At 72.5% G+C, this 54,103-nt stretch carries 59 protein-coding genes (2 of these 59 only partly in view); 31 read left to right on the top strand and 28 right to left on the bottom strand.

Annotated features, from left to right (window positions below; all coding sequences use genetic code 11):
* On the top strand, positions 1–290 hold the 3' end of the coding sequence (locus tag RNC47_RS01685) for an AraC family transcriptional regulator (protein WP_311594770.1). Its footprint begins 547 nt before the window's first position; only the last 290 of its 837 coding nucleotides appear in the window; the start codon falls outside the window, past its left edge; its stop codon occupies positions 288–290.
* Positions 291–294: 4 nt separating this feature from the next.
* Positions 295–1,233 (top strand): DMT family transporter, encoded by a 939-nt coding sequence (locus RNC47_RS01690; protein ID WP_311594771.1) that lies wholly within the window; start codon positions 295–297, stop codon positions 1,231–1,233.
* On the opposite strand, the gene RNC47_RS01695 is transcribed toward RNC47_RS01690, so the two are convergent.
* Together RNC47_RS01695 and RNC47_RS01700 are read right to left on the bottom strand one after the other, a co-directional pair.
* Positions 1,223–2,707: an FAD-binding protein gene (locus RNC47_RS01695; protein ID WP_311594772.1), complete on the bottom strand. Its 1,485-nt coding sequence runs from the start codon at positions 2,705–2,707 to the stop codon at positions 1,223–1,225. The two genes, RNC47_RS01690 and RNC47_RS01695, sit on opposite strands and share 11 nt — an antisense overlap.
* Positions 2,708–2,838: 131 nt before the next feature.
* On the bottom strand, positions 2,839–3,792 hold the full coding sequence (locus tag RNC47_RS01700; RefSeq protein WP_311594773.1) for a helix-turn-helix domain-containing protein: 954 nt from the start codon (positions 3,790–3,792) through the stop codon (positions 2,839–2,841).
* A 101-nt stretch (positions 3,793–3,893) separates the two neighbouring features.
* Between RNC47_RS01700 and RNC47_RS01705 the strand changes: the two genes are divergently transcribed.
* The 8 genes from RNC47_RS01705 to RNC47_RS01740 all read left to right on the top strand — a co-directional run bounded on the left by RNC47_RS01705 (position 3,894) and on the right by RNC47_RS01740 (position 11,113).
* Positions 3,894–4,925 carry a saccharopine dehydrogenase family protein gene (locus RNC47_RS01705; protein ID WP_311594774.1) on the top strand — a complete coding sequence of 344 codons (1,032 nt, stop codon included), beginning with the start codon at positions 3,894–3,896 and terminating at the stop codon, positions 4,923–4,925.
* Between the two features lie 295 nt (positions 4,926–5,220).
* Positions 5,221–5,739, top strand: a complete 519-nt coding sequence (locus RNC47_RS01710; RefSeq protein ID WP_311594775.1) for a toxin-antitoxin system HicB family antitoxin — start codon at positions 5,221–5,223, stop codon at positions 5,737–5,739.
* Positions 5,740–5,819: 80 nt separating this feature from the next.
* Positions 5,820–6,665, top strand: coding sequence for a DUF4097 family beta strand repeat-containing protein (locus RNC47_RS01715; RefSeq protein WP_311594776.1), 846 nt, complete (start codon positions 5,820–5,822; stop codon positions 6,663–6,665).
* Positions 6,666–6,742: 77 nt separating this feature from the next.
* Entirely contained in the window at positions 6,743–7,741 is a 999-nt protein-coding gene (locus tag RNC47_RS01720) for an ATP-binding cassette domain-containing protein (RefSeq protein ID WP_394814684.1), read from the top strand.
* Positions 7,738–8,523 carry an ABC transporter permease gene (locus RNC47_RS01725; RefSeq protein WP_311594777.1) on the top strand — a complete coding sequence of 262 codons (786 nt, stop codon included), beginning with the start codon at positions 7,738–7,740 and terminating at the stop codon, positions 8,521–8,523. Before RNC47_RS01720 ends, RNC47_RS01725 begins: the two co-directional genes overlap by 4 nt.
* 99 nt (positions 8,524–8,622) lie before the next feature.
* Entirely contained in the window at positions 8,623–9,231 is a 609-nt protein-coding gene (locus RNC47_RS01730) for a hypothetical protein (RefSeq protein ID WP_311594778.1), read from the top strand.
* Positions 9,232–9,260: 29 nt separating this feature from the next.
* A complete protein-coding gene (locus RNC47_RS01735; protein ID WP_311594779.1) occupies positions 9,261–10,433 on the top strand; it encodes a sensor histidine kinase in 1,173 nt (390 codons plus the stop codon).
* Positions 10,430–11,113 (top strand): response regulator transcription factor, encoded by a 684-nt coding sequence (locus tag RNC47_RS01740; protein ID WP_311594780.1) that lies wholly within the window; start codon positions 10,430–10,432, stop codon positions 11,111–11,113. The genes RNC47_RS01735 and RNC47_RS01740 overlap by 4 nt, the downstream gene beginning before the upstream one ends.
* A gap of 187 nt (positions 11,114–11,300) precedes the next feature.
* On the opposite strand, the gene RNC47_RS01745 is transcribed toward RNC47_RS01740, so the two are convergent.
* A complete protein-coding gene (locus RNC47_RS01745; RefSeq protein ID WP_311594781.1) occupies positions 11,301–14,258 on the bottom strand; it encodes a tetratricopeptide repeat protein in 2,958 nt (985 codons plus the stop codon).
* A gap of 44 nt (positions 14,259–14,302) precedes the next feature.
* The gene (locus tag RNC47_RS01750) at positions 14,303–14,770 is read right to left on the bottom strand and encodes a hypothetical protein (protein WP_311594782.1); all 468 of its coding nucleotides are present in this window, start codon (positions 14,768–14,770) and stop codon (positions 14,303–14,305) included.
* A 114-nt stretch (positions 14,771–14,884) separates the two neighbouring features.
* On the opposite strand from RNC47_RS01750, the gene RNC47_RS01755 reads away from it, so the two are divergent.
* Positions 14,885–16,201: a hypothetical protein gene (locus RNC47_RS01755; RefSeq protein WP_311594783.1), complete on the top strand. Its 1,317-nt coding sequence runs from the start codon at positions 14,885–14,887 to the stop codon at positions 16,199–16,201.
* Between the two features lie 40 nt (positions 16,202–16,241).
* Here the strand turns inward: RNC47_RS01755 and RNC47_RS01760 are convergent, their stop codons facing one another.
* Positions 16,242–16,892 (bottom strand): TetR/AcrR family transcriptional regulator, encoded by a 651-nt coding sequence (locus tag RNC47_RS01760; protein ID WP_311594784.1) that lies wholly within the window; start codon positions 16,890–16,892, stop codon positions 16,242–16,244.
* 63 nt (positions 16,893–16,955) lie between these two features.
* Here RNC47_RS01760 and RNC47_RS01765 point away from each other — a divergent pair, with 63 nt between their 5' ends.
* Positions 16,956–17,618: a CatB-related O-acetyltransferase gene (locus RNC47_RS01765; RefSeq protein ID WP_311594785.1), complete on the top strand. Its 663-nt coding sequence runs from the start codon at positions 16,956–16,958 to the stop codon at positions 17,616–17,618.
* A gap of 367 nt (positions 17,619–17,985) precedes the next feature.
* Entirely contained in the window at positions 17,986–18,474 is a 489-nt protein-coding gene (locus tag RNC47_RS01770) for a VOC family protein (protein ID WP_311594786.1), read from the top strand.
* An 84-nt stretch (positions 18,475–18,558) separates the two neighbouring features.
* On the opposite strand, the gene RNC47_RS01775 is transcribed toward RNC47_RS01770, so the two are convergent.
* Positions 18,559–19,164 (bottom strand): hypothetical protein, encoded by a 606-nt coding sequence (locus RNC47_RS01775; protein ID WP_311594787.1) that lies wholly within the window; start codon positions 19,162–19,164, stop codon positions 18,559–18,561.
* Positions 19,165–19,528: 364 nt separating this feature from the next.
* Here RNC47_RS01775 and RNC47_RS01780 point away from each other — a divergent pair, with 364 nt between their 5' ends.
* Positions 19,529–20,923, top strand: coding sequence for an EF-hand domain-containing protein (locus RNC47_RS01780; RefSeq protein ID WP_311594789.1), 1,395 nt, complete (start codon positions 19,529–19,531; stop codon positions 20,921–20,923).
* Positions 20,924–20,966: 43 nt separating this feature from the next.
* Here the strand turns inward: RNC47_RS01780 and RNC47_RS01785 are convergent, their stop codons facing one another.
* Together RNC47_RS01785 and RNC47_RS01790 are read right to left on the bottom strand one after the other, a co-directional pair.
* Positions 20,967–22,559, bottom strand: a complete 1,593-nt coding sequence (locus tag RNC47_RS01785) for a serine/threonine-protein kinase (protein WP_311594791.1) — start codon at positions 22,557–22,559, stop codon at positions 20,967–20,969.
* A 232-nt stretch (positions 22,560–22,791) separates the two neighbouring features.
* The gene (locus RNC47_RS01790; RefSeq protein WP_311594793.1) at positions 22,792–23,706 is read right to left on the bottom strand and encodes a LysR family transcriptional regulator; all 915 of its coding nucleotides are present in this window, start codon (positions 23,704–23,706) and stop codon (positions 22,792–22,794) included.
* Between the two features lie 187 nt (positions 23,707–23,893).
* On the opposite strand from RNC47_RS01790, the gene RNC47_RS01795 reads away from it, so the two are divergent.
* Positions 23,894–25,069, top strand: coding sequence for an MFS transporter (locus RNC47_RS01795; protein ID WP_311594795.1), 1,176 nt, complete (start codon positions 23,894–23,896; stop codon positions 25,067–25,069).
* A 126-nt stretch (positions 25,070–25,195) separates the two neighbouring features.
* Here the strand turns inward: RNC47_RS01795 and RNC47_RS01800 are convergent, their stop codons facing one another.
* The 4 genes from RNC47_RS01800 to RNC47_RS01815 all read right to left on the bottom strand — a co-directional run bounded on the left by RNC47_RS01800 (position 25,196) and on the right by RNC47_RS01815 (position 28,116).
* Positions 25,196–25,567, bottom strand: a complete 372-nt coding sequence (locus RNC47_RS01800) for a fic family toxin-antitoxin system, toxin component (protein ID WP_311594797.1) — start codon at positions 25,565–25,567, stop codon at positions 25,196–25,198.
* Positions 25,564–25,776, bottom strand: coding sequence for a hypothetical protein (locus RNC47_RS01805; RefSeq protein WP_311594799.1), 213 nt, complete (start codon positions 25,774–25,776; stop codon positions 25,564–25,566). Before RNC47_RS01805 ends, RNC47_RS01800 begins: the two co-directional genes overlap by 4 nt.
* 164 nt (positions 25,777–25,940) lie before the next feature.
* The gene (locus RNC47_RS01810) at positions 25,941–26,981 is read right to left on the bottom strand and encodes an LLM class flavin-dependent oxidoreductase (protein WP_311594800.1); all 1,041 of its coding nucleotides are present in this window, start codon (positions 26,979–26,981) and stop codon (positions 25,941–25,943) included.
* An 88-nt stretch (positions 26,982–27,069) separates the two neighbouring features.
* Complete coding sequence (locus tag RNC47_RS01815) at positions 27,070–28,116, bottom strand: protein kinase family protein (RefSeq protein ID WP_311594802.1); 1,047 nt, start codon at positions 28,114–28,116, stop codon at positions 27,070–27,072.
* A 179-nt stretch (positions 28,117–28,295) separates the two neighbouring features.
* Here RNC47_RS01815 and RNC47_RS01820 point away from each other — a divergent pair, with 179 nt between their 5' ends.
* Positions 28,296–28,820: a hypothetical protein gene (locus tag RNC47_RS01820; protein WP_311594804.1), complete on the top strand. Its 525-nt coding sequence runs from the start codon at positions 28,296–28,298 to the stop codon at positions 28,818–28,820.
* 8 nt (positions 28,821–28,828) lie between these two features.
* Here the strand turns inward: RNC47_RS01820 and RNC47_RS01825 are convergent, their stop codons facing one another.
* Entirely contained in the window at positions 28,829–29,218 is a 390-nt protein-coding gene (locus RNC47_RS01825) for a MerR family transcriptional regulator (RefSeq protein WP_311594806.1), read from the bottom strand.
* A gap of 67 nt (positions 29,219–29,285) precedes the next feature.
* Here RNC47_RS01825 and RNC47_RS01830 point away from each other — a divergent pair, with 67 nt between their 5' ends.
* Positions 29,286–30,479 (top strand): MFS transporter, encoded by a 1,194-nt coding sequence (locus RNC47_RS01830; protein ID WP_311594808.1) that lies wholly within the window; start codon positions 29,286–29,288, stop codon positions 30,477–30,479.
* A gap of 37 nt (positions 30,480–30,516) precedes the next feature.
* Here the strand turns inward: RNC47_RS01830 and RNC47_RS01835 are convergent, their stop codons facing one another.
* The 3 genes from RNC47_RS01835 to RNC47_RS01845 form a co-directional block, all read right to left on the bottom strand.
* Entirely contained in the window at positions 30,517–31,770 is a 1,254-nt protein-coding gene (locus RNC47_RS01835; RefSeq protein WP_311594811.1) for an MFS transporter, read from the bottom strand.
* 69 nt (positions 31,771–31,839) lie between these two features.
* Complete coding sequence (locus tag RNC47_RS01840) at positions 31,840–32,319, bottom strand: RrF2 family transcriptional regulator (RefSeq protein ID WP_311594813.1); 480 nt, start codon at positions 32,317–32,319, stop codon at positions 31,840–31,842.
* A gap of 40 nt (positions 32,320–32,359) precedes the next feature.
* Positions 32,360–32,647 (bottom strand): AfsR/SARP family transcriptional regulator, encoded by a 288-nt coding sequence (locus RNC47_RS01845; RefSeq protein ID WP_311594814.1) that lies wholly within the window; start codon positions 32,645–32,647, stop codon positions 32,360–32,362.
* Positions 32,648–32,786: 139 nt separating this feature from the next.
* On the opposite strand from RNC47_RS01845, the gene RNC47_RS01850 reads away from it, so the two are divergent.
* The gene (locus tag RNC47_RS01850; RefSeq protein ID WP_311594816.1) at positions 32,787–33,812 is read left to right on the top strand and encodes an NADP-dependent oxidoreductase; all 1,026 of its coding nucleotides are present in this window, start codon (positions 32,787–32,789) and stop codon (positions 33,810–33,812) included.
* A gap of 104 nt (positions 33,813–33,916) precedes the next feature.
* On the opposite strand, the gene RNC47_RS01855 is transcribed toward RNC47_RS01850, so the two are convergent.
* Entirely contained in the window at positions 33,917–35,686 is a 1,770-nt protein-coding gene (locus RNC47_RS01855) for an ABC transporter ATP-binding protein (RefSeq protein WP_311594817.1), read from the bottom strand.
* A gap of 509 nt (positions 35,687–36,195) precedes the next feature.
* On the opposite strand from RNC47_RS01855, the gene RNC47_RS01860 reads away from it, so the two are divergent.
* Positions 36,196–36,759: a DinB family protein gene (locus tag RNC47_RS01860; protein ID WP_311594819.1), complete on the top strand. Its 564-nt coding sequence runs from the start codon at positions 36,196–36,198 to the stop codon at positions 36,757–36,759.
* A gap of 202 nt (positions 36,760–36,961) precedes the next feature.
* On the opposite strand, the gene RNC47_RS01865 is transcribed toward RNC47_RS01860, so the two are convergent.
* The 3 genes from RNC47_RS01865 to RNC47_RS01875 form a co-directional block, all read right to left on the bottom strand.
* The gene (locus RNC47_RS01865) at positions 36,962–37,342 is read right to left on the bottom strand and encodes a DUF2255 family protein (protein ID WP_311594821.1); all 381 of its coding nucleotides are present in this window, start codon (positions 37,340–37,342) and stop codon (positions 36,962–36,964) included.
* Positions 37,343–37,375: 33 nt separating this feature from the next.
* Positions 37,376–37,534, bottom strand: coding sequence for a hypothetical protein (locus RNC47_RS01870; RefSeq protein ID WP_311594823.1), 159 nt, complete (start codon positions 37,532–37,534; stop codon positions 37,376–37,378).
* 121 nt (positions 37,535–37,655) lie between these two features.
* A complete protein-coding gene (locus tag RNC47_RS01875; RefSeq protein ID WP_311594825.1) occupies positions 37,656–38,678 on the bottom strand; it encodes a zinc-dependent alcohol dehydrogenase family protein in 1,023 nt (340 codons plus the stop codon).
* 166 nt (positions 38,679–38,844) lie between these two features.
* Between RNC47_RS01875 and RNC47_RS01880 the strand changes: the two genes are divergently transcribed.
* The 3 genes from RNC47_RS01880 to RNC47_RS01890 all read left to right on the top strand — a co-directional run bounded on the left by RNC47_RS01880 (position 38,845) and on the right by RNC47_RS01890 (position 41,852).
* Positions 38,845–39,723, top strand: coding sequence for a helix-turn-helix domain-containing protein (locus tag RNC47_RS01880; protein ID WP_311594827.1), 879 nt, complete (start codon positions 38,845–38,847; stop codon positions 39,721–39,723).
* Positions 39,724–39,812: 89 nt separating this feature from the next.
* Entirely contained in the window at positions 39,813–40,511 is a 699-nt protein-coding gene (locus RNC47_RS01885; protein ID WP_311594829.1) for an aldo/keto reductase, read from the top strand.
* A 36-nt stretch (positions 40,512–40,547) separates the two neighbouring features.
* Positions 40,548–41,852, top strand: coding sequence for an MFS transporter (locus tag RNC47_RS01890; protein ID WP_311594831.1), 1,305 nt, complete (start codon positions 40,548–40,550; stop codon positions 41,850–41,852).
* Here RNC47_RS01890 and RNC47_RS01895 read toward each other — a convergent pair.
* Entirely contained in the window at positions 41,833–42,033 is a 201-nt protein-coding gene (locus RNC47_RS01895; RefSeq protein WP_311594834.1) for an alpha/beta hydrolase family protein, read from the bottom strand. The genes RNC47_RS01890 and RNC47_RS01895 overlap by 20 nt on opposite strands.
* A 277-nt stretch (positions 42,034–42,310) precedes the next feature.
* Here RNC47_RS01895 and RNC47_RS01900 point away from each other — a divergent pair, with 277 nt between their 5' ends.
* The 3 genes from RNC47_RS01900 to RNC47_RS01910 are packed head-to-tail and all read left to right on the top strand — an operon-like array spanning position 42,311 to position 44,775.
* The gene (locus RNC47_RS01900) at positions 42,311–42,580 is read left to right on the top strand and encodes an acyl carrier protein (RefSeq protein ID WP_311594836.1); all 270 of its coding nucleotides are present in this window, start codon (positions 42,311–42,313) and stop codon (positions 42,578–42,580) included.
* A gap of 18 nt (positions 42,581–42,598) precedes the next feature.
* On the top strand, positions 42,599–43,549 hold the full coding sequence (locus tag RNC47_RS01905; RefSeq protein WP_311594838.1) for an acyl-ACP desaturase: 951 nt from the start codon (positions 42,599–42,601) through the stop codon (positions 43,547–43,549).
* 35 nt (positions 43,550–43,584) lie between these two features.
* Positions 43,585–44,775, top strand: a complete 1,191-nt coding sequence (locus tag RNC47_RS01910) for a beta-ketoacyl-[acyl-carrier-protein] synthase family protein (RefSeq protein ID WP_311594947.1) — start codon at positions 43,585–43,587, stop codon at positions 44,773–44,775.
* Positions 44,776–44,797: 22 nt separating this feature from the next.
* Here RNC47_RS01910 and RNC47_RS01915 read toward each other — a convergent pair whose 3' ends face one another.
* The 3 genes from RNC47_RS01915 to RNC47_RS01925 form a co-directional block, all read right to left on the bottom strand.
* The gene (locus RNC47_RS01915; RefSeq protein ID WP_394814685.1) at positions 44,798–46,639 is read right to left on the bottom strand and encodes an acyl-CoA dehydrogenase family protein; all 1,842 of its coding nucleotides are present in this window, start codon (positions 46,637–46,639) and stop codon (positions 44,798–44,800) included.
* Positions 46,636–47,634 (bottom strand): UbiA family prenyltransferase, encoded by a 999-nt coding sequence (locus RNC47_RS01920; protein ID WP_311594842.1) that lies wholly within the window; start codon positions 47,632–47,634, stop codon positions 46,636–46,638. Before RNC47_RS01920 ends, RNC47_RS01915 begins: the two co-directional genes overlap by 4 nt.
* Positions 47,635–47,710: 76 nt before the next feature.
* Positions 47,711–48,301 carry a polyprenyl synthetase family protein gene (locus RNC47_RS01925; RefSeq protein WP_311594844.1) on the bottom strand — a complete coding sequence of 197 codons (591 nt, stop codon included), beginning with the start codon at positions 48,299–48,301 and terminating at the stop codon, positions 47,711–47,713.
* Positions 48,302–48,655: 354 nt separating this feature from the next.
* Between RNC47_RS01925 and RNC47_RS01930 the strand changes: the two genes are divergently transcribed.
* Complete coding sequence (locus RNC47_RS01930; protein ID WP_311594846.1) at positions 48,656–48,829, top strand: hypothetical protein; 174 nt, start codon at positions 48,656–48,658, stop codon at positions 48,827–48,829.
* On the top strand, positions 48,826–48,954 hold the full coding sequence (locus tag RNC47_RS01935) for a hypothetical protein (protein ID WP_311594848.1): 129 nt from the start codon (positions 48,826–48,828) through the stop codon (positions 48,952–48,954). The genes RNC47_RS01930 and RNC47_RS01935 overlap by 4 nt, the downstream gene beginning before the upstream one ends.
* A 125-nt stretch (positions 48,955–49,079) precedes the next feature.
* Here RNC47_RS01935 and RNC47_RS01940 read toward each other — a convergent pair whose 3' ends face one another.
* Entirely contained in the window at positions 49,080–49,772 is a 693-nt protein-coding gene (locus RNC47_RS01940) for an SDR family oxidoreductase (RefSeq protein ID WP_311594850.1), read from the bottom strand.
* Between the two features lie 176 nt (positions 49,773–49,948).
* Between RNC47_RS01940 and RNC47_RS01945 the strand changes: the two genes are divergently transcribed.
* Positions 49,949–50,917, top strand: a complete 969-nt coding sequence (locus tag RNC47_RS01945) for a helix-turn-helix transcriptional regulator (protein ID WP_311594852.1) — start codon at positions 49,949–49,951, stop codon at positions 50,915–50,917.
* Positions 50,918–51,114: 197 nt separating this feature from the next.
* Here RNC47_RS01945 and RNC47_RS01950 read toward each other — a convergent pair whose 3' ends face one another.
* Both RNC47_RS01950 and sigJ read right to left on the bottom strand, forming a co-directional pair.
* A complete protein-coding gene (locus RNC47_RS01950) occupies positions 51,115–51,321 on the bottom strand; it encodes a hypothetical protein (RefSeq protein WP_311594854.1) in 207 nt (68 codons plus the stop codon).
* Positions 51,322–51,373: 52 nt separating this feature from the next.
* Positions 51,374–52,291 carry an RNA polymerase sigma factor SigJ gene (sigJ, locus tag RNC47_RS01955; protein ID WP_311594856.1) on the bottom strand — a complete coding sequence of 306 codons (918 nt, stop codon included), beginning with the start codon at positions 52,289–52,291 and terminating at the stop codon, positions 51,374–51,376.
* Positions 52,292–52,466: 175 nt separating this feature from the next.
* Here sigJ and RNC47_RS01960 point away from each other — a divergent pair, with 175 nt between their 5' ends.
* The 3 genes from RNC47_RS01960 to RNC47_RS01970 are packed head-to-tail and all read left to right on the top strand — an operon-like array spanning position 52,467 to position 53,845.
* Entirely contained in the window at positions 52,467–52,922 is a 456-nt protein-coding gene (locus RNC47_RS01960) for a nuclear transport factor 2 family protein (protein WP_311594858.1), read from the top strand.
* A 41-nt stretch (positions 52,923–52,963) separates the two neighbouring features.
* Positions 52,964–53,539, top strand: coding sequence for an NADPH-dependent FMN reductase (locus RNC47_RS01965; protein ID WP_311594860.1), 576 nt, complete (start codon positions 52,964–52,966; stop codon positions 53,537–53,539).
* Between the two features lie 51 nt (positions 53,540–53,590).
* Positions 53,591–53,845: a hypothetical protein gene (locus RNC47_RS01970; protein ID WP_311594862.1), complete on the top strand. Its 255-nt coding sequence runs from the start codon at positions 53,591–53,593 to the stop codon at positions 53,843–53,845.
* Between the two features lie 92 nt (positions 53,846–53,937).
* On the opposite strand, the gene RNC47_RS01975 is transcribed toward RNC47_RS01970, so the two are convergent.
* On the bottom strand, positions 53,938–54,103 hold the end of the coding sequence (locus RNC47_RS01975) for a YoaK family protein (RefSeq protein ID WP_311594864.1). 497 nt of this gene lie beyond the right edge of the window; 166 of the gene's 663 nt are visible here — the last part of the coding sequence; its start codon lies off the right edge, out of view — the gene reads right to left on this strand; its stop codon occupies positions 53,938–53,940.

Consider the following 54,103-nt stretch of genomic DNA (forward strand, 5'->3'; position numbering starts at 1 on the left):
CGCCCTCGCTGGCGGAGATCGGGCGGGATCTCGGACTGTCGCGGTACCAGGTGCTGCGGGCCTTCCGCGAGGCGGTCGGCATGCCGCCGTACGCCTGGCTGGCGCAGCACCGGGTGACGCGGGCCCGCGGCCTGCTGGAGGCGGGCCACCGGCCGGCGGAGGTGGCGGCGCTGGTGGGCTTCGCGGACCAGGCACATCTGACGCGCTGGTTCCGCCGCGTGGTGGGGGTGACGCCGGCGGTGTACCGCAACGGCGTTCAAGACGGGCCGGGGCGCGGAGCTCGAAGCTGACGGCATGAGTGCACGCGGCTGGTTCCTCTTCGCCCTGATGGGCGTTCTGTGGGGCATCCCCTATCTGATGATCAAGGTGGCGGTGGACGGCGTGTCCCCCTCCGGGGTCGTGTTCGTCCGCTGTCTGCTCGGCGCGGCGCTGCTGCTGCCGTTCGCGCTCCGCACCCCGGGTTTCCGGACGGCGGTGCGGACGCACTGGAAGCCGATGCTGGCGTTCGCGGCCATCGAGATCATCGGCCCCTGGTGGACGCTGACCGACGCGGAGCGGGAACTGTCGAGCTCGATGGCGGGCCTGCTGATCGCGGCCGTCCCGATCCTCGGCGTCGTGCTCGCCAGGCTCTTCGGCGACACGGAGGAGCTGGGCGCCCGCCGTTGGACCGGCCTGCTGCTCGGCCTCGGCGGGGTGGTGCTGCTGGCCGCCCCGGAGCTGAGCGGCGGCTCGGCGTGGGCGATCACGGAGGTCTTCCTGACGGCGCTCGGCTACGCGACGGCGCCGCTGATCGTGACGCGGCGGCTGAAGGACGTGCCGACGCTGCACCTGATCGTTCCCTGTCTGCTGCTGGCCGCGGTGGTCTACGCGCCGGCGGGCATCGCCGGTTGGCCGGCGCGGACGCCGTCGACGACGGTCCTGATGTCGCTCGTGGGCCTCGGGGTGTTCTGCACGGCCCTGGCGTTCGTCGTGTTCCTGGAGCTGATCAGGGAGGTGGGCGCCACCCGGGCGGTGGTCTTCACCTACGTCAACCCCGCGGTGGCCGTCGCGGCCGGTGTGGCGTTCCTGGCGGAACCGCTGACGGCCGCGATCGTCGGCTCGTTCGGACTGATCCTGGCGGGTTCGGTGCTGGCGACGTCGGCCACGCGTCCCGCACGGCGTCGGCGCGGGACGTCAACGGGCCCGATCGGCCGTCCCCGCGCCGTTCGCCTCCCGCGTGGCCTCAGCCGGTGAAGACGTGCTGGCCCGGGGCGAGCAGCTGGTGCGGGTCGTAGCGGCGCTTGGCGGCGGCGAACTCCCGCCATGCCTCGCCATACTGGCCGATCCAGTCGTCGGCGGTCATCGGAACGGACCCCACCGGGTACTGGGTGCCGCCGGCCGCCCGCACCCGCTCGAACGCCGCCTGGTTGGCGGCGATCCGGGCGGTCACCGCCGCCTGGTCCGCCGGGTCGAGTGCCCACAGCACGGCCATCAGGTACGGCACCCGGCCGTCGGGGACCCGCAGCAGCGGGGCGCGCAGGTGACGGCGGAGCAGCGGGTAGAGCAGCACCGCGCCGCCGGGGCCGACCTCCTGCCCGGCGAGCTCGTCCAGCAGGCCACGGGACAGCTCGGCGACGCGGTCGCCGGGCAGCAGCAGGTTCAGCCAGGGGTGGGCCCAGGTCCAGACGCCCTCGTGCTTGAGCTCAGCCACGCCCGCGGCGAGCCGGTCGAGGAAGTCGAAGTACCCGAGCGTCTCGGCGGTGAACGGCCCCGACCGCCCCGACCGGTCGTACCGCAGCCCGCGCAGCAGTTCGGCGTCGCTCCGCCGGGGCCCGGCGGGCGGGCCGTAGGCGACGGCCTCCAGCACGTACCTGGTGTAGGCCCCGTCGTCGTCCGGCTCGACCTCGCCCTCGACATACGCGAACCGCACGTCCCCGGCGAGGGTCCGCTGGTCGGCGAGGAACGTCTCGAGGTCCGCATAGGGCAGCAGGAAGCGCCGTACGGCCTCGGGGGCGACGACCAGCCGCAGCGTCGCCGAGACGATGACCGCGCACTGGCCCAGGCCGGCGAGGACCGCGTGGAACAGGTCCGGGTGCCGGCTGGGCGAGCAACCGACCACGTCGCCGGCCCCGGTGACGACCTCCAGCGCGATGACGTTGTCGACCTGCGCGCCGTGCCGGTGCGCCTGGCCGCCGAGCCCGCCGACCGACAGGGTGCCGCCCACGGACAGCTCCAGGTAGTCGGTGAACACCGGCGGCGTCAGCCCGTGCCGCAGCGTCTCCCGCGCCACCGCGCTCCACACCGCCCCGGCCCCCACCGTAACGTGCCCGGCGCCCACCGGGCCGACGTGGTCCAGCGGCTCGGTCTCGACCACCAGCCCGCCGTCCACCTGCGCCTGCCCGTACGTCCCGTGCCCCTGGCCGCGGGCGGCGACCTCGATGCGGTAGGCGTTGCAGAACCGGATCACCGCCGCGATCTCCTCGACGGATTCGGTCCGCAGCACGCCTCCCGGGGTGGTGTGCACGATGTGGCCGAAGTCGTCGCCGTCGTCGGTGAGTTCCCTCCCGGCCGTCCGCAGTGAGCCACTCAGCCGCGGCACCCGCACCAGCCCGTCCCGCCCGGCGTCCGCCTCCGTCACCCACGCCCGCGCCCGCGGGTCGAAGGCCACCACCTCGGTCCCGGCCGTCTCGGCTCGTGAATCCGCTGGCCGCTCCGGCTGTTCCGCCATGCCTCCCCCTTCCACCCCCGCCCGACCCGGGCGGCGCGTCACGGACCCCAGGACAGGCCAGACGAGCGTAGCGCCGACCTTGGCCCCGGCTGGCGGCGTTCAGCCGTATCTGGCCACTCGGCCGGGGCCGGTCACCGCGCGGCGGAGCGCGAACTGCGGAAGGTGCGACGGTAGGTGTCCGGGGGCACGCCGACGGTCCGGTTGAAGTGCCGGCGCAGCGTGGTGGCGGTGCCCATGCCGGTGGCCGTGGCGATGGCGTCGACGCTGTCGCCGGTGGTCTCCAGCAACTCCTGGGCACGCCGGATCCGTTGGGTCAGCAGCCACCGCAGTGGGGTGGTGCCGGTGACCGACCTGAAGTGGCGGCCCAGGTGGCGGGAGCTCATGTTCGCCCGACGGGCCAGGTCCTCCACGGTCAACGGGTGGTCGAGTCGTTCGAGCACCCAGGGGAACAGCTCGCCGAGCGGGTGGTCGTCCTGGGCGGGCACCGGGGCGGTGACGAACTGGGCCTGGCCGCCGGCCCGGTGCGGGGGGACCACCAGGCGGCGGGCGACCGTGTTGGCGATCGCCGAGCCGTGGTCGAGACGGACCAGGTGCAGGCACAGATCCATCGCGGCGGCCTTGCCGGCGGAGGTGAGCACGCTGCCGTTGTCCACGTAGAGCACGTCCGGATCGACCGTCACCCGGGGGTAGCGGGCGGCCAGAACGTCGGTGTGCGCCCAGTGCGTGGTCGCGCGTCGGCCGTCCAGCAGCCCCGCCGCGGCCAGCACGAAGGCGCCCGTGCAGAGCGAGGCCACCCGCGCGCCCGCCTCGTGCGCCGCGCGCACCGCGTCGACCAGCTCGGCCGGCGGGTCCACGTCGACATCGGCCCAGCCGGGGACGATCACGGTGTCGGCGTGCGGAAGCCGGTCGAGCCCGCGGTCGGACTCCAGCCGGAACCGCCCGGCCCGCACGGCGCCGGGACCGCAGAGGGCGACGTCGTACCAGGGGACCGTCACCCCGTCGGGCACGGAGGCGAAGACCTCGTACGCCACGGAGAGTTCGTAGTGGAGCATCCCGTCGGTGACGGCCAGCGCGAGCGTTCTCATGTCCGAAAGTGTATGGGCCATGTCGTTCCCGACACTCGCGCCGGGTCCATCGCGCCCGCCAGGATGTGCACAGTTGATCGTTCAAGCACTTTGGAGAAGCGATGGGAACGGGTCAGACGGTGGCGGTGTTCGGTGCCTACGGACACACCGGGCGTTTCGTGGTGGCGGAGCTGCTGGACCGCGGATTCACCCCCCTGCCGTCCGGGCGCGACGCGGACAAGCTGCGGGCGCTCGCGGTCGCCCACCCGGGACTCGACGCCCGGCCGGCCTCGGTCGACGACCCGGCCTCGCTCGACCGCGCACTGGCCGGCGCGGACGCCGTGATCAACTGCGCCGGGCCCTTCGCCGCGACCGCCGCCCCGCTGGTCGAGGCCGCGCTGCGCGCCGGCATCCCGTACGTGGACGTGGCGGCCGAGATCGAGGCCAACCTCGACACCTTCTCCCAGTTCGCGGACCGCGCCCGCGCCGCGAGCACCGTCGTGGTCCCCGCGATGGCCTTCTTCGGCGGCCTGGGCGACCTGCTGGTCACCGCGGCGATGGGGGACTGGGCGACGGCGGACGAGGCGCACGTCGCGTACGGGCTGAGCGGCTGGCACCCGACCACCGGGACCCGCGAGGCCGGCACGGTCTCCCGGCGGCGCAGGGACGGCCGGCGCGTCCGCTACAGCCAGGGGCGGGTGGAGTACCGCGACGACGCCCTCCCGGCCCTGAAGTGGACCTTCCCCGAGCCGATGGGAACCCGCGCCGTGCTCGGGGAGTTCAGCATGGCCGACATCGTCACCGTCCCCAGCCACCTGGCCATCCCGGAGGTGTCCACCTCCATGACGGTCGAGGCGGCCGGTGAGCTGGCGGCCCCGGACACGCCGGCGCCGGCCGCCGTCGACGAGCGCGGACGGTCCGCGCAGACCTTCCTGGTCGACGCCGTCGTCCGGTCCGGCGGCGCCGAACGGCGTGCCGTGGCCGGCGGTCAGGACATCTACGCCGTCAGCGCGCCGCTCGCCGTGGAGGCGGTCCACCGCGTCCTCACCGGGCGGACCAGGACGGTGGGCGTCGCCTCCGCCGGCGCGATCTTCGACGCCCCCGACTTCCTCCGCGCGCTGTCCGGGCACCTCTCGTTCGACCTGTCGCGGTGATCCCCGGACTCCGCTTCCCGGGCCCCGGCGCCGCCGGGGCCCCGTGACCCGCCGCGCCGCCCCGGGAGTCGGGCGGCCGGCATCTCGCGGCGACAGTTGGCGCCGGGTGGCATCAGATGGTGCCATCCGGCGCCGTTCCACTTCTTCCCGAGATCTGCGGGCCCTGCGTGGCGCTGCGGGGGATCAGCTCGCGCTCTCGTGTTTCCGCAGCTCAGACCCGCTTTTCGCGGGTTTGGCCCGAGTGTAGCGCCATCCACGCTTGCGTATGGCGCCATTCAGGTGCCATGATGGCGTTATGGACCTCACCCCGTATGTCGACGCCCTCCGCCGCGAACTCGCGGTGGCCGCCGAAGCCGGCGGCGACGAAGCCCGCGAGCTGGCCGAGCGGCTCACCGCTCCGCTGGAGTCGGCGACCCGGCTGACCATGCTCAACGTGCTCTCCGCCGCGATGGACGAGATCACCCGCGAACTCGCCCCCGGCTCGGTCGACGTGCGGCTGCGTGGCCTGGACCCCGACTTCGTGGTGACCCCGCCGCCCACCGACAGCGCCGCGACGGAAGCGTCCGCCGCGCCCGTCGAACCGCTGAGGAGCTCGGCTCCGGTCGACGGCGACGAGGGCGGCACCGCCCGCGTCAACCTGCGTCTGCCGGCCCACCTCAAGGCGCGGGCCGAGGAGGCCGCGAGCCGCGAGGGCCTGTCGGTCAACGCGTGGCTGGTGCGCGCCGTGGCGGCCGCGGTCGACGGGGACCCCCGGCCGCGTACCCCGGAGAGGGCCCGCGCCCTCGGGCAGAGCTTCACGGGCTGGGTGCGCTAGCCGCGCCCCCGCCCGCACCACGTCACCCACACCACGTCCCGCCAACGGGACGACCCGAGACCCATGAGGACGGTACCGCCATGCCTGCTTTCGACACCCCCGAACCGATCTCCGTCACCGCGCGCGTCGAGGCCGGTTCCATCCAGTTCACCGCGAGCGACCGCCGTGACACCGTCGTCGAGGTGCGACCCCGCGACCCGAAGAAGGACCAGGACGTGCGGGCGGCCGACCAGACCGAGGTCACCTACGCGAGCGGCGCCCTGACCGTCAGGACACCCAAGCAGCGCTACCTCGTCGGGCGCACCGGCACCGTCGACGTGACGGTCGAACTGCCCACGGGCTCGCACGTCGACATGACCGGCGCCTGGGCCCAGGTGCTCGGCGAGGGCCGGCTCGGCGAGGTGCACGTGAAGACCTCGTCCGGTGACGCCCGCTTCGACACGACCGGGCCGCTGCGGCTGACCGCCTCGCACGGCTCGATCACCGTGGACCGGGTCCAGGGCATGGCCGAGATCACCACCAGCTCCGGCAGCATGCGCGTCGGCCTCGTCGACGGGCCGGCCGTCCTGAAGAACTCGCACGGCACCACGACCGTCGGTGCCGCGATCGGCGAGTTGCGGGTGAGGGGCGCCAACGGCGACATCAACATCGAGCGCGCCGAGAGCTCGGTCGCCGCCACCACCGCCCACGGCACCCTGCGCGTCATCGACGTCGTGCGCGGCACGATCGACCTGGAGACCTCCTACGGCGCCATCGAGATCGGCATCCGCGCGGGCACCGCTGCCTGGCTCGACGTGAGCTCCGGCCACGGACAGGTGCGCAACACGCTCACCGCCTCCGACTCTCCCGAGGAGACCGAGGACACCGTCAAGGTCCGCGCCCGCACCCGACACGGCAACATCGACGTGCGCCGCGCCCGGGCCTGAACGCCGGCCCCCCGCCGGCCCCGCCGGCTCGTCCATCCCACACCCCAGTCGCTTCAGCCTTCGAAAGGGAGGGCTCCATGCCTTCTTCTGTCATGCCCATGCCTGGATCGGGCGGGCGCGGGCGTTCGCAGTCGCCCGCCGCCATCTCCGCCGTCGGGCTGCGTAAGTCCTACGGCGAGAAGACCGTCCTGGACGGTGTCGACCTGGCCGTCCCGGAGGGAACGATCTTCTCCCTCCTCGGCCCGAACGGCGCCGGCAAGACCACCGCCGTGAAGATCCTCTCCACCCTCATCACCCCCGACGCCGGCGACCTCCACGTCGGCGGCCACGACCTGGCCACCGCACCGCAGGCGGTGCGCGCCGCGATCGGCGTCACCGGTCAGTTCTCGGCCGTCGACGGGCTGATCACCGGCGAGGAGAACATGCTCCTCATGGCCGACCTGCACCACCTCCCCCGGCGGGAGGGACAGCGGGTGGCGGCCGAACTGCTGGAGCGCTTCGACCTGGTGGAGGCGGCGAAGAAGCCGGCCTCCACCTACTCCGGTGGCATGAAGCGGCGGTTGGACATCGCGATGACCCTGGTCGGCAGCCCCCGGATCATCTTCCTGGACGAGCCGACCACCGGCCTCGACCCGCGCTCCCGTCACACCATGTGGGGCATCATCCGCGAACTCGTCACCGGCGGCGTGACGGTCTTCCTCACCACCCAGTACCTGGAGGAGGCCGACGAACTCGCCGACCGCATCGCGGTGTTGCACGACGGCACCATCGCCGCCGAGGGCACGGCCGACGAGCTCAAGCGCCTCATCCCCGGCGGCCACATCCGCCTCCGCTTCACCGACCCGGCCGCGTACCGGACCGCCGCCGCCGCACTACGCGAAGCCGCCTCGGACGACGAGGCGCTGGCGCTGCGGATCCCCTCCGACGGCAGCCAGCGTGAGCTGCGCTCCGTCCTCGACTGGCTGGACGCCGCCGGCATCGAGGCCGACGAACTGACCGTCCACACCCCCGACCTCGACGACGTCTTCTTCGCCCTCACCGGCGGAACCGACCAGCCCAAGGAGACCGTGCGATGAGCACCCTGGCCCTCGCCGTCCGCGACGCGAACACCATGCTGCGGCGCAACCTGCTGCACGCCCGGCGCTACCCCTCGCTGACGTTGAACCTGCTGCTCACCCCGGTGATGCTCCTGCTGCTGTTCGTCTATGTCTTCGGCGACGCGATGAGCGCGGGCATCGGCGGCGGGAACCGATCGGACTACATCGCCTACCTGACTCCCGGGCTGGTGCTGATGACCATCGGCTCCACCACCATCGGCACCGCGGTCTCCGTCGCGATGGACATGGCCGAGGGGATCATCGCCCGCTTCCGCACCATGGCCATCCACCGCGGCTCGATACTCGTCGGCCACGTCGTCGGCAGCGTCCTGCAGTGCGTCGCCAGCGTGCTCCTGGTCGGCGCCGTCGGACTGGCCATCGGCTTCCGCTCCACCGACGCCACCGCCCTGGAGTGGCTCGCCGCCCTCGGCCTCCTCGCCCTCTTCGCCACCGCGCTCACCTGGATCGCCGTCGGCATGGGCCTGGTCAGCCCCAACGCCGAAGCCGCCAGCAACAACGCCATGCCGCTGATCTTCCTCCCCCTCATCTCCAGCGCCTTCGTCCCCGTCGACGCCATGCCCGGCTGGTTCCAACCCATCGCCGAGTACCAGCCCTTCACCCCCGCCATCGAAACCCTCCGCGGCCTCCTCCTCGGCACCGAGATCGGCCACAACGGCTGGCTCGCCACCGCCTGGTGCCTGGGCCTCACCACCCTCGGCTACCTCTGGTCCAAGGCCACCTTCAACCACGACCCCAAGTAGCGGCGACGGCCAGGGCGGCGTACCCCGACGTGTCGGGGTACGCCGCCCTGGCAGCGCGCTCAGTCGCGCGAGGGAGGACGAAGATGGGTCGCGCCGGCGATGTCCGGCACGGCCGCCGTGCTGATCATCGAGGGCATGCACAAATCCTTCGCCTTCCTCGCCGCCCCGCTCCTGATCACGGCCTACGGCCTCATCCGCGTCCTCGACGGCCTGGACGGGGAGCGTGGCCCGGGACCCGCGTGGACGACCGGCCACCTGGCCTTCCTCCTCGCGCTGCTCCTGTTCGTCCCGGTGCTCCGGGAGATGCGACGACTGACCGGCGGCAGGGCCCTCGCCACGGCCACCCTCGGCATCGCGCTCGTCGGCGTCACCTGCTCCCTGGCCCAGGTCTCCATCGACCTGGTCATCGGCCTGCTGGCGGCCGACCACGACGACATGCGGCGCATGTTCACCGACGTGCACAACCTGCCCGGCATGGACATCGCCGTCTACGAGGCGGGACCGGTGCTGTTCTTCCTCGGCCTGCTCGTGCTGGCCTGCCACCTCGCGGCGGCCCGCGCCGTACCGGTGTGGCGCGCGGCGGCCGTGTCGCTCGCGGTACTGGTCGCCCCGATCGATCTCGACCTGCTGCCGGCCGTCGGCCTGCTGCTGCTCGTCGGCCTCGCCCCGTTCCCCCGCGGAGCCCGGCCGGCCGCCGCGCGTTCCTGAGCGCCGCCGAAGTGGGAGAATCCAGGCTCGTGTCCGCCCCAACCGCCCCGTGGCTCGACCGCCTGCTGAGTTCCCCCTGGTCGGACGTGGGACTCGCGGTCGCCGCCGCCATCGCCCAGACCGCGCCGCTGCTGTTCCGCCACAGCGACAGCGGGCTCCCCTGGCACTGGTGGGGCTACGTCGCCACGGTCGGCGCCTCGCTTCCGCTGGTCGCGCGGCGCCACCGGCCCGTGTCGGTGCTGCTGGTCTGCGCTGTCTTCTCCGGCCTCTACGACCTCGCCGACCCGGTCGCGCCCCAGCCGCTGTGGTACGGCGTCCTCATCGCCCTGCACGGGGTGGCCGCCACCGCCCCGCCCAGAGTACGGCTACCGGTCTTCGTGGTCATGTGCGCCGGCGGCCTCCTGACCGTCGGCTCCCCGGACACCGCGACGCGCGGCATCGTGCTGTACGTCGCCGCCTACGCCCTCGGCAGGGCCACGGCCGGCTCCCGCGCCCAGGCCGCCGTCCTCGCCGAGCGTGCCCTTCGCCTGGAACGGGAACGCCGCACGCACGAGGAACGCGCCGCCGAGCGTGAACGCGCCCGCATCGCCCGCGACATGCACGACGTCCTGGCCCACTCGATCAGCCTGATGATCGTCCAGGCCGAGGCGGGCCCTGTCGCGTTGCACACCGAACCAGGGCGTGCGGCCGCGGCGTTCGGGGCGATCGCGCGCACCGGCCGGGACGCCCTCGACCAGCTGCGGCGCATGCTCGCCGTACTCCACGACACCGACGGCACCCGCGCCCCACAACCCACGATCCACGACCTGCCCGCGCTCGCCCGCCAGGTCGCCGGGGCCGGACTCGACGTGCGGCTCACCACCGAGGGCGACCCGCGCCCGATCCCCGCCGACTGCGGCCTCGCCGCCTACCGGATCGCCCAGGAGGCGCTGACCAACGTCGTCAAGCACGCCGGCGCGGCCCACGCCGAGATACGGCTGCGCTGGCACGACGACGGCCTGGAGATCCACGTCCTCGACGACGGCCACGGCGTTCCCGGCCCCGACCTGCCGTCCGGCGGCAACGGCCTGATCGGCGTCCGGGAACGCGCCGCCGCCTGCGGCGGGACCGCGACGGCAGGCCCCAGGACGGACCGTCACCCCGGCTTCGAGGTGCGCGCACTCCTCCCTCTGCCCGCCCCCGAACGGGCGGTGCCGGCATGACCATCCGCGTCGTGGTCGCCGACGACCAGGAACTGGTCCGCGCGGGATTCGCCATGATCCTGGCCGCCCAGCCCGACATCGAGGTCGTCGCCGAGAGCGGGAACGGGTTCGAGGCGGTCGGCGCCGCCCGCACCCACCGCCCCGACGTCGTGCTGCTCGACATCCGCATGCCGGGGATGGACGGCATCGAGGCGGCCCGGATCATCTGCGCCGAAACCCCCTCCCGAGTGATCATGCTGACCACCTTCGGACAGGACGACTACGTCTTCGACGCGCTACGCGCCGGCGCCAGTGGCTTCCTCCTCAAGGACGTGCGACGTGACGACCTCGTCCACGCGGTCCGGGTCGCCGTGGCGGGGGAGTCCCTGCTGGCCCCCTCCGTCACCCGCACCCTGGTCGCCGCCTTCACCTCGGGCAGGGCAGTGCGTCCCCCGCGAACGGAACTGCTGACGGTCCTCACGGAGCGCGAACGGGAGACCCTGCGGCTCCTCGGCCGTGGCCTGTCCAACGCGGAGATCGCCACCACTCTGGTGGTGAGCGAGCACACGGTGAAGAGCCATGTCAGCAACCTCCTCGCCAAGCTCGGCCTCCGCGACCGCGCCCAGGCGGTCATCGCCGCCTACGAGACCGGGCTCGTGATCCCCGGCCAACTGGGCGACGCCGAGCCGGACCTCGACTGACGCGGAGTGCCTGATCACGGGCGGCCCGGAGCTGTTCGAAGGAAGTCGGTGAGCGCCGAGGCCAGGGCCTCGGCCTCCTCGAATCCCTCGAACATCGAGCCTCCCTCGGCCCTCCTGCCCCGGCCGACACCGGCCATGCGCGCGTCGGGCCCCACCGGGGCGGCGGTCGCCGACCGCCCCGGCCCGGTCAGGAGTCGACGCGGCGGTGGGCGCGGCGCAGGGCACGGGCCTCCCGGCGGCGACCCGTGGCGGCCAGGCGGTGGACCAGGTTCCTCCTGGCCAGGGCGAGGGGTGGCCCGTACTCCTCGGGGTCGACGGCGGCGAGGCGGGCGGTGACCTCGACCGCCCGCTCGGTGACCGGGGCGGACTCCGCGTGCTCCCCCTCCCACCACAGCGCGTCGGCCAGCCGGGTCAACGCGTAGGCGTGGTCGGGCTCGTGCGTCACGGGGTCCAGCGCGGCCAGCCGGGCGCGCACCTCCACGGCCTCCCGCAGGGCGGCCAGGTCGTGCGTGCGCGGTGGCCCGTCCGCCGCGGTCGGACGGTGCAGGTCCAGCAGCATCGCGAAGTGCGGGCCGTGGGTCGCGAGGTCGGCGGAGGCGAGGTGATGGTAGAGGGTGAGCTGCACGTCGTCCAGCACGTCCGGGACGACCTGCGAGCCGTACGTCGCCTGCCGCTCGGCACGGTGCGGTTCGGCCGCGTCGCCAAGCCGGTCGCTCAACGCCGCCGCCTCCCGCTCGTCGGTCAACGCCATGGCCTCCATCCCGCAGGCGTGCCGCACGGCCGCGCTGGTCCGCAGCGTGCCGGCGAGCGTGGCCTCCAGCGCCGCCGGGTTGGCCCGCGCCCGGCGGCGGTCGATCTCCACGGCCTGCTCGATCGCCGCCAGGGCCTCCTCCCGCCAGCGCGGCGGCGGCAGCAGCTCCGGGTCCGGCGCGCCGCCGGACCCGAGGTGCCAGGTCAGCAGCTCTTCCGCGTGCTTCCCCTGCTCCGTCAGCAGCGACGCGAGGTTCGCCAGTCCGCTGGCGAGCGTGCCCTCGTACGCCGCGGGATGGTCGGCCGCCAGCTCACGCAGCACCGTCACCGCCTGCCGCGTCGCGTCGATGGCCGCCTCCTTGCGGAGCGCGGCGGAGAGGTCGGCGCCGTGGTTGAGCAGGGCGATGGCGAGGTCCGCGCGGTACGCGCCGGGGTGCGCGGCGGCCAGCCGGCCGTAGCGGGCCAGCGCTTCCGAGCCGGCCTGGAGGGACTCCAACCAACGGCCGGCGTGCTTCAGCAGGTTGCCGTAGTTGGACAGGGACAGGGCGAGGTCGGCGGCGTGCCGACCCACCGGGTCGGTCAGCCGCCGGCGGCGGATCTCCACCGACCGTTCCATGGCGGCGACGGCCTCTTCGGTCCGCCGCTCCCGGTCGTAGCGCAGGCTGAGGTTGTTCAACGCCCGGGCGAGTTCGTGCTCGTACCGGTCGGGGTCGGCGCGGGCCAGCGCCTCGTAGCCGGCCGTGCCCCGCTCGGTCGCGGCCAGGCTCTCGGCGTAGCGGCCGGCGCCGGCCAGGCTCCAGCCGAGATCGAGGTGAATGGCGGCCCGCTCCGCCGGGTCGTCGGTGGCGGCCAGTCGGTGGTCGGCCAGCCGGACCGCCAGCACCGCCCCCGCCGGGTCGAGGTCGGCGTCGTCCCGGTTCGGCAGGTGGGCGGCGACCGCGGCGAGCACCTCGATGTCGAGGTCCGCCAGGGCGGCCACCGCGCCGAGCGCGCCGCCGCCCGCGGCCACCGCCAGCCACGGCGCCTCGCGCAGCAGCGGATCGAGGTACCCGGTGCGTACGTGCGGCCACCGGTCGGCGGCCGCGGCCACCAGCGTGAGGGCGCGCGGCGTCCACGGGGCGGTCGGCGTCCCGGCGTCGTGCGGCAGCAGCGCGTGCAGCGCCGACGGCGCCCAGTCCTGGGCCGGGTAGTCGGCGGAGTGGCCGGGCAGGGTGAGGGCGACGAAGTCCTCGGCCAGCCGGTCGGGGGTCAGCGGCTCCAGCACGGTGGGCCGTGCGGGGTCGGCGGGCGGGTAGTGCCTGGCGTGGTCGGTCAGCGCACGCTCGGCGGGGCGCGGCCCGCCGGCGCCGAGCGACGCCAGCGCGGTGACGCCGGCGCGCGGCGCCAGGGGCCCGGTGAGGGCGGCGGCGAAGACGGTCCGGTTCATCCCGTCCGGCGGTGTCGCGTCCGGCGTGGCCTGCCGGTCCCAGCGGCGGGCCCACTGCCGCTGCTCGCGGTCCAGCAGGTAGGTCGTCAGCCCGGCCGTGTCCCGCGGGGGGCGGCGCCCGGCCCGGTGGGCTTCCACGGCCACCAGCGCCGCCATGTGCACGGTCAGGGTGAGGCCGAAGTCCGGGCCGCTCAGCGGCATGGGGGGCGCGATGTCGGCGGCCGTCGGCAGGCCGTGGCGGGCGGCGAAGCTGTCGCGGGCCGCGCGGAACATCCGGGCCCGCTCGCCAGGACCGCCCGCCGCGTCGGAGCCGCCGTCCGTGCCGTCCGTGCCATCCGCGCCGTCGGGGTCGTCGGCGGGGAGCGGCGTCAGCGGGTGTCCCGCGGTGGCGGCCTGGAGGTCCGCGAGGGTGGCGCGGACCGCCGGCCAGGCGTCGGCGGTCCTGCCGAGCAGCAGCAGCCGGGTCGGCAGGCCGGGGCGGTGCAGCAGGGCGTTGCTGAACAGCCAGGTGAGGTGCGGCAGCGGCCACTGGTCGGCGTAGTCGACCACCAGCAGCAGACCGGCGGCGCCGTCGGTGGTCAGGTCCTGGCTGCCCGGCGGCGGCAGCACGCTGCCCGGCCCGTGAACCGCGCTGACGACCTTCCAGCCGTCCGCGAGCGACTCGCGGGCGAACCGGGCGGCGAGCCGGGTCTTGCCCTGGCCGCCCGGCCCGTGCAGCCAGCGGGCGGCGAGCCGCCGGTCCATCAGCCGCCAGGCGTGCAGCGCCGCGAGGTCCGCCGCGCGGCCGGTGAACGGAACGATCTCGTGCCGGGCGCTCAGCATCCGACTGGGCAGCTCCCGCAACCACGCGTCGTCGGCGGGCGGCACGGCCCGCCAGTTCTCCAGGACGTAGACGGGCTGCCCGTCGCCGAAGACATGCAGGTCGGCACCGACCACCCCGTACGCGAAGCCGCCCTCCGCGCGCACCACCTGACGCGGGTACGGATCGCCGGCGCCGGCGATCGGCGGGCCGGTCACCCGGCCCGGCCGGCCCCACCCACCGGGCCGTCGTCGGCGCCGGGCGTCGACGGGAGATGGACGTGAACGCTGCTGCCCGGGCCCTGCGCGCCGAACGCCGTGCCGCCGGCGTGCGCGGTGACGTGCTGCACCCACTGCTGCGTGCCGGGCGGCAGCTCGGCGGCGGCCCGCTCCACCAACAGCCGCACGTCCTCACCCGCCTCGGGGTGTTCGTTCAACAGCGCCGCGAGCCGCCGGGCCCACGGCCGGAGCAGGTCCTCACGGGCCGCCTGCGGATCCGGGTCGTCGGTCACCAGGCGCGCGTCGCCGTCCAGTTGGGCGCCGACCGTCGCCGGCTCGTCCGCACCGCGGCGCCGGAACAACTCGGCGACCCGACCTCGGGTGGCCTCCCACGCGGAGGTGGCCATGGCCCCCACGATCGTCGTCGCGCCGGCCATGGCCAACACGCTCATCGGGTCGCTCATCAAGTCTCCTGTTCCCCCGGGAGATTGAGTGACAGTCTAGCCACGGGCGCGGCCCGGCGGCCCGCGTTCGCCTGGCCGACGAACTCGGCGCCGCGAAGAACAGGGGGAGAACGGATGGAACGCACCGCCTGGGCGGACGCCGAGCGGATCGACCGACAGGCCGCCCGCTATCTGAACGGCGGGCACACCGAGCCGCTGCGCCGCCTGATCTGCTCGGTGCCGCTGGCCGACGGGGTGCGGCTGGCGAGACGCCTGCCCGGCCCTCCCACGGACGGCTCCGCGCTGGCCCTGCTGGCCGCCGCCGACGAGCGGGCCGTCCGCGACGCCGCCGACGCGGCGGCGCGCGCGGTCCGCACCGACCACCCCGTTCGGGCGGGCGCCGCACAGTGGGTGTCCTTCGGCGTCGGTGACCCGGTGCTGACGGTGACCACCCTCCCGGAGCCCGGCCTGACGCGGATCATGATGCTCGACGGCGCCACCTGGCGCGAGATCTACCGCGGGGAACTGGAGCACCACGCCGTGGGCTGCGTGGACGCGGAGAACGTCGTCGCCGTGCGCGACGACCCGGCACGGCGGCTGGCGCTGGTGCACTACGCGGCCGGCACCGAGAAACTGGTGATGACCGGGCAGGCGCTGCTCGGCACCCGACCGGCGGGCACCGCGGCCGGCTTCATCGCCGGCAGCGGGCTCGCTCCCGCGGTCGCGGTGGCCGGTCCTGACCGGGAACCCGACATCGTGGACCTCGCGCCGTTCGGCCTGGAAGCCGCCGCCCGGCTCGCGGTGGACCCCACCGGGCGCGCCGTCGCCTTCGGCGGCACCGCGGCGGTGGTGGTGACGGACGCGCGCATGGAGCACCTGCTGGCGCGCAACGTGGTGCCCCCGCCGCACGGCCCCGTCCGCGGCCTGGCCTTCACCGGCCCCGACACGCTCGTGGTCGGCGGGAAGGCCGGCGGCCTCAGCCGGTGGCGCGTCTCCCCGCACGAGGCGCTGGCCCTGGAGGGGATCGCCGAGGCACCCACCCTCGACGGGCTGTTCGCCATCCCCGCCTGGGGCGTGATCGGCGGGCGCTCGGGCGGCGAGCACCAGTACTTCGACCCGGACACCCTGGCACCGGTGCTCGCGCCCCGCCCGCTGCTGGAAGCCGGGTGGAACCCGCGGCTGGTGCACACCGTCACCGGATCGGCCGACGGCCGGTTCGCCGTCGTGGACGGCTTCCTCGACCCGGGCCCCGACGGCGTGCCCGCGCCCGCGATGGCCCGCTACGACTTCCACCACCCGCTGGCCCGCCTGCTGCGCCCCGTCGGCTCACTCGACGACGCCGACCTGACGGCACTCGCCGAAGCCGCCGCCCCCGGCTCGGGGCTGCCGCACCGCGAGACACTCGCCCTCCTCCACGCCGTGGCCACCGCCACCCGCGCCGACCGCGGTTGAACTCGGCGCGCCGTCCGTGAGCCGGCCCGCCGGAATCCGGTCAGGCCCGGCCGGCCGGCGGCGGTCCGGCGAAGGCCCCGGCGGAGGCGGCGAGGACGGCGGCCCTGGCCGCGTGGTCGGGCAGCCCCGGATCGAGCGGGGCACGGAGCAGGACCAGGTGGTGGTACACCGGCGCGGTGGCGGCGATGAGCAGCCGCCGCGCGTCGGTCCCCGGCGGGAGCTCGCCGCGCCGGACCGCGCGGCCGACGACGACCTCGCACCGGGCGTACCGGTCCTCCCAGAGCCGCTGTTGGGCGCGGTTGGCCTGCTCGGAGCGGAACGACGCGGCGATCAGGGCCGTGACGATCGGCGGGGTCGCGGTGAGTGCCGTCTGGATCTCGTGGTTCAGCGCCGCCAGGTCGCCCTGGAGCGTGCCGGTGTTCGGCGGCTCCCAGTCGTCGTCGCTCGCCGCGTCCAGGACGTCGGCGAGCAGGCCGCCGACGTCCCCCCAGCGTCGGTGCACCGTCGTGCGGTGCACGCCGGCACGGGCGGCGACGGCCTCCAGGGTGAGCCCGTCATAGCCGTGCTCGCCGAGCTCGGCGCGGACCGCGTCGAGCACCAGGGCGCGCGTGCGAGCGGTGCGGCCGCCGGGCCGGGTTCGGCCCGGCGGGGTCGGCCCGGTCTCCTCTGGCGGCGAGGCTTGGGGACTCATGCGTCCCACACTAATGCATCGTGTGTAGCATTAGTGGCGCTCCCCGGAAAGGAACGGATCACGATGCCGGCAGTCCCCGCCGACCCGACCCTGCTCCACCCCATGCCCGAACAGCCCCGGGTGGTGCTGCTGAAACCGCTGGTCACCTCGCCGCTGATCGAGGTGGGCGACTTCTCCTACTACGACGACCCGGACGACCCCACCGCCTTCGAGACCCGCAACGTGCTGTACCACTACGGGCCGGAGAAGCTCGTCATCGGGAAGTTCTGCGCGCTCGGCGAGGGCGTGCGCTTCATCATGAACGGCGCCAACCACCGCATGGACGGCCCCTCGACGTTCCCCTTCCCGATCATGGGCGGCTCCTGGGCCGAACACTTCGACCTCATCGCCGACCTCCCCGGTCGCGGCGACACCGTGGTGGGCAACGACGTCTGGCTCGGTTACCGGTCCCTGGTGATGCCCGGCGTCCGCATCGGCCACGGAGCAGTCGTCGCCTCCGGCTCGGTCGTCGTCGACGACGTCCCCGACTACGGCATCGTCGGCGGCAACCCGGCCCGCCTCATCCGCCGCCGCCACAGCGACGCGGACATCGACCGCCTCCTCGCCCTGGCCTGGTGGGACTGGCCGCTCCAGCACATCACCGAGCACATCCGCACCATCATGTCCGGCAGCGTCGACGACCTGGAGAACGCGGCCCCAGGACGCCGAGAGGACGGACACGGGTGATCTCCACCCGGGCCGAACCCGACTCGTGAGGGGCCCTGGCCTCAGGCGTCCGGAAGCCCGCCCGCGCGGCGGCCGCCCGCCACACCGGCGATCCGGGCAACTCCGCCGACTGCGGGGCGACGGGGCCGAAAGCCGTGCAGTCCCGGACCCCGCCCAGGCCCGCGCCGGCTCCGGCTCCCGAAACCGGCATCGCACGTCAGTGTCGCTCACCGCCCGACACCCGCGCGACGAAGCCTCGCTCCCGCTCGGATGCCCGCCCCGCGACGCTTACCTACGCTGGAGCCAACATCGGGTGCCCCCACCCGTCCCGGCGCACTCGACCAGCGCGTTCGCGGCGCGGCCGGGCCCGTGAGCGGAAGGAGCGCGCATGCCGCAGCAGCCGTCCAGGGACAATGCCTTCCCGGCGCCGAACGAGGGCATGGCGATGACCCTCTTCCTCACCGTGAGCGACGTGGCGCGGTCGCGACGGTTCTACAGCGAGGTGCTGGGCGGAGAGATCGTGCTGGCGGAGAACCCCTGCACCATCAAGCTCGCCAACAGCTGGGTCATCATGAACCCCGGCGGCGGACCCACACCCGACAAGCCCGATGTGACCCTGCGTCCCCCGGACGGCTCAAACACGGTCTCCAGTTTCATGAACCTCCGAGTAGCGGACATCCAGGCCACCTACGCGGACTGGACGGCCAAGGGCGCCGAGTTCCTGACCCCACCCATCGACCGGGAGGCCGAGCTGCGCTGCTACCTGCGCGACCCCGACGGCTACCTGATCGAGGTCGGCCAGGCCACCGGAATGCTGCACGGTCACTTCGCCCGCAAGGAGAACGACACCCGCCCGGGGGACCGGCGGCCCGACTGACCCCGCCCGTCAAGGTCGCCACCATGGCGAAGGGGAACCGGTCGAGTTCGAGACAGAGCGCGACGTCGTCGGGATGGACCCGCGTCAGTAGGGCAGCCCGACCAGCCCCCAGCCGCGCCGATCGGCCTCCGCCACCACGTCCGCCCACTCACGCAGCAGCGCGACGGCGTGGTCGAAGCTCCTCGGCCGACCCGCCCAGCCCGCCGCCTCGGCCGCGAACGGCGCCCGTAGCTCCTCCAGTCGGGGCCCGGCCCGCTCCCACGCCCGGGCCAGCGCCGGCACCTCGTCGGGTGGGCGGAACAGCAGCAATCGGGCGTGCCACGGGTCGGCGCCCACCGTGACCACGGGCTCGTCATCGGGCCCGTCCCACACGAGGCCGCCCAGGAACGTGTCCAGCGCGACACGCAAGTCCGGGTCGGTGAACTCCCGCATGTCGTCCCAGGCGTTGCTCAACTCGAAGTGCCACTTGTACGACCCGGTGGTGTGCACGAACCGGTACTCGGCGCACCACCGCTGCTCCTGCGCACGGGGCCACACCCAAGCACTCGTCACCGCCACGTCGGCCTCCGCGCACGGAACACAACAGAAGTCCGGACAGACGGTATCGATCAGCACTTCGACACGCTCACCGGCGGGCACCCGGTTCAGGCGTCCCCAGTCGACCATGACCACGGTGATGTCCAGCCCCATCCGTTCACCTCCCTGGCCAGGCACTATCCCTACACCGACGCACAAGCCGTAGTCGCTTACCGCCAGGGCCGAAGCCGGGGCCGGCGGGAGCGCCACCGTCCGAATGAGATCACCCCTTGGCGCGGGAGTGCACGTCGAATTCTCTTCCTGACACGACGGCTGCTCGTCACGCCCGTCGGCCAGGCCGCCGGGCGGATGGACCGGACGTCGACCGTGACGGGGCCGCCTCCCTCCACGTCGCCTGAATCATTCGAACGGGTGGTTTGAGCCGGGGCTATCACACGGGCGGCCGGGCGCGCGCTTGAGTTGGTCGGCGCGCGTGGTGACCACCCCGGGCGCCGCGACCGTACCCCCTGGAGGGTTCATGACGGCCAGCCATCCGGTCCTCACCGACTCCCTGTTGCGGCACACCCTCGCGGAACGACGCATCGCCCTGGTCGCCTGGCGGTTGCTCACCCTGCAGACCGCGCATCCCGTCGTCGCCGCCGGGATGGCGGACTGGTCCACGTACCGGGCACATCCGTGGCGACGGGTCGAGCACACCATGGACAGCGGACGCCGGCTGTTCTTCCACGACCGAGAGGCGTTGCGCCGCGAGGTCGCCCGCCTGGATCGCACACACCGCCGCATCCGCGGCACCGACCCGGCCGGCCGGGCGTACACGGCCGAGGACCCGGAGGTCCGCACCTGGGTGTTGGTGACCCTCTACGAGACGTTGACCGCGCTGCGCGCACTCTCCGGCGATCCCTTCGCGCCCGCCGAACTCGACCGGCTCTACTCCGAGTTCCGCGGCGTGTGCAAGGAATTCGGCCTGCCGGACGAGCTGTGGCCGGCGACCGCCGCGGACGTTCCCGGATACATCGACCGCACCATCCGCGAACGCCTGGCGGACGGCCCGGAGTTCCGGTACATGCTGTCCGGGATCCTGCACGAGGCGCCCCGTCCCAGGCGCCTGTGGTTCGTGGGGCCCGCCTGGCCGGTGCTGCGGGTGCTGATCGCCCGGCTGGTGACGACGCTGACCGTCGCGGACCTGCCCCCCGCCCTCCGGGAGCGGTTCGGGCTGCGCAGCGGCCGGGGCGCGGCCCTGCTGTCCTGGGCCGTGCACCACGGAGCGCGGCACGTCATGACCCGGCTGCCGCACCGGTGGCGCTTCCGTCTCTCGGCGACCCCGACGCCCGCCGCCCCCACGCGTCCACGGAGGGCCGGCCGCCCGCGCCGCCGTGACACCCGCCCGGTCCGCCTCGACACGTTCTTCCGGCAGGTCCTCGATCAGACCGGAGACGGCTTCATCGGCGTCGCCGACCTGCGGGCCATGGCGCACAACGTCTGCTGGCCGTTGGAGCTGACGGCCGAACGCGAGGCCGAGGTCCACGCCGCCTTCGACACGTGGTGGCGGCACCTGGAGGAGACCATGGACGCCGACGGCGACGGGCGGATCGGCCGGGAGGAGTTCGTGGCGGCCGCGATGGCCGGAGTCGACCGGGACCCCGACCAGCTCGCCAAGGGGCTGCACATCGCGGTCCGAGCGATGTTCCGTGCCGCGGACACCGATGGCGACGGACACCTGTGCGCCGACGAGTACCGCACGCTGTTCGGCGGCACCCGGGTCCACCCGGCCGAGCTCAACCAGGGATTCCGCGAGTTGGACGCCGACGGGGACGGCCAGATCACGGAGCGGGAGTTCGTCCAGGCGTTCACGGACTACTTCACCGCTCGCACCGCGACCACCCCCGGCACCCACATGTTCGGCCGGCCCTAGGCGTCCCAGCCGCCCGCCGACCGCCGGCGGGCGTGCGGTGGTTCTACTGGGCCCCGCCGCGCCAGACGGTGAGGTCGATGGTCACGTACTCGGTCGTGTAGTCCTTGACCGTGATCAGGCCGATGTCTCCCGCGGTGGTGGTCAGGCAGATCTCGGAGCCGGGCGGCGCCTCCTCCTCGATGACGAGCACGTCGGTGTATCGGGTCACCGAGCGGCAGGTGTCGAGCGAGCCGGTCTCGTCCTGCCGGAGCAGGGCGAGGGTGTTGTCGCCGCTGGTCAGCAGACGAGGCTCCAGGATGAAGTCCGATCCGGAGTACCCGAGGTCGCCCTCGTAGCCTGGCCCGGCCTCCGCACGTACCGGCCTGGGCGGGTCCTCCCACAGCGAGATGACGTAGTAGTCCGAGATGGAAAGGTCCTCGTACGTCACCGGTTCGGGTTCGGCCGGCGGTTCGGAGGTGGGCTCGGAGGGGGTGGTCTCGGTTTCCTCCTCCGCCGGGGTGGTCTCCTGGTCGGTGGGCGTCTGGGACGTCTCGTCGCCCGCGGCGTCGTTGTTGGTGGGGTTCTCGTCGTTGCCGCCGTTGAGCAGGGTGGCGCCGATGACCGCGCCGGCGACCACCGCGCAGACCGCCAATGCCGCGAGGAGGGCGTTCCGTCCGCGTCGGCGCGGCGGTGGCGCGGGGGTGTAGGGGGGTGTGGTGGGTGCGGTGGCGTGGAACGCCGCTGGCGGTGGGGCCGGTTGGGCGGCGAGGGAGGTGACGGTGGCGGCGTGGTGGTCGATCTCGGCGCTGAGGGCGGGGGGTAGCCAGCCGTGGGCTGGCAGTGTGGCGTCTCCGGCCAATGGGCGGCACATGGCCACGACCTCGGCCGGGGTGGGGCGGTCGGCCGGGTTCTTGGCCAGGCAGCGGGTGACGAGTTCGCGCAGCTCCGTGGGTACTGCGGAGATGTCGGGTTGTTCGTGGACGATGCGGTAGAGCACGGCGGGGGAGGAGCCGTCTCCGAAGGGTGGGGAGCCGGCGGTGGTGAAGACGGCGATCAGGCCGAGGGCGAAGATGTCGGCCGCCGGTGTCACCGGTTGGGCCATGGCCTGCTCGGGTGCCATGAAGGCGGGGGTGCCGGCGGTGACGCCGGTGCGGGTGAGGGAGGTGGCGTCGGCGGCGCGGGCGATGCCGAAGTCGATCACTCGTGGGCCGTCGGAGGCGAGCAGGACGTTGGAGGGTTTGAGGTCGCGGTGGATGACGCCGGCCGCGTGGATGACCTGGAGTGCTTCGGCGATGCCGGCCACCACTCTGGCGGCGGCCTGGAGGGGGAGGGGGCCGTGTTCGCGGATGGCGTTGTGGAGGGAGGGGCCGGGGACGTAGGCGGTGGCCAGCCAGGGTTGGGGTCCGTCTGTGTCGCTGTCGATGACGGGGGCGGTGTAGAGGCCCTGGACTCGTTCGGCGGCTTGTACTTCCTGTCGGAAGCGGCGTCGGAACTCGGGGTCGCCGGCGACTTCTGGTCGGATCACCTTGAGGGCGATGGGTCGCCCGCCGGGGGTGTGGGAGAGGTACACCTTGCCCATGCCGCCTTCGCCGAGGCGGGCGGTGAGCCGGTATCCGGCGATGGTGGTGGGGTCTTCGGCGTTCAGAGGCGCTGGCACGGCGCTAAATCTAGCGACGGGCGGAAACCGGTCAACCTTGCGATTGAATCAGTTCGGCTACAGCACCCACCCCCAGCGTGGGCGCCGAACCCGTTGCCCGCGTCATCGCCAGCTGGGCCGCGGACGACGACAACCGGCGGCACGCCCTGTCCTGGCAGCCCCTGCTCCTCTGACCGGTGTCGAAGGCCCGCCCGCCATCGTCAACCACGTCCGCCTGGACACCCCCTCCCGCTCAGCCGAACGTGTCGGCGGCACCGGGGAGTCGGACGTAGCGGTCGACGAGGGCGAGCAACGCCCGGAGCGCGGCGCTCGGACGGCGGGTCGCGGACGTGGCGATGTGCAGCGTCCAGTGTGACGTGGCGCCGGCCAGCGGTGATACGGCCAGGCGCGGGTCGGCCGTGGGGATCGCGAAGGACGGCAGCACGGCGACGCCGAGCCCTTGCCGGACGAAGTCGGCCGCGGTGCGGATGTCGGCCACCTCGATGCTGACGTGGCGGTTCAGCCCCTCCGCGGCCATCCGGTGGTCGACGACCGCGCGGTTGCCGTATCCGACGGGCGAGTCGACGAAGGGCTCGGCCGCCAGGTCGGCCAGGTCGAGCTCGGCGCGGCCCGCCAGGGGATGACCGGCGGGCAGCAGGGCGAGCATCGGGACGGACGCGAGCGTCCTGACGGTGAGTCCGGCGGGCGCGGGCCCGGGGAAGGACAGGAAGGCGGCGTCCAGCGTGCCCGCGACGAGCGCCTGGGCGAGGCCGGCCGAACCGCTCGGGGCCGCCTGAAGGCGGATCGCGACCTCGGGGTGCTCGGCGTGGAACCGCCCGAAGAGGCCGGGCAGATCGAGGATGTCGACGGACGTCAGGGTGCCGATGGTGAGCGTGCCTCGCAGGCCGCCACGCACCTGGTCGACGGCGTCGCGCGCCGCCCGCGCCGCGGCGAGCGTGTTGCGCGCCTCGGGCAGCAGGGCCGTGCCCGCGTCGGTGAGGGCCACGCGCTTGGACGTGCGCTCGAACAGGGGAGCGCCGAGCTCGCGCTCCAGGCTGCGGACGGCGGCCGAGATGCCCGACTGGGCGACGTGCAGCCGCCGGGCGGCCCGGGTGAAGTTCAACTCCTCGGCGATGGCGAGGAAGTACTCGAGGTGACGCAGCTCCACCCGACAACAATCGCATTCAATGATCGATCCGAGCAAGGACATGTGTTGGACGCGATCGCTATGCCGGACTGATTCTAGGTTCAACAACAGTGAACGGGAGCAGCGGATGTCCATCACCACTCAGCCACGCGTGGCCGGTCCCCGGAGCCACCACGCGGCGCCTCGGCCCCGGTCCGGGAGCGGAACCGTGAGCCATGGCGCGGGATTCTGGCTCATCGCGGCCGCCTTCCTGACCGCCATGGCGTTCTCGACCGTGCCGACCCCGCTGTGGGCGCTCTACCAGCGGCAGGACGGGCTCTCCACCTTCACGGTGACCGTGGTCTTCGCCATGTACGCCCTCGGCGTGGTGGTCAGCCTCTTCCTCGCCGGACACGTCTCGGACTGGCTGGGACGCCGGCGGGTCCTGCTCCCCGCCGTCCTGCTCGAGGCGGCCTCGGCGGCGCTGTTCCTGTCGTCCACGTCGCTGCCCGTCCTGATCCTGGCGAGGGTCGTCTCCGGGCTCGGCGTCGGCATGATCACCGCCACCGCCACGGCGCACCTGGCCGAACTGCACCTGACGGCGCGCCCCACCACCGACAGGACCAGGTCCGACGTGGTGGCCACCGCGGCGAACCTGGGCGGCCTCGCGGTCGGACCGCTGGTGTCCGGCCTGCTCGCACAGTACGTCGCCGACCCGCTGCGCACGCCCTACCTCGTCTTCCTCATCCTGCTCGTGCTCAGCGCCGTCGGGGTCGCCCTGGTGCCCGAGACCGTCGAACTGGCCGAGGAACGGCCCCCGTACCGGCCGCAGCGGGTGAAGGTGCCGGCCGCCTCCCGCCCGCTGTACCTCGCCGCGGCCGCGGCAGCGCTCGCCGCCTTCTCGGTGCTCGGCCTGTTCACCTCCCTGGCCCCCGGTTTCGTCGCCGGCACGATGCACCACCCCTCGCGGGTGCTCGCCGGCCTGGTGACCTTCCTGGTCTTCGGCACCGCGGCGGCCACCCAGGTCGCGCTGACGCGGCTGACCGCGCGCCAGCAGCTGGCGAGCGGCCTGGTGCTGATGAGTGCGGGGATCGTCGGCATCACGGCCGCGGTGTGGCTGCCCCACCTCGGGCTCTTCCTGGTCGCCGGCGTGACAACCGGCGCCGGAGCCGGAACGCTGTTCAGGGGGACCGTCGCCACGGTGGCCTCGGTGGCTCCCCACCGGGCCCGCGGCGAGGCGCTCGCCGGCCTCTTCCTGGCGGCCTACATCGGTCTGGCGGTGCCCGTCGTCGGAGTGGGCCTCGCGACCCGGTTCGTCAGCGACCCCGTCGCCCTCCTCGGCTTCACCGCGGCCCTCCTCATGATGAACACCGCGGTGAGCACCAGCCTGCTGCGCCGTCGATGAGCGAAGTCCGGGCCTCCGCCTCCAAACCGCCGGCAGCGGGGCATGTGACGGGCGGCCACGCAGTGCCGCGCGGGGCACGCCATCGCTGATCATGTTGACGCCGCGCTGCCGGAGACGCTCGGCTGCTCAGGCCGACCAGTCGCGGAGGATGGCGGCAACGGACGCCGCGGTGGCGGCATCCTGTTTGAGTTCGGTCGCGAGAGCGGTGACGCCTTCCTGCGTGAGCTTGGCGTCGATGCCGGAGGCGACCAGGTAGCCGTGGGCGACCGCGATGGCCACGCGGAGGTTGGAGCGCTCCAGCCATCGGAGCCGGCCCAGGGTGTGCGCGAGCGCCGCGGCCCTGGCGTAGACGCCGTGGTAGACGTCCTGACCGGCGAGCACGGCGCGGTGCCGCTCGACGGCCGCGATCGGCACGCCGTAGTCGTCGGGGGCCGGGTCGTCCTGGCCCGCGCGGCGGGCGACCTCGAGGATCCAGGAGAGGTCGACGTGCAGGATCACGCGGCGTCCTCGATCTGGTCGATGAGGTCTCCGTAGCCGTCCAGGACCTCCTGGGCGCCGGCGAGGAAGGTCTCGCGGAGCTTCTCGTTGTCCGCCCGGATCAACTGCTCGACGTACTCGTTCACGGGCAGGTGCCGGGTCTCCGCGGCCTGCCGGGCCATCTCGGCCGCGTCCTCCTTCAGCCGGAGGTTCATCTGGGTCTTCGCCATGAAAGGAAGCTATCACCTGGTAGCAGAGGCCGGTAGCGGGCGATGGCCGACAGCGGGCGCATCGTCAGCGCGGCCGCGCCGACGTGGTCCCCACCTGGCAGCCGCGCGCACGCGCCGGCCGGCGACTCGGTACGCGAGCAGGGCAGCACCTCCAGCAGCCCCGCTCAGCTGAGGAGTTGCGCGAGCTGCGCCATCTCGGTGGGCGGGTCGATCACCGGCTGGATGAGCAGTTCGTCGATGCCGGCCTGTTCCAGGGTGGTGACGCGGGCCCTGAGGTCGTCACGGGTGCCGACAAGGGCCAGGCTGTTCATCAGCGAGGGCAGGACCAGGTCCCGGTCCTGCGGCGCGATGCGAAGGAGGTAGTTGGGGTAGAGCTTGGTGTACCGGTCCGGCGCGGTGGCGGTGGTGCCGCGCCGGTCGAGCAGTCGCCGGACCGCCTCGCGCTCTTCAGGGCCGAGCTGCTCGGCGAAGGCGGGTGTGTCGGCGGCGTACGCCAGCAGTGACAGCGCGAGGTGGCCGGTCGCGTCCCGGGCCGCGTCGCCGTGTGGGTCCTCGCCCACGCCGAGGATGTGCAGCGCGGTGACCAGGTAGGAGTCGGGGTTGCCGCGTGTGTCCTGGGCGGCATGGCGGCGAGCGTCGTGCAGCGCGTGCCAGGCGGTCGGGTCCAGCAGGCCGAAGGAGATGAGGCCGGTGCCACGGCGGCCGGCGACGGCGGCGGCTTTCGGGCCGAGGGCTGCCACGACGAACTCGATCGGGTCGGTGGTGTTCGCGTGCCCGCCGGTGTGCAGGAACCGGATGTCGCGGATCCGGTCACCTTCGCGATGCTCGGTCGTACGTCCGGCGCACAGATCCTGCAGTGCGGAGGTGAAGTGCTCCAGCGTGGCCGCCGTGGTCGGCCGCATCCCCAGGGTGCGTCGGGCGGTGTTTCCCGTACCGACCCCGCAGATGATCCGGCCCGGGGCAAGGGCGTTGAGGCTGGCGAGCCCGCTCGCGGCGGCCGGGGCCGAGCGCAGCGCCGGCGAGGTCACGCCGATGCCGAGCCTGATGCGGCTGGTGGCCTTCGCGCAGAGACTCAGGGCGACGAAGGGGTCGCCGTGGACCATCGGGCTGTCGTAGACCCAGAAGCTGTGCAGGCCCAACTCTTCCGCCCGCCGGGCGAGATCCTCCACACCGGGGTGCGCGGTGACCACGACGCCGGCACGCATCAATACCCTCCACGGCGCGAGGACCGAGTCGAACTCGCTCAGCATGACAGGTCCTGGCACCGACCCCCAGGGCGCCTGTGCGGAAGGCTCAGCCGAGCCGGCGGATCGCCTCCAACGGGTGGGGAGTCGCCCGGCTCTCCCGCTGGAAGCGGCGATAGAAGTCCCCCATCGCCGCGGCGACCGGCGCGTGCCGGACGAGCGCTGCCGCGACCGCCGCCGGAACGTCCCCAGGCGTCACCCCCCGGGCGCAGGCGTGCACGAACGCTCGGCGTTCTTCCGGCTCGTACCCGTAGAGAGCGACGGCCAGCCAATTCACCAGATGGGTGACGGCGTAGCACCGGTCGTAGGTGCGGTGCTGCTCGAAGAAGTCGACCTCGTCCTGGGCGAGTTCGAAGCGGGAGGAGATCGAGAGGCCGTAGTCGGCGAAGAAGAGGCGCCGGCCGTCGGTCAGGATGTTCTGGAAGTGGGCGTCGAAGTGCAGCAGCCCGTGGTCGTTCATGAACGAGATGCCGGTCTCCAACTCGTTCTCCACCATGGCGCAGGCGCGCTCGGCTGTCTCCTCCCCGGCGCCGATCTGGGTCCCCAGCCAGTCGTGCAGGTTCTGCGGGATGTACTCCAGGAACAGCGCCAGGCTCGCCGAGGACTGCTGGAGAGCCTCGATCCGGCGGCGCACCGCCGGTCCGCCTCCCCAGTAGGCGACAGCTCTCTCCACGTCGGCCAGGTCCTCGGGAAGTGGTTGGCCGTGCCCTGGCAGCACCCGCCAGTGGTACATCAGGGGGAAGCCCTCGTGGTCGCCCGCGAGCACCCAGTTCGTCGTCATGATGTGCACCGCCAGCTCCCGCCAGGCTCCGAACCCCGAGCTGCCTATGGTGCCGAGGCCGTAGTGGCAGAAGTCCGGCAGGTCGAACAGGTTCGCCGTGGAGTGCGTGTTCCCCGGCAGTCGCTCCAGGTCGGTCAGGGGCACCTGCTTGACGAAGACCGGGGTTCCGTCGACCTCCAGCAGCACGGTCTTGCCGCCGATGCCGGAGCCCATCGGTGTGGCGGCGTCCACGAGCTCGTTCAGTCGGCGATCGCTCCGCAACGCCAGCGACGTGGAAGCGGCACCGTAGGCGGCCAGCCGAGCACCGCGGGACATGTCAGGACGCTCCACGTCGCCTCCAACCCGGCCCCCGCCTGTCGGGCAGCCACTTCGCCAGGCACCCGGGCGGGGCCGCCGCAACTCTCTCACAGCGGAGACGCCGGAGCCCTGGTCACCGCCGGCGGCGCCCCCGCCCAGGACAAGGCCCGGGAGGGGTCCCGAGCGAGGGTGGTTCCATGGCGACCATGATGCGTAGAACGTCATCCACCGCGGTCGTCGGTGCGGTTGTCGCCGTCGTGTTCGCCGCGCTCACGTCATGTTCCTCGGACCCTTCGGACGGAGCACCCCCCGAGGAGCAGTCCAGCGGGTCCGACTCCGGGGCGCGGGCATCCGACCCCGCGCCGACTCCCACGGAGCCGGCCACGCCGTCGCCATCGCCGACCGGGCCGTGTGTTGACGGGACGTGCGAGATCGAGGTCGCCGTGGGGGACGTCGTGGCGGTGCCGGAAACGTACGGTCTCGGGCCGATCGAGGTGACGGCGATCAGCGACGGCACGGTCGAGATGGTCGCGCCGCTGACGGGCTCGGGCTACAGCGTCTCGGGCTGTTCCGGTGGCGGCGGCGTGTCGTCAGCGGGCGGCGGCGGTGTCGGGCTGAGCTGCGACGAGGGGACCGTCGCGACGATCAACGAGGCCATGAGCCTGGAGGTCGTCGAAGCTCTCGGCAGCGCCGCGGTGCTCCGTATCGAACCCGCCGGCTGACGCCCGTCTCAGTCGTCGAGCGCGGCGAGCGCTCGGCGGGTGACCTCGGGTGGGGCCGCGGCGATCACCTTGTCGAGTGCGCCCAGGGAGGTCTGCAGGTCGCTGATCGACTGGGCGATCCGGTGGCGTTCCCGGTGCAGGTCGGCCAGCAGGTCCGAGCACGTGGGAACCAGGCCCTCGCCGGTGTCCCGCAGGCAGGGCAGGATGGTGGCGATCGTGGCGGTGTTCAGGCCGGCGGCCAGGAGGCTTCGGATGCGGCGAACGGCGTCGACGTCGTCCTCGTGGTAGTCCCGGTAGCCGCTGGGACGCCGTTCCGGGTGGAGCAGGTCCTGCTCCTCGTAGTAGCGCAACAGGCGCTCGTGGACGCCGGTTCTCCGCGACAGCTCGCCGATACGCATCCATCGCCCCTTCCCTCGACAACGCGACTTGACTCTCACATCGGTGTGAGAGTTTAGCGTCCGCGTCATGAGAGGAAGCTTCGCGACGCTCGCCTCCCTGTGTGTGAGCGTCTTCGTCGTCGGCACGTCGGAATACCTGATCTCCGGGCTGCTGCCCCAGGTCGGAGCGGACCTGGACGTGTCCGTGGGCACGGCCGGACAGGCGGTCACCGCCTACGCCCTCGGCGTCGTGCTGGGCGGGCCCGTCGTGGCCGCGGCCACCATCAAGGTGCCCCGCAAGGCGCTGGCGATGTGCCTGATGCTGTTGTTCGCGGTGGGCAGCGCGATCAGCGCCGCCGCCCCGACCTTCGAACTGTTGCTACTGGGGCGCGTGGTCTCCTCGCTCAGCCATGCCGCGTTCCTGGCCCTGGCACTGGTGATGGCCACGAGCGTGGTGCCACGGGAGAGGGCCGGAACGGCAATCTCCGCCGTCGCTTCCGGATTCACCGTCGCGACGCTGCTGGGTGTGCCGCTGGGCGCGCTCCTGGGGGAACGCGCCGGCTGGCGGGCCCCGTTCATCGCGCTGACCGGCCTCGCGCTGGTGGGCGTGGTACTCCTCGCGGCCGTCCTGCCCAGACAGGCGGCGCCCGCCACGCGGCTGCGGGAGGAGGTCCGCGTGGTGACCCGCCGCCCGGTCCTGCTGGCCATCGCCACCACCGCCGTCGGCTTCTCCGGAGTCGCCGTGGTCTTCACCTATATCGCCCCACTGCTGACCCGGGTGTCGGGCTTCTCCACCACGACGGTCTCCGGGCTCCTACTCGCCTACGGGGCGGGCAGCTTCCTCGGCAACCTGATCGCCGGGCGACTCACCGACAAGTCCATGAGCGCCACCGTGCGCGCGGTCTTCAGCGCTCTGACGGGAGCGCTGCTCCTCTTCCCCTTCGCCGCCGTATGGCAGCCCACCGCAGTGGTGGCGATCCTCGTGCTCGGACTCCTCTCCACCGCCACCATCGCGCCGCTACAGGGGTTGATCCTGCGCCATGCCGGCAACGCACCGACCCTGGCCATGGCGGCGAACGTCGGCGCGTTCAACCTCGGTGCCGCCGCCGGTTCGGCCCTCGGCGGCCTCATCGTCGCGGCGGACGCCCTGCGCTGGGCCGGGCTGGCCGGCGCCGCGCTCAGCCTCGCCGGGCTGGCCCTCACCCACCTCGTCCTGCCCCGCACTCCCCACGAGGAACGGTCCACGCGACCCACCGACGGCGACCTGCGCACCACCGTCTGACCGGGGCCTCCTCCGCGGGTGGACCCTTCGTGGTCAGTCAGGGGCGCCCGGACGCTGGCACCGGGGCGAGCGGCCCCGGGGTGACACGTTTGGCGGTGGCGCGCAGGTAGACGACCGAGGCGGCGGCCAGGGCGGCACCGAGGAAGTACATGGTGCCGGCACCTCTGCCGATGGCGATCCCGCCCAGGAGGGTGCCCGCGCCGATGCCGAGATAGATGCACGAGGCGTTGAGCGCCACCACAAGGCCGGCCTCCTGGGGCGCCGCCTCGATGAGCCGGTGCTGCTGGGCGGGGGTCTGGCACCAACTGGCCGCGCCCCACGCCGCGGCCAGCGGTCCGGCCAGGGACGCCACCTGGGCGTGGGTGGCGGCCAGGGCGCCCATGATGGCCAGGGCAGCCGCCATGACCAGGTAGCCGACGGTCAGCAGGCGGGTCGCCCCCCACCGGTCGGTGACATATCCGGACGACAGGCTGCCCCCGACCGCGCCGACCCCGTACAGCGCCAGCACCCACGCGGTCGAGGAGGGCGCGATGCCCAGTGCCTCGAACGCCGGGACGGCGTAGGCGTAGACGACGTAGGCGGCCGCCATGCCGAGCGTGGTCAGGGGGAGCGTGGCGGCGACGGTCCGGTTGCGCAGCACCGACAGCCGGGCGGCGAGCGGGATCCGCGGCCCGGCCGGCACGGAGGGCACCCAGGCCGCCACGCCGGCGGCGGCGAGCAGACACAGCGCGGCGACGGCCGCCAGGGCTGATCGCCAGCCCAGCCACTCTCCGAGCACGTCACTGAGCGGCACGCCGAGCGCGGTGGCGATCGTCAGTCCACCCACGACGACGGCCAGGGCCCGGGCCCTGGCCTCGGGACGGACCAGCGCCGAGGCGACCGCGCCGGCGTTGGGGGTGAAGGCCGCGGCGCCGACGGCGGCCAGGACGCGGGTGGCCAGCAGAAGCCAGAACGTGGTGGCCACGGCCGAGGCGAGGTTGGCGACGCCGAGCACGATCAGGGCCGTCACCAGCAGCGCGCGGCGGGGCACTCGCGCGGTCGCGGTGGCGAGCAGGGGAGACCCGAGCGCGTACGCGGCGGCGAACGCGGTCACCGCCCATCCCGCCGTCGCCGTCGGCACGTCGAGTTCGGCGGCCAGGTCGGGCAGGAACCCCGCGAGGACGAACGCGTCGGTTCCCACAGCGAAGGTGCCGAGGGCGAGGATCAGGGTGCGGCTGAGGCCGTTCGGTCCGGTGGTCGTCTCGGCCGCGACCGGACGTCCCCTGACCGGCTCAATCGGGATGTCTTGCATCCCGGTTCTCCCTTTCAAGAAAACCCGGCCCGGAGGCCGGGTGGTTCCCGGTCGTGGTCGACGGGCGGCTCAGGTCGTCAGGCGCTCATGGAAGCGGCGGACCCGCGACGGAGCACCCGCGGGTGTCTCGGCCATCAGGTCGGCGATCGTCCGGGCGGCCAACTCGCGCCGCCACGCCATCTCCGCGCGGCGCATCACCTTCGCGATTCCGCACGGCTCGGCGAACTCGGCGGCGGCCGCCGAGGCGCCGGAGCCACGCTGGCGGATCTCGGTGCACCGGAACGCGTCCTCGCGCCCCTCGATCGCCGCCACGACATCCAGCACCGTGACACGTTCCGGTGCCCGCGCCAGGCGGTACCCACCCCGCGCACCAGGCGTGGACTCGAGGATCCCCTCGCGCACCAGCGGCTGCAGGCGCTTCTTGAGGTACTCCGGCGGCAGTTCGAAGATCTCCGCCAACCGCCCGGTGGCGATCGGCGCCCGATCGTCGAGCCAGGCCAGCACCAGGCAGCAGTGCAGACCCCACTCGACGCCCTCGCCCATCAACATGAACAGGGATACTACACATCCCGAATGGGCGGCGGGCGGGTCAGGGATCCGGGGGAGCGGGGTGGCGGGTGCCGTGGGCGAATTCAGTGCTGAACGTCCGGTCGCCGAGAGCGCGGCGCAGCTGCGAGACCCGGGTCTGGAGCGCCGCGGCGGGGTCGCGCGGCAGCCGTTCCCGCCACAGGTCCGCCACCAGCCGGTCGACCGACACCGGCCGCCCCTCGGAGGTCAGCAGGTCGGCCAGCAGCGCACGGACCTTCGCCTCCGGGACCGGCACCGGCGAGCCGTCCTCCGTCCAGACGGCCAGCGGGCCGAGCACCCCGAAACGCACAGGGGCACCGTACCCAACGGCCCTGACGCCGCCTTCAGGCGGATCCGAAGCTCACCTGGAGCGGACCTGAAGTGCCTTCCGACACCGTGCCGGGGACAGCGCAAGCGAGAAACCTGACGAAAGAGAGGGGAGCGGCACGATGAGCGCGATCGTGAGTCGTGAGTTCCGGCTGGCGTCCCGCCCGGTCGGCGAGCCGGGTCCGGAGAACTTCGCGTTGGTCACGACCCGGGTGCCGGAGCCGGCGGAGGGGCAGATCCTGGTCCGCAACACCTGGATGTCCGTCGACCCGTACATGCGCGGGCGGATGAACGACCGCGAGTCCTACATTCCGCCGTTCGAGGTCGGCCGGGCGCTGGAGGGCAGCGCGGTCGGCGAGGTGGTGGCCTCCCGCAGCGCGGATGTCCCGGTGGGCGCGACGGTGTCGCACTTCGCGGGGTGGCGTGAGCACGCGCTGCTGAACGCGGCGGACGCGCCCGTCGTGGACGTCTCGGCCGCCCGCCCGCAGGACCACCTGTCGGCGCTGGGGCCGACCGGGCTGACGGCGTACCTGGCCGTCACCGAGATCGCGCCGGTGCGGGAGGGCGACGTGGTGTTCGTCTCCGGCGCGGCCGGCGCGGTCGGCAGCGTGGCCGGGCAACTGGCCCGCCTGTTCTGCGCGAGCCGGGTGATCGGGTCGGCCGGCGGGCCGGCGAAGGGCCGGATCCTGACCGAGGAGTTCGGGTTCGACGCGGCCCTCGACTACCGGGCAGGGCCCATCGCCGAGCAGCTGGCCGAGGCCGCGCCGGACGGCATCGACGTCTACGTCGACAACGTCGGCGGGGAGCACCTGGAGGCGGCCATCGGCGCGCTGAAGAATCACGGCCAGGCGGCCCTGGTCGGGATGATCAGCGGGTACAACGCCATCGACCCGGCGCCGGGTCCCACCAACCTGTACGACATCGTCACCAAGCGGCTGACGCTCCAGGGCGTGCTGGTCACCGACCACCTGGACCAACTCCCCGGCTACGTCTCGCGGGCGGCCGGCTGGCTCGCCGACGGCCGCCTGCGGACCAGGGAGACGGTGGTGGAGGGCTTCGAACGCGCCCCCGAGGCGTTCCTGGGCGTGCTACGCGGCGCCAACACCGGCAAGATGCTGGTCTCCCTCGACGGCACCGGGGCGCGCTGACGGGACGAGGTCATCCACCTGGCCTTCGCGCTCCTCGGCCGTGGTGGTCGGGGCGACCGCGGGGCCACCGGGAAAGTACCGGTGGCCCCGCGGTCGCTCCCGCGTCAGTCGTGGATGAGCGGCACGGCCGACTCGTCCAGGAAGCCGCCCGACTGGTGCTGCCACAGCTTCGCGTAGGTGGCGTCCAGCGCCAGCAGTTCCTCGTGCGTGCCCTGCTCGACGATCCGCCCCTGGTCCAGGACCACGAGCCGGTCCATCCCGGCGACGGTGCTCAGCCGGTGCGCGACCACGAGCGCCGTACGCTTCTCCATGAGCCGCCACAGCGCCTCCTGGACCAGGAGTTCACTCTCCGAGTCCAGGGCGCTGGTCGCCTCGTCGAGCAGCAGGATCGGGGCGTCGCGCAGGATCGCCCGGGCGAGGGCGACCCGCTGGCGCTGTCCGCCGGACAGCTTCACACCGCGCTCGCCCACCATGGTGTCGAAGCCCTGCGGCAGCGTGTCGGCGAACTCCGTGACGTGCGCGGCGTCTGCCGCGCGCCGGATGTCGGCGTCCGTGGCGTCCGGCCGGGCGAAGGCGATGTTGTCCCGCAGCGAGCGGTGGAACATCGCCGGGTCCTGCGGCACATAGGCGAGCTGGCTCCGCAGGTCCGCCTGGCTGAGCCTGCTGATGTCCTGTCCGCCGATCAGGATCCGACCGGCGTCGACATCCGTCATCCGCAGCAGCAGCCGCGTGAGGGTGGTCTTGCCGCCGCCGGAACGACCGACAAGCCCGATCCGCGACCCGCTGGGCACCTTCAGGTCGAGTCCGTCGAAGAGCGGTCTGCCTCCCGGGTAGGTGAAGGAGATGCGCTCGAACCGGATGTCGGCGTCCCGGGGCCTCAGCGGCTCGGGCGACGGCGGGTCGACCACGGTCGGCGGCGTCAGCAGCAGTTCGGTGAACTGCCCGGCCTCCGTCAGCGAGTTCTCCAGGTGGCGGTAGATCCGGTTGAAGTCGAACATGAGCCGGGTCGCGTTGCTGTAGTAGGTGAACGTGACCACCAGCGCCTCGACGCCGAGCTCGTCCACGGAGAGCCCGAGCACGATCACCAGTCCCAGCGTGCTGGCCAGCACGGACATCGGCGCGACCAGCGCGTCGATGCGCAGGTTGCCGTAGTCCCATGAAGCCAGCGACAGCCGTCTCGACTCCGCGACACGGGCACGGTGTTCGGCGGCCTCACGCTTCTCGGCAGCGAACGCGCGGACGGTGTCCATGTTCATCAGCGTGTCGGCGACGTGTCCCGACACCCGGGCGATGGCCTGCTCGCGCTGGTCGACGAGTGCCTGCCGGCGGCGGATGAGGGGCACCACGAACAGCGCCGTCAGCGCGATCACGGTCAGGAGCCCGACGACGAGCAGCGGTTCGTAGCCCCACAGCACGAACGAGCCGAACGCCAGCGGAACGAGGCTGCCCAGCACGGAGAACGTCAGGGTGTCGACGAACTCCTCGAAACGCGACGCGAAGCTGAGCACACGTTTGGTCAGCGATCCGGCGAAGTTGTCGTGGTAGAACGCGGCGTCCTTGCTGAACAGCTCGTCCATGCCGATCACGTACAGGTGCTCGATGCCGAGCGCGTCGAGCCGGTTCAGGCAGTGCATGCCGATCCGCCACAACGCCTCGGCCAGCAGCAGGACACCGGCGAAAGCGAGGACATAGGGCAGGGTCTCGTCGACGGACGTCGCGCCGCCCTCGGCGATGTGGCCGACGAGTTTGGCGACGATCAGCGGCGCGATGTAGTGGGTGCCGATGGTGCCCAACGCCGGAAGCAGCATGCCCGGCACGGCCAGCAGGCGGAGCCGGACGAGCTCACCCGTGTAATGGCGAAGGGCGAGGAGCATGGAACCCCTCTGCGGTTGACTCTCGTGTGGAGGCGACGTTCCCATCCCACCTCAGTACGGTCGTGCGGCGGCCCGCCACCGGTGACTTGACTGGGGAAAACCGGCCGCGATGAGTATCGGTCGAGTGGGTCCCTCTCATGGGCGCCCTGCAGAGTCCGGGCAGGGCCGGACCGCCAAGCGGTACTGGCGGGAAACACATGCGAGTACCGGGCAGGGACCAGTCAGTCTCCCGTACCGGCTCCGGGGGAGTCCAAGGATTTTCCCCGGCCCCGGCGTGCCCGGGACGGCCGTGCGCCCCCCGGCGGGGCATCGCTACACCGCGGAGCTGTCGGTCAGCGAGGTGACCAACCCGTCCGGTATGCCGAACGCCTGGGTTCGGCTGTTGCGTGTGGACACGCTGGGCCGCGGAGTCGGCGGCGACCTCCCACAGCGGGGCGCCGTTGCGACGCCGTCGGCGACGGCGTCCGCGAGGGGCGCTGTCAGGTCTCCGCTGTGTGTAGTGTGCGGAAATGACACGAAGCGAGCGACTCGCGGACCAGCTGGACTGGTACTGGCAGAAGAACCTGCGGCCGCGGCTGGACGGTCTCACCGATGAGGAGTACTTCTGGGAGCCGGTGCGCGGCTGCTGGAGCATCCGCCCCCGTGGCACGTCGCCCGCACCGATGTCGGCGGGTTCGGGGGAGTGGACGATGGACTCCGCGTCCTCTGACCCGGTGCCGGCGCCGGTGACCACGATCGCCTGGCGGCTGGCGCACATCATCGTCTCCTGCCTGGGCTATCGGGTCGGATGGTACTTCGGCGGTCAGGACGTCGACTCCGAGACATTCGCCTACGCGGGAACCGCTGACGAGGCGCTGAAACAGCTCGATGAGATGTATGGGAGATGGAACGCGGGGGTCCGCGAGCTCTCGGACGCTGACCTGGAGCATCCGCCCACGGTGGGTCCCGAGCGGTTTCCCATGGAGAACAGGGTCCTGCACGTCAACAGGGAGCTGATCCATCACGGCGCCGAGATTTCCCTGCTGCGCGACCTCTACCGCTGGCAGGACGGAGCCGTGCCGCGCCGGATATGACTGCCCGTTAACCGGTGATCGAGCTTCGGAAAGCTACGTGGACCTGCGGCGGTGCGGTGCCTGGGCCGGCTGGGGCGGCGGGGCCGCAGCGGCCTATTGCCTCCACGGTCGGCCCACGCCGCCGACCGTGGAGGCCCGGCGGTCCCGTACGTGACGGAGCTCTACCAGTCGTTGTTCTGTGAACGGCTTGCTGGGTTTTGTCTCAGGCGGCCTGGCGCGGGGTGATCTCGACGGTCGCGGCCTGGGGGCCGCCGGCGATCATCGGTGGCAGGTACGGGCTGCCGGCGTACTTGTCGCGGTAGGCCGCGTCGATCTGGTCCTTGAGGGACGGGTCCGCGGCGGCGAACGTGACCTCGAAGGTGGAGCCGGCGGCGGTGATGCGGCCGGCGTGCTGGCTCATCGCGGACTGGTACCAGCGGGAGTTCGTGCCGTTGTACGCGCGGACGAACAGGCGTCCGTCGACCACGACGGACCAGATCCAGGTCAGGGTGCCGTAGGTGACCCCGTCGGCCCGGAAGGGGGCGATGTGGAGGTCGTCGGTGGCCGCGATACGGGCGATGTCGTCAGAGGACCAGGCGGTCATCTGTATCGGGTGTCCTTTCGTCAGGTGGTGCTCTCACGCACGGGGAAATCGAGAATGACGCGTCCGCGCGTTCCGGCCGACGCGCATCGTCAGCACGCCCTGCTCGGCGAGCGGCACCTTCGGGGCGATCCGGTGCAGCTGGTAGAGGTCGACCCGGTCCAGCTTGAGGCGGCTCAGGTCCCCTCCCCGCACCGCCGCAGGTATTCCGGGCGGCCGTCCGGTACCCCCTGGTCGGGTCCCGGCCGGGTCTGCCCGGCCTTCGTCGCGATCACCAGGTGCTCGTACCGTCCTCTTTCGTCGTGTTCGTTGTGGGTCAGGGCTTGAGCAGGACCTTGATGGCGCGGCGTTCGTCCATCGCCCGGTAGGCCTCGGCGGCCTGTTCCAGGGGGAGGGTGAGGTCGAAGACCTTCCCTGGGTTGATCTTCCGGTTCCAGATGAGGTCGATCAGGTGCGGCAGGTACTGGCGGGCCGGGGCGGGGCCGCCATGCAGGTGGACGTGGGAGAAGAACAGCTCCTGGCCGTCGAGGGTGACGTCGTGGGAGACGCCGACGTAGCCGACGTGCCCGCCGGGGCGGGTGGCGCGGATGGCCTGGAGCATCGACTCCTGGGTGCCGACGGCTTCGATGACCGAGTGGGCGCCATAGCCGCCGGTCAGGTCCTTGATCCGGGCCACGCCCGCGTCGCCGCGCTCGGTGACGATGTCGGTGGCGCCGAACTCCCGCGCGAGCCGCTGGCGCGGCTCGTGGCGGGACATCGCGATGATCCGCTCCGCGCCGAGCTGCCCCGCGGCCAGCACGCCGAGCAGGCCGACCGCGCCGTCGCCGACCACAGCGACCGTCTTGCCCGGGCCCGCCTGGGCGGCCGTGGCCGCGAACCAGCCGGTGCCCAGCACGTCGGAGGCGGTCAGCAGGCTCGGGATCAGGTCCTCGTCGGGCGTGCCGGGGGTGGCCACCAGGGTGCCGTCGGCCAGCGGGACGCGCAGCCGCTCCGCCTGGGCGCCCATCGCGTTCATCCACTCCCGCTGGACGCAGGAGGTCTGGTATCCGGCGCGGCAGTTCTCGCAGGTGTTGTCCGAGGTGGAGAAGGCGCCCACGACGAACTGGCCCGGCTTGATGTTCCGCACCTCGCTGCCGACCTCCTCCACGACGCCCACGTACTCGTGGCCGATCGGGGAGGGGCCTTCGATGGGCTCCGCCCCGCGGTAGGGCCACAGGTCGGAGCCACACACGCAGGTCGCCGACAGCCGGATGATCGCGTCCGTGGGGTGCAGGATCTTCGGGTCCTCGCGCTCCTCCACCCGGAAGTCGCCGGGGGCGTGCATGACGACACCGCGCATGGGGGTTGCTCCTTGCCTTCGGGAAGAACCGGCGTCTCGGGGCGCCGGGCGGGCTGGGTGCCACGCTGTCCAGGTAATCGGCTTGACGCGGGAGCGACCAGGTACTGGTGAGGGATGTACTGGTAGTACATCCCTATGGCCGAGCGGGCGGCGTACCGTCGGCGGCGTGGACAACCGTGCCGAGGTCCGCGAGTTCCTCACCTCGCGGCGCGCCAAGATCACTCCGGAGCGGGCCGGGCTGCCGGCCGGCAGCCGGCGCCGCGTGCCCGGGCTGCGTAGGAGCGAGGTCGCGGCGCTGGCCGACGTCAGCGTCGAGTACTACGGCAAGCTGGAGCGCGGCAACCTCGCCGGCGCCTCACCCGCCGTACTGGAAGCGGTCGCCCGCGCGCTCCAACTCGACGACATCGAACGGGCCCACCTGCTCCACCTGGCCCAGGCCCAGGAAGGCTCCGACGCCCTCGCCCGACCCCGGTCGCGCCCCGGCAGGCAGTGGGTGCCGCCCAAGAACCTGCAGTGGACCCTGGACGCCGTCACCGCCGGGCCCGCGTTCGTCCTCAACGGCCGCCAGGACCTCCTGGCCGCCAACCGGCTGGCCCGCGCCTTCTTCGTCGACGTGGACGACGGCACGCAGCCGCCGAACATGGCCCGCTTCCAGTTCCTCAACCCCGCGGCCCGCCGCTTCTACCCCGACTGGGACCTCATCGCCGACATGACCGTGGACGTCCTGCGCATCGAGGCCGGCCGCAACCCCCACGACAAGGACCTGCACGACCTGGTCGGGGAGCTGTGCACCCGCAGCGACGCCTTCCGCACCCGCTGGGGCGCCCACAACGTCCGCCGACACGGCACCGGCGTCAAACGCTTCCACCACCCGGTCGTCGGCGACCTCACCCTCGCCTGGCACGGCTCAGCCGTGGACGACGAACCCGGCCTCACCCTCCTCATCTACACCGCCGAACCCGGCTCCCCCTCCGAAGAAGCCCTCCGCCTGCTCGCCTCCTGGACAGCCACCCAGGACGACACCACCCCCACCCACCACCCCTGACGCCGCGGCTCACCGCGACCGCCGAGTTCTCCCCTCGGCGCGGAACCGGCCAGCTTCACCCCGAAGGGCCGGGACGAGAGGACGTGTTGATGGAGTACGCGGTGCTCGGGCCGACCGGTGTCGAGGTGTCCAGGATCTGTCTGGGCACGGCGACGTTCGGCGTGGCTCCCCGCGCGGACGAAGCCGAGGAGGTCGTCCACGCGGCGCTCGACGCCGGGATCACCTTCTTCGACACCGCGAACGTCTACGGGACGCTGTCGGTGTTCGACCAGTCGGGTGCTGCCGCCGACCGGGAGCCGGCGGAGGTGATCCTCGGCCGCGCCCTGGAAGGCCGCCGCGACGAGGTCGTGCTCGCGACGAAGTCAGGTGAACGCCGGCTCGGCCCCGGCGCGGGGCTGTCCAGGCGGCACATCGTCCAGCAGGTGGAGCACAGCCTGCGCCGCCTGCGGACGGACTACATCGACGTCTACTACGCGCACTTCCCCGACCCGCACACCCCCCTGGAGCAGACGCTGCTCGCCTACGACGACACCGGCTGGCAGCGATTCTCCGGCCCCGGCTTCTCCGACGCCGAGCTGGAGGTCGGCCGCGAGGTCGAACGGCTGAGCCGGGAATGGGGAGGGCGCCCCCACGAGGTGTCCCGGGCGTGGCTGCTGTCACGGCAGGCGGTCGCCTCAGCGATCGTCGGCGCCGAAACCCCCGCGGAGATCACCGCCAACGCCGCCGCGACGGACATCGTGCTGGAGCAGGAACAGCTCGACACGCTGACGGCGCTGAGCACCCGGTGAACCCGCACGCCAACTCCACGGTTCCACGGAGGCCTCATGACGATAACGGAACGTAACGGCGTGGGGAGCCCCGCAGGGCCACGGCGGCGCGAGCGGTTCGGGTTCGTCGCCGCCGTGGTGTCGCTGGTCGGTGTGTTCGTCGCCTCCGGCGCCCCGATCCCGCTCTACGAGCGGTACCGATCCGCAGGCGGGCTCTCCACCGCTGATCTGTCGCTCGCGGCCGTGTCGTACTTCATCGCGGTGATGTCCACCCTCATCGTCCTCGGCCGAATCTCGGACCACCTCGGCAGACGTCCCGTCGGCCTCGCAGCGGTGATCCTGGCCGCCGCGGGATGCCTGACGCTGCTGGACGTGACCGGGCTGCCGGTCCTCGTCGCCGGCCGCGTCCTGCACGGTGTGGCCTGCGGTCTGGGATCGTCGGCGATCGCCGCGTACGCCGTCGACCTCGCCCCCCGAAAGCCGACCTGGCTGGCCGCGGCGGCCCCGGCCGGCGCCCCGCTGGTCGGCCTCACCATCGGCGCGGTCGGCTCCGGGGCACTGGCTGAACATGCTCCCGCCCCGGCCCTGACCCCGCACCTCACCGCGACGGTACTGCTGACCGTGTGCGCGGCACTGCTGCTGGCCAGCCCGGACCCCGTGACGTGGCGGCCCGGCGTGCTCACCTCCCTGAGGCCCAAGGTGCTGGTACCCGCCTCGATACGACCGCTGCTCCCGGCCGCGGTCGCGGTGTTCTGCGGCACCTGGGCGCTCGGTGGGTTCTACCAGGCGTTCAGTCCCACCATCGCCGCGCACGACCTCGGCACCAGCGACGCCCTCGTCGCCGGGATCGTGTTCGCCTCCTTCATGGCCCCTTACGCGCTCGGCGGGCCGCTGACCGGCCGGCTCGCGCCGCTGACCGCGCAGCGGACCGGGATCGTGGTGTTCGCGCTCGCCGTGGCCGGGATCGTCGCCGGCCTGTACACCGGCACCATCGCCCTCGTGATCGCCTGCGGCGTCGTCGCGGCCACCGGCCAGGGTGCCGCGTTCACCGGAACACTGCACGCACTCCTCGCCAGGGTCGAACCCACCGAGCGGGCGGGGCTCATGTCCACGGTCTACCTGGTCTCCTATGGTGGCGCGGCCCTCCCCAGCCTGATCGCCGGGCGGCTTGCCGGCGCCGGCCTGGAGCTGTCCGAGATCGCGATCGGATACGCCGGTCTCGCGACCCTCGCCGCCGTCATCGTCCTCACCCGCCCCCGCCTGCTCGGCACGTCCGACCAACCGTGGAGGCTCCCCCGACAGGTCGCCGGTGGCGGTACCGGCCCGTCGGGGGAACTTCCGGTCAGGCGAGGTTCTCGGTGAGGAACGCGTCGAGCCTGTCGAACGGGATGATGTCCTTCCGGTCGTACAGGTCGACGTGGTCCGCGCCGGGGACGGTCAGGAGGTCGACGGTGTCGGGGGCCATCGCCTGGACGTCCTCGGAGTAGTAGCGGGAGTGCGCCTCCGATCCGGTCACCAGGAGGGCCTTGCGAGGCGCGAGCATGTAGATCACCGCGAGCGCCCGCCGGCCCAGCTTCCGCCGTGATCGTGATCCCGTTCGCCGGGCGCGGATGGCCATCGGTCCTGCGGCTTCGGCCAGCCGCACCCGGGGGAGGCGGCGCGCCTCGGCAGGTCGGCTGCCGGCGGGCCGCCCGGGCGCTCTCCCCGAGCGACGTTCTTCACTCACCAGACCGGGCTTCGTGCGCCTTTTCGTCGGTGACTCCGTAGCCGGGCGGCCGTTAGGCATCGGCGACACGAGTAGGGGAGTGTTGGAGGAGCAGATGGCCGGACAGGCGGTTCAGGAGTTCGACGAGGCAGCACTGCGGGACCTGCTGCGGGAGTTCTTCGACGTGGCGGAGGAGGACCTCGATCCGGCGGCGACGCTGGACGACCTGGGGTTGGACTCCCTCGGGTTGATGGAGGTGGTCGTGGCCCTGGAGGACCGTACCGGGGCTGAACTCGTGGGGGAGATGGAGGCGTTGTCGCCTTCGAGCACGCTCGCCGAGGCGACCGAGTTCATCCGTTCCGCGATGCCGAATGGTTCCTGCTGAGGTGGGGGGCACAGGGGCATGAACGAGCGGGGTGTCGTGGCCGGGCGAGTGGATCTGCTGCGGGAGTTGGAGCCGGCGGTCGCCCGTCAGTTGGATCGTCACCTGGAGTCCGCGCGCGACTGGTTTCCGCACCAGTACGTCCCCTGGGAGGTGGCCAGGAACTACGACGGCCCGCTCGCCGGCGAGCCCTGGCGTGCCGAGCAGTCGCCGTTGGCGCCCGCCGTGCGGGACGCCCTGTTGGTCAATCTGCTCACCGAGGACAACCTGCCCAGCTATCACCACGAGATCGCCTCGCGCTTCGGCAGGGAGAGTGCCTGGGGTACCTGGGTGCATCGTTGGACGGCTGAGGAGGGGCGTCACTCCGAGGCGTTGCGCAGCTATCTGCACGTGGTGCGCGGGTTGGACCCGGTGGTGTTGGAGCGGGCGCGGATGGCGCACGTCAGCGCGGGCTACGACAGCGGGCAGCCGACGCTCGCCCACGCCCTGGCCTATGTGACCGTGCAGGAGCTGGCCACCAGGGAAGCACATCGCAACGCGGGCCAGGCCTGTGCGGAGCCGCACGGGGTTCGCCTGATGAGCCGCATCGCGGCGGACGAGAACCTGCACATGATCTTCTACCGCTCGATCTGCGCCGACGCGCTCGACGTCGCGCCGGACCAGGTCACCGCCGCCTTCGCGGACGTGATCTGCGGTTTCCGGATGCCCGGGCACGGCATCCCGGGATTCCACGGCAGGGCCGCGCGGATCGCCGCGGCGGGGATCTACGACCTGGCGATGCACCACGAGAACGTGGTGACGCCGCTGCTGCGGACGTTGCGGATCATGGAACGCGGCGGCCTTGGTCCGGTGGGACAGGAGGCCGTGGACCGCCTGGGCCGTCACCTGGAGACGCTGTCCGGGAAGGCACGGCGGGTGCGTGAGCTGCGGGCCCGCCTGGCCGACCGGCGCCGAGCCGGGGAGGGGGCGTGACGGGGCGCGGCGAGGTCGCCGTCACGGGGATCGGGATGATCACACCGGCGGGCGGTGACGTGGAGGCGAACTGGAAGGTGCTCGCCGAGGGCCGGTCGCTGGCGACCCACGACCCCGACCTGGCGGGCCTGCGTGTCGACATCTCCTGTCGGGTCGAGGGGTTCGACGCGGCGCTCGAACTCGGGCCCCGGCTGGCGAACCGGCTGGACCGCTTCGCGCACCTGGGGATCGTCGCGGCTCGCCAGGCGGTGGCCGACGCGCGGTTGGACCTGCCCGCCGCGCGGCCCTGCCGGGTCGGCGTCGTCGTCGGGGTGGGTGGCAACAGCCTGCACACCTATGTGCGGGAGTTCACCCTGCTCGGGTCCGGGAAACCAGCGAGGGTGTCGCCGTTGGCGCTGCCACGGAGCATCCCCAGCATGGTCGCAGGAGAGATCGCGCTCGACCTCGGCGTCCGCGGCCCCAACTTCACCGTGTCCAGCGCCTGTGCCTCCGGAACCAACGCGCTGGGCGTCGCCCGCGACATCCTGCTCGGCGGCGGGTGCGACGTGGTGCTCGCGGGCGGCGCCGAGTCCGGCAGGGCGCCCATGACCGCCGCGACCTTCGCCCAGATGCGTGCCCTCTCGGCGCGCACCGACCGCCCGTGGCTGGCGTGCCGGCCGTTCGACCGCGAGCGTGACGGCTTCGTCCTCGGCGAGGGCGCGGCGATCCTGGTCCTGGAGCGCGCGGAGCACGCCCGCCGGCGCGGCGCGCCGGTGCGCGCGGTGCTGCGTGGCCACGGTGCCGCCGCCGACGCGCATCATCCCGTCCATCCTCATCCGGAGGGTGAGGGCACGGTGCTGGCAGTCCAGCAGGCCCTGGCCGACGCCGGCTGCTCTCCTCGCGACATCGGCCACGTCAACGCCCACGGCACGTCCACGCCGGCGGGGGACGCCGCCGAGGCCAGGGCGCTGCGCCGGCTGTTCCCCACGTCCGTGCCGGCGGTGACGGCGGTGAAGAGCGTGGTCGGCCACGCCCTCGGGGCCGCCGGGGCGATCGAGGCCGCGGTCACCGTGCTGTCCCTCCAACGGGGGGAGGTGCCGCCCACGGCCAATCTCGGGCAGCAGGATCCCGGGCTCGAACTGGACATCGTCACCGGAGGGACCCGGCGGATCGAGGGCGACCTCGCGCTCTCCACGTCCTGTGGTTTCGGCGGACAGAACGCGGCGCTGGTGTTCGGCGCCGCGTGACGGCGACGGCGGCTCCGCCTCGTCAGCGGCGGCGCTGGCGAGGCGGCGTGTGCCAGGGGCCTTCCGGGTCGTCGTACGCGGTGACGTAGTCCGCCGACGCGATCGGGATGCCGGCGAAGAACGCCTCGGGTACGGCGAAGGCGTCCACCAGGGTGCGGGCGTGCCGCGCGATCCGCGTGATCAGCGCCTCCCGTAGCAGTGGCAGCCGCTCCACCTGGTCGGCGGCGATGAGGCCTTGGGCCAGCAGGTCCCCACTGTGCTCGGCGACCGCGCGCAGTGCGAACAACAGGTGCAGGGACTCCAGCAGTTCGCGACCGGCCCCGGGCGCCGTCTCCGCCGCCGCGCGGGCGAGGGCCTCGGCCGCCTGCCGGTGCACATGGAGATCGGCGGCGCGCAGCGCGGGACCCATCGAGCCGTTCCGCCGCGCCAGGGCCCCGGGCGGCGCCTGGCGCGTGCCGGCGACCGCGCGGTCGAGCCAGATGTTGCGAGCCGCCCGCAGAAGCCCGTGCGCCACCTCGGGGCGGGTCAGGTCGCCGCCCGGCACGGCGGCGGCGCCGTGCCGCGCCGCCCGGTGCTCCAGGACCAGTTCGGCGGCGACCTTCGACATGGTGGCCTGGTTGTCGCCCTCGGCGGTGATGGTGCCCTCGACGGCCGCCAGCTGGTCGGCGATGCCGTTGTGGACCAGCAGCCCCTGCGCGCCGCAGCGTTCCCTCGCCTCGGCGCCGATCTCGCGGCCCCGCCAGGTGATCCACGCCTTGGCCGCCGAGACCAGCCGGGCCGCGTCCTCCCGCCGCTCGCCCGCGCCGTCGTGCTGCCAGCGGCTGACCGCCTCCCGGTAGAGCATGTTCATGGCGTAGGTCGTCGCCAACGCCTCGACGAGCGGGCCGTGGTGACTGCGCAGCGCGAAGACCGGTAGCCGTGCCGTGCCGGTCAGGCCCGAGATCTCCCGCCCCTGTCCGTAACGGACGGCCAACGAGAGCACCGCGCGGGCGCCACCCACGGCACACGCGCTCATGCACAGCTTGCCGACCATCACCCGCCGCAGCGCCCTGAGATAGCGCTGACCACGCGGCGTGTCACAGCTGAACCGGCCCGCCTCGAAGCGCGCGTGCGTGCCGCCCAGCAACGCCCTACGCTCCACCCGCACCTGGTCGAACGAGGTCAGGCAGTGGTCGAAGGGGCTGCCGAGACGCGGCGGCAGCCGACGCACCCGGACGCCGGGCAGCGTCCCCGTGGCGTCCGTGAGCCGGACCAGGAAGAGGAACACGCCCTCGTCCACGCCGTCGACCAGCAGCCGCGCCGCGACCAATCCCGTCTTCGGCCCGCCGACCGGGCTCGCGTTCGGCATGAACTTCTGCGCCCCCGCGCTCGGCGTGTGCAGCAGGAAGGAGTCCGAGACCCGGTCGTAGGTGGCCGTCGTCTCCACCGCGGCGACATCGTTCCCGTGGGCGACCTCGGTCACCAGGAACGTCCCCACCTGGCGCATCGCCGCGAAGGGAGCCAACTCTTCGTGCGAGAAGGTGCCTTCGTCGACCAGGCTGCCCAGGAACAGGTTGTAGTGGATGGTCGCCGCCGACGTCAGCGTCGGATCCACGAAGCCCAGCGACTCGTGCACCGCCGCCAACCGGGCCGGATCGGCGACGAACGCCAGCGGATCGGGCACGACCCCGTTCAGCAACCGAAGCCGCTCGTAGGCGTCTCGCAACCGCCGCTCCGGAGTCGCCTCAGCGACCCGCCGGAACGCCTCGGTGGACAACAACCGCCAGTACGGGCCATGCGACTCGTCCGCTCCCGGCCCGAACAGGGCACCGCGCAGTGTCGCCACCGCGCCCTCAGTGTCCAAGGTCTGTGTCACCGCGTTCATGCACCGTCCAACGACGGGCCGACGGGTGGGGCACGCCCAGCCGGCGCGGCCGGATCTCCTGACCTGGCCCGCGACACGGGCAAGCGACGCCTGGTGTCGGGTGGGAGTATGGGGCGCGGGGTCAGGGCGACGACCGACGCGGCGAGCGCGACGGCGATTGCGGCGGCTTCGCTCCGGCCGGTCAGCGCCAGCAGCGCACCGGGCAGCAGGAGCCGCTCGAACAGGTGCCAGGTGATCGCCTGCCGCGGCCGGGCGCCGCCGAGACGGTGTGGCCAGGCCACGGCCAGTGCGGCGACTGCCATGAGCAGGGCGACGCCGAGGAAGAGGAAGAAGCCCGGCGTGGGCCGACGTCCCGTCACCAGCGGGGCCAGCGCGGCGGTCGCATAGGTGGCCGCCGCGAGCCCGGCCAGGGCTCGCGCCGCACGGGCTTGGCCGTGGCGGACGGGAAAGGTACGGCAGCCGGCACGCTGGTCATGGGAACGGTCGTTGACGGCCAGGAGAAGATTGCCGAACGCCCCTTGCAGTCCCAGCGCGGCGGCGACCACGATCAGCCCGGCGGGCGGCCACGGCGTCGTGAGACAGGCACCGACCAGCAGGGAGCAGGACCAGCCGGCGAACCCACTGGCCGCGTCGCCCCACAGACCTCGGTTTTTCAACCACTTGCCGTAGGCGTAATAGGCGGCCGCGCTCAGGGCCACAAACAGCAGCGTGCGGGGATTCATCAGGCAGGCCAACACGACCGTGATGAGGGCGGCAAGAATCGCAGACGTCTTGGCAGCGCGGGGCGACAGCCGCCCGGAGGGAATCGGCCGCCGTGGCTTGGTCGCGAGGTCCTCGGCCCGGGTCAGGTAGTCCGCGGCGTACAGCGCGCTCGAGCACGCGGCGGCGGCGATCACGGCCGCCGTCGACTCCGCCAGCGGTGCCGGGACCGGGGCGGCCAGGGCCGCGCCCGCGGCGGCGACCAACGGCACCACGACCAGGTCGTAGGGGCGCAAGGTCTCCAGATGGCCCGACAGCCGCGGCCAAGCGGCGAGGCGCCCTCGCTTCCGGGCCGGTCGAGCCCGCAACGGGTCAGAACGGTTCATCGCTCGCCCGCTGCCTCGCTGCCGGTACCGCGGTGTCGGCGTCATCGGCGACGATTTCGATCAGTTCCCGTAACACCCGGCGGTGCGGGCCGGGTGGGATCTCGTCCCCGAGTTCGCACGAGGCCCGCGGCAGCGCCGCCCTCTCCAGCCGTACCGTCTCCGTGTAGTCGGCGAGCGCCGATTCGGGGCTACTGCGTCGCGTGACGGCGGTGCAGGTGAGTTCGCGAGCCACCCCCGCCGCGATATCCCTGCCCGCACCGGCCAGCACCCCGACCGCCTGCTGAACCGCACGGGCCGGGACGCCTTGCTCGCCGCAGCGCACCACCTGCTCGAATGAGGCGAACAGCATTTCGTCGCCGGTCAGGATCGCCCGCGGGATTCCGAACCGCCGGTATGGGGCGTGCCTCCCGCGCCGCATATCCTCGCCGTCGAGGATGTCGTCGTGCAGCAGGCTGCCCACGTGCGCGAGTTCGATCGCCCGACGCACTACTGCGGCCGCAGCGCCACCGGCCCAGCGGAAGCCTGCCTCCCGACCGGACGATCCATCAGCGTGCCGCTCGTCCGCGTCTGTGCTCACCCGTCCGTCACCCACTCGCGCGAGGATCATCGATGCCCGCGCAGCTAACGACCCATCGCCGAATCGAGTAACGACTCTTCCGTGTCATGTCCCCGGTGTGTGGTGTCCGGACAGGGCACAACAAGCGGGTCCCGGACCGCTGAACGCCTCGCTGGGCCCGGCGGACCCGGCGGCAAGCGGCGCCATGGTGCCGGCCGCGGGCTCCCCGCGGTCACGTCGAACACCTGGTTGCGTATCCGAGGGCGACGCGGACGGGCTGAAGGTCGCCTGTTCGGAGTGGCTCGGCTTGAGGCTGTTCGTGGTCGGTGAGGTGGTGAGGGAAACAGCGAGCACCAGGTCGAGGGAGAGGCACCCATGGAATCTGTCGTGGACCAGGACGCGCGGCGGCGGACGGTGGTGATCACCGGGGTCGGGTTCCGGACGTCGGAGGTGGGGGCGGATTCGGGGAACGTGTTCACCGCCTCGCACATCAAGCCGAACATCGGCGCGCCAGCGCGCTGGAGGTCGCGCGGCAGGGGCAGCCGGTGATCATGGTCGGCCGGGACACCAAGCGGCTGGCCCAGGTCCAGGAGTCGATGCTCGAACTGCTGCCTGAGGCGGCGGTGAGCTGGGTCCGGGCGGATCTGATGGATCCCGAGTCGGTGGCTCAGTGACATCTTGGACCGCGACTCCGAGCACGCCTGCTCGCCGCGGACCGGTCAGACCAGCCCCCTGGTGACAAAGACGTGCAAAGAAAGCTCCGAGACAGTGAGCGGCGTGGTGTGACAACCGGGCGTGGTCAGACGGGCTGGCCCATGGGCCGGATGGTCAGGGTGTTGAGGTCGACGCCCGCCGGCTGGTCGAGGGCGAAGCAGATGGCCTCGGCGACGGGCTGGGGAGGCAGGGCGAAGGGGGGAACGCTGGCGCCTTGCCAGAAGGGCGTGTCGATCACGCCGGGGTTGACAAGAGTGACACCGATGCCGCGGGTCGTGGCGTGCAGGCGCAGGTTCTCGGCGAGTCCGGTGGTAGCCCACTTGGTGGCCGAGTAGAGATTGGCGGGAGAGTTCTTCAGCCCGGCGACGCTGCCGATGAGCACCAGCCGTCCGCCAGTGGCCTCCAGGTGCGGCAGGGAGGCATGGGCCAGCAGGGCGGGGCCGAGGACGTTGGTGAGGATCATGGGCGACCACAGTGTCGGGTCGCCGGCCCCGATGGAGTCACCGGACATGAATCCGGCGTTGGCCACCGCCGCGTCAAGGGCACCGAAATGCGCCACGGTACGGGTCACGGCCGACTCGGTGGCCTGCCAGTCCGCCGCGTCCGCGACCAGGCCCAGCAGCCGGTCGGGGTGGCCGGCCTCGTCGAGGAAAGTCTTCAGTTTGCTCTCGTTGCGGCCGGTGACGGCCACGCGGTGGCCGCGGTCGATGAGCAACCGCGCGGTGTGGGCGCCGATACCGCTGGTCGCGCCGGTGATCAGTACGGTCTTGCTGGTCATGGTCATGCTCCTGAGGCGTGGATGGATGACGGCGGACGACGGCCCGCGACGAAGGAGTGCCGTGCAAGTCCGCCGACCCCACGAAACCGGCGCCGTCAGCGGCGGGCAAGATCGCGTTTATGGGGGGTATAAACACAACCTCTCTCTGTCGGCCGGACCATGGGTACCGTGGGCGAATGGAACCTCCGCCCGGAAACCACACCGGGAGTCACACGGACAACCGCTCGGACATCCGCGACTTCCTCGTCAGCCGACGCGCCAAGCTCGCCCCGGAGCGGGTCGGACTGCCCACCGGCCGACGACGCCGGGTTCCGGGACTACGGCGCGAGGAGGTCGCGACCCTCGCCGGCGTGAGTACCGAGTGGTACACGCGGCTGGAGAAGGGCCACATCAGCGGCGTGTCCGAGGACGTGCTGGAAGCGGTCGCGCAGGCATTGCTCCTCAATGAGGACGAGCGCGTCTACCTGCTCGATCTGGCCAGAGCGGCTCGCCCCGCCCGCCGCAGGTCGCTCCGCCGCAAGGACGTCAAGATCCCGTCTTCCGTCCAATGGATGGTGGACTCCATGGCCATGGCTCCCGCCTTCGTACGCAGCGGCCGTTTGGACATCGTCGCGAGCAACGCGCTGTGCAGGGCCCTGTACTCACCGATGTTCGACAGCGACACCACCGGCGACCGGGGCTGCGCCAATTTCCCCCGTTACTTCTTCCTCGACCCCGGCTCTTTCGACTTCTTCGTCGACTGGGAGGAAGGCGCGAGGGCCACGGTCGCAGTGCTCCGCGCCGAAGCCGGACGTGAACCTCACGACCGGGCCCTGCGTGAGCTCGTTGGCGAACTGTCCACGCTCAGCGCCGACTTCCGCACCATGTGGGCCAGTCACGACGTCCGAATCCGTCACGAAGGCGTCAAGCGGCTGAACCATCCCGAAGTCGGCCGTCTGGAGATGACCTTCCGCTCCCTGGACCTGCCCCTGCCTCAACGGGCCGTTCACGACCTGATCATCTACACGGCCGAGCCGGGCACCGCCTCGGAGGACCGCCTCAAACTCCTCGCCAGTTGGACAGCACCGCAGACCCCACTGACGGAGCGCGGTTCAACCCAGGAAACGCCGGAGAGGGCGGAAAGCCCGGCGCCTGGTCAGGACTGAGCTCTCGTCACCGTCACCGTCACCGAGAAGAGCGGCGCTGGTAAATCAAGATGTCTGCCTGTGAGCTCTTCCCAACCTGCTCGGTCGGAGGGCTAGTCGGGCTGACAGACAAGTCAAGCCCCTGGCAGATGGGTTTTCGACCAAGAAATCGGTCTCCATCAGAGGCCTCGTGCCCTTGTCCGCCTGAGCGTCAGCCGTCAGGTCCTCACGGATCCCTTCGGCCGGCTGCTGGGGGCTTCCTGCGACGGCAGCTGGTCCGCGGCCCGGTGGATCGCGTCCTGGCCGGGGCCGGTCAGGACCACGGCGGCACCCTCGCCCACGAAGTCCCGGGCGGTGGCCGGGTCCTTTGCGGCACCCGCGCCGGTCACCAGCGCCACCTTGTCCTCGAACAGGTCACCCAACATCTGCTCCTCCCCTCGAAGGGGAATGTCCGCCCCGTGAGTCAGGGCGCTGCGTTCAGCTCGTTGTCCAGGGGCGGAGCTTCTCGGGGTTGAGTACCGCCCAGATGTGGGTGATCTGATCGCCGACGATCTCGAAGGCGTACACGGCTACGGTGCGGCCGTCCAGCTGAGCAGCCAGGCCGGGCTGGCCGTTGACCGTGCGTTCCACGACGGTCAGGGTGCCGGGTGCCCTGGCGATGAGGTCGGTCAGGTAGTGCGCGATCCGCTCGCTGCCTTCGACGGGGCGGAGTGAGGCTCGGGTGAGGCCGCCGCCGTCGGCGATCACCGCGGCATCGGGGTCGAGGAGGCCGATGAGGGCACTGATGTCCTTGGCCTGCCACGCCTGCTTGAACTCCCTGACGATGCCGGCCTGGTGGGCCGCCGGTGTCGCGGCCGTCCGGGAGGCCTGGATCCGGCGGCGGGCGGAGGAGGCCAGCTGACGGCAGGCAGCGGGCGTGCGGCCGAGGATCTCGGCGACTTCGGCGAAGGGGTAACGGAAGACGTCGTGGAGGATGAACGCGACGCGTTCGGCCGGGGTCATGGATTCCAGCACGACGAGGAAGGCCATGGTGACCGACTCGTCGAGCGTGACGCGGTCGGCCGGGTCGGCCGCGCCGCCGCCTGCCTGCCCGGTGGTCCATGGGGTGGGTCCGGGCAGCGGTTCGGGGATCCATTCGCCCACGTAGCTCTCGCGCCGGGCCCGTGCCGAGCCGAGCAGGTCCAGGCAGACGCGGCTCGCGACCTTCGTCAGCCAGGCGCCGGGGGACTCGATGGCCTCCTGCTGTTGGCGGGACATGGCGTACCAGCGGGCGTAGGTCTCCTGGACGGCGTCCTCGGCCTCGGCCAGGGAACCCAACAGCCGGTAGGCGAGATTGATCAGCTGGCGCCGCTCGCTCGTGACCGCGCTCAGGCTCTGATCGTTTCCAGTGGCCATGGTCTTCCCCTCGTGCCTCGCGCCGAGCGTATCCGGCTCGTGTCGTTCACCAGTCCGACGAGACAGCGCACCGGAATGTGAGGTCGGCGGCTCGCCTCACATTCCGGTGCGCTGTCTCGTCGAACCGCTGACACCGGCACCGCATCCCCCGGTGGATTACGAGAGGGAGGGAACGATGAGCGACTCTCAGACGATCGCGGATCGGGTCGAGATCGAGGCGCTGCGCGGTGAGTTCACTGACGCGGTGATGATGCGCGACTACGACCGTGTCGCGTCGCTGTTCACACCGGACGGCGTGTGGCGGATGCCCGACATCCCCGCCGAGATGACCGGCCAGGAGCAGATCCGCGCCTGGGGCCGACGGGTACCGGAGTTCGTGGACTTCCTGGTCCAGAACACCCATCCGGGCGTGATCCGGCTCGACGGCGACACCGCGTCCGGCCGTGCGTACATGTCCGAGGTCGGGCGCGGCCGCGACGGCCGGTCCGGAGTGAACTTCGCCATCTACCACGACCGCTACCGGCGCACCCCGGACGGCTGGAGGTTCAGCGAACGCGTCTACGAGATCCGGTACCTCGACGAGAGCCCCCTGACGGGCTCCGCGCCCCGGCGCGGCGCGGACGCCCGCTGACGCGTCCATCGCACCACACGACAGATACAGGAGGACCGGACATGACCAGGATCGGCATCATCCTTGGCAGCACCCGCCCCAACCGCAACGGCGAACAGGTCGCCACGTGGGTCCTTGAGACCGCGTCGCGCCGCACCGACGCCGAGTTCGAGCTGATCGACCTGCGTGACCACCCGCTCCCTCACCTGGACGAGCCGCTGGGGGCCAAGCACGGCCACTACCAGCACGCGCACACCCGCGACTGGGCGGCCAGGATCGCTTCGTTCGACGGGTTCGTCATGGTCACCCCCGAGTACAACCACGCCACCTCCGGGGTGCTCAAGAACGCCCTCGACTACCTGTACGCGGAATGGAACAACAAGGCGGTCGGCTTCGTCTCCTACGGCGTCGTCGGCGGTGCCCGGGCGGCCGAACAACTACGGCTGATCTGCGGCGCGCTGCAGATGGCCAGCGTGGGCCAGCAGGTCACGCTGTCCCTGATGACGGAGTTCGAGCACTACACCACCCTCAAGCCGGCCGACCACACCACCGCCGCGCTGGACGCCCTCCTGGACCAGGTCGTCGCCTGGAGCGCCGCACTCGCGCCGCTGCGCGCCGCTACCCAAGCCGCCGCCTGAACAACGACCAGGATCCGCGGCAGGTCCCGTCGCGGCCAGCCAGGGCCGAGCGTGGGTGACACGCACGTCTACTCCGGCACCGCCATCGGAGACGGTCGCAGCGTCGGACGTGGCGGCGGATCATGTCAGGTCATCCACGTCGCGGGCGAGGATCTCACGATGCAGTCGCTCTGGTCGGGGGGAACGAGTTCGCTCGACATGGCCATCACCGGCGGTACCGGCGTCTACCGGAACGCACGGGGCACTGCTCGCTCCTGGGACATCGCGACGCCGAACGAGCGGTTGCGCGCTGAGATCCTGCGCTGACCCGCGAACGGAATCTCGACCGGGCGTCACGGTCTGTCCCAGATCGCCGATCACCCGTGCGCCGCCCTCCAGTCCGGTACGGGCATCTTCTGTCACGGGGAGCGATCCGAGCTTTGCGCCGTGGCCGTGGTGCGTGCCCCGGCGAGGGCCGTGGCCAGGGCGGCGACTGCCGCGGCGAGCAGCGCCCAGCCGGGGGCGAGGCGGATCAGTGCGGCTCCGGTGGTGGCGCCGGCCCCCATGAGCGCGATCGCGCCGGCC

The organism is Streptomyces millisiae, from assembly GCF_031845425.1.
GTDB classification, from domain to species: Bacteria; Actinomycetota; Actinomycetes; order Streptomycetales; family Streptomycetaceae; genus Streptomyces; species Streptomyces millisiae.

Excerpts from the sequence above, each read along its gene's own strand:
- RNC47_RS01690 (WP_311594771.1), top strand. The coding sequence starts at position 295 with ATGAGTGCACGCGGCTGGTTCCTCTTCGCCCTGATGGGCGTTCTGTGG.
- RNC47_RS01695 (WP_311594772.1), bottom strand. The coding sequence starts at position 2,707 with ATGGCGGAACAGCCGGAGCGGCCAGCGGATTCACGAGCCGAGACGGCC.
- RNC47_RS01700 (WP_311594773.1), bottom strand. The coding sequence starts at position 3,792 with ATGAGAACGCTCGCGCTGGCCGTCACCGACGGGATGCTCCACTACGAA.
- RNC47_RS01705 (WP_311594774.1), top strand. The coding sequence starts at position 3,894 with ATGGGAACGGGTCAGACGGTGGCGGTGTTCGGTGCCTACGGACACACC.
- RNC47_RS01710 (WP_311594775.1), top strand. The coding sequence starts at position 5,221 with ATGGACCTCACCCCGTATGTCGACGCCCTCCGCCGCGAACTCGCGGTG.
- RNC47_RS01715 (WP_311594776.1), top strand. The coding sequence starts at position 5,820 with ATGCCTGCTTTCGACACCCCCGAACCGATCTCCGTCACCGCGCGCGTC.
- RNC47_RS01720 (WP_394814684.1), top strand. The coding sequence starts at position 6,743 with ATGCCTTCTTCTGTCATGCCCATGCCTGGATCGGGCGGGCGCGGGCGT.
- RNC47_RS01725 (WP_311594777.1), top strand. The coding sequence starts at position 7,738 with ATGAGCACCCTGGCCCTCGCCGTCCGCGACGCGAACACCATGCTGCGG.
- RNC47_RS01730 (WP_311594778.1), top strand. The coding sequence starts at position 8,623 with ATGTCCGGCACGGCCGCCGTGCTGATCATCGAGGGCATGCACAAATCC.
- RNC47_RS01740 (WP_311594780.1), top strand. The coding sequence starts at position 10,430 with ATGACCATCCGCGTCGTGGTCGCCGACGACCAGGAACTGGTCCGCGCG.
- RNC47_RS01750 (WP_311594782.1), bottom strand. The coding sequence starts at position 14,770 with ATGAGCGACCCGATGAGCGTGTTGGCCATGGCCGGCGCGACGACGATC.
- RNC47_RS01755 (WP_311594783.1), top strand. The coding sequence starts at position 14,885 with ATGGAACGCACCGCCTGGGCGGACGCCGAGCGGATCGACCGACAGGCC.
- RNC47_RS01760 (WP_311594784.1), bottom strand. The coding sequence starts at position 16,892 with ATGAGTCCCCAAGCCTCGCCGCCAGAGGAGACCGGGCCGACCCCGCCG.
- RNC47_RS01765 (WP_311594785.1), top strand. The coding sequence starts at position 16,956 with ATGCCGGCAGTCCCCGCCGACCCGACCCTGCTCCACCCCATGCCCGAA.
- RNC47_RS01770 (WP_311594786.1), top strand. The coding sequence starts at position 17,986 with ATGCCGCAGCAGCCGTCCAGGGACAATGCCTTCCCGGCGCCGAACGAG.
- RNC47_RS01775 (WP_311594787.1), bottom strand. The coding sequence starts at position 19,164 with ATGGGGCTGGACATCACCGTGGTCATGGTCGACTGGGGACGCCTGAAC.
- RNC47_RS01780 (WP_311594789.1), top strand. The coding sequence starts at position 19,529 with ATGACGGCCAGCCATCCGGTCCTCACCGACTCCCTGTTGCGGCACACC.
- RNC47_RS01805 (WP_311594799.1), bottom strand. The coding sequence starts at position 25,776 with ATGGCGAAGACCCAGATGAACCTCCGGCTGAAGGAGGACGCGGCCGAG.
- RNC47_RS01810 (WP_311594800.1), bottom strand. The coding sequence starts at position 26,981 with ATGCGTGCCGGCGTCGTGGTCACCGCGCACCCCGGTGTGGAGGATCTC.
- RNC47_RS01815 (WP_311594802.1), bottom strand. The coding sequence starts at position 28,116 with ATGTCCCGCGGTGCTCGGCTGGCCGCCTACGGTGCCGCTTCCACGTCG.
- RNC47_RS01820 (WP_311594804.1), top strand. The coding sequence starts at position 28,296 with ATGGCGACCATGATGCGTAGAACGTCATCCACCGCGGTCGTCGGTGCG.
- RNC47_RS01825 (WP_311594806.1), bottom strand. The coding sequence starts at position 29,218 with ATGCGTATCGGCGAGCTGTCGCGGAGAACCGGCGTCCACGAGCGCCTG.
- RNC47_RS01830 (WP_311594808.1), top strand. The coding sequence starts at position 29,286 with ATGAGAGGAAGCTTCGCGACGCTCGCCTCCCTGTGTGTGAGCGTCTTC.
- RNC47_RS01835 (WP_311594811.1), bottom strand. The coding sequence starts at position 31,770 with ATGCAAGACATCCCGATTGAGCCGGTCAGGGGACGTCCGGTCGCGGCC.
- RNC47_RS01840 (WP_311594813.1), bottom strand. The coding sequence starts at position 32,319 with ATGTTGATGGGCGAGGGCGTCGAGTGGGGTCTGCACTGCTGCCTGGTG.
- RNC47_RS01850 (WP_311594816.1), top strand. The coding sequence starts at position 32,787 with ATGAGCGCGATCGTGAGTCGTGAGTTCCGGCTGGCGTCCCGCCCGGTC.
- RNC47_RS01855 (WP_311594817.1), bottom strand. The coding sequence starts at position 35,686 with ATGCTCCTCGCCCTTCGCCATTACACGGGTGAGCTCGTCCGGCTCCGC.
- RNC47_RS01860 (WP_311594819.1), top strand. The coding sequence starts at position 36,196 with ATGACACGAAGCGAGCGACTCGCGGACCAGCTGGACTGGTACTGGCAG.
- RNC47_RS01865 (WP_311594821.1), bottom strand. The coding sequence starts at position 37,342 with ATGACCGCCTGGTCCTCTGACGACATCGCCCGTATCGCGGCCACCGAC.
- RNC47_RS01875 (WP_311594825.1), bottom strand. The coding sequence starts at position 38,678 with ATGCGCGGTGTCGTCATGCACGCCCCCGGCGACTTCCGGGTGGAGGAG.
- RNC47_RS01885 (WP_311594829.1), top strand. The coding sequence starts at position 39,813 with ATGGAGTACGCGGTGCTCGGGCCGACCGGTGTCGAGGTGTCCAGGATC.
- RNC47_RS01890 (WP_311594831.1), top strand. The coding sequence starts at position 40,548 with ATGACGATAACGGAACGTAACGGCGTGGGGAGCCCCGCAGGGCCACGG.
- RNC47_RS01895 (WP_311594834.1), bottom strand. The coding sequence starts at position 42,033 with ATGCTCGCGCCTCGCAAGGCCCTCCTGGTGACCGGATCGGAGGCGCAC.
- RNC47_RS01900 (WP_311594836.1), top strand. The coding sequence starts at position 42,311 with ATGGCCGGACAGGCGGTTCAGGAGTTCGACGAGGCAGCACTGCGGGAC.
- RNC47_RS01905 (WP_311594838.1), top strand. The coding sequence starts at position 42,599 with ATGAACGAGCGGGGTGTCGTGGCCGGGCGAGTGGATCTGCTGCGGGAG.
- RNC47_RS01910 (WP_311594947.1), top strand. The coding sequence starts at position 43,585 with ATGATCACACCGGCGGGCGGTGACGTGGAGGCGAACTGGAAGGTGCTC.
- RNC47_RS01915 (WP_394814685.1), bottom strand. The coding sequence starts at position 46,639 with ATGAACGCGGTGACACAGACCTTGGACACTGAGGGCGCGGTGGCGACA.
- RNC47_RS01930 (WP_311594846.1), top strand. The coding sequence starts at position 48,656 with ATGGAATCTGTCGTGGACCAGGACGCGCGGCGGCGGACGGTGGTGATC.
- RNC47_RS01940 (WP_311594850.1), bottom strand. The coding sequence starts at position 49,772 with ATGACCAGCAAGACCGTACTGATCACCGGCGCGACCAGCGGTATCGGC.
- RNC47_RS01945 (WP_311594852.1), top strand. The coding sequence starts at position 49,949 with ATGGAACCTCCGCCCGGAAACCACACCGGGAGTCACACGGACAACCGC.
- RNC47_RS01950 (WP_311594854.1), bottom strand. The coding sequence starts at position 51,321 with ATGTTGGGTGACCTGTTCGAGGACAAGGTGGCGCTGGTGACCGGCGCG.
- sigJ (WP_311594856.1), bottom strand. The coding sequence starts at position 52,291 with ATGGCCACTGGAAACGATCAGAGCCTGAGCGCGGTCACGAGCGAGCGG.
- RNC47_RS01960 (WP_311594858.1), top strand. The coding sequence starts at position 52,467 with ATGAGCGACTCTCAGACGATCGCGGATCGGGTCGAGATCGAGGCGCTG.
- RNC47_RS01965 (WP_311594860.1), top strand. The coding sequence starts at position 52,964 with ATGACCAGGATCGGCATCATCCTTGGCAGCACCCGCCCCAACCGCAAC.